The organism is Microcoleus sp. PH2017_35_SFW_U_B (genome assembly GCF_020737865.1).
GTDB lineage: Bacteria > Cyanobacteriota > Cyanobacteriia > Cyanobacteriales > Microcoleaceae > Microcoleus.
On sequence record NZ_JAEQDE010000046.1, the window covers coordinates 5664 to 61709 of the forward strand.

54 protein-coding genes are annotated in these 56046 nt (G+C 44.8%); 24 read left to right on the forward strand and 30 right to left on the reverse strand.

What is annotated here, in order from left to right; translation table 11 throughout:
• Positions 1–121 precede the first annotated feature (121 nt).
• The 3 genes from JGK36_RS13080 to JGK36_RS13090 form a co-directional block, all read right to left on the reverse strand.
• Positions 122–583 carry a helix-turn-helix domain-containing protein gene (locus tag JGK36_RS13080; RefSeq protein ID WP_293182419.1) on the reverse strand — a complete coding sequence of 154 codons (462 nt, stop codon included), beginning with the start codon at positions 581–583 and terminating at the stop codon, positions 122–124.
• Between the two features lie 142 nt (positions 584–725).
• A complete protein-coding gene (locus JGK36_RS13085) occupies positions 726–1301 on the reverse strand; it encodes a DUF4360 domain-containing protein (RefSeq protein WP_293182417.1) in 576 nt (191 codons plus the stop codon).
• Positions 1302–1506: 205 nt separating this feature from the next.
• Entirely contained in the window at positions 1507–1845 is a 339-nt protein-coding gene (locus tag JGK36_RS13090; protein ID WP_293182415.1) for a hypothetical protein, read from the reverse strand.
• Between the two features lie 166 nt (positions 1846–2011).
• On the opposite strand from JGK36_RS13090, the gene JGK36_RS33845 reads away from it, so the two are divergent.
• Together JGK36_RS33845 and JGK36_RS13100 are read left to right on the forward strand one after the other, a co-directional pair.
• Entirely contained in the window at positions 2012–2194 is a 183-nt protein-coding gene (locus JGK36_RS33845; protein WP_325315263.1) for a hypothetical protein, read from the forward strand.
• 308 nt (positions 2195–2502) lie between these two features.
• Positions 2503–2649: a hypothetical protein gene (locus tag JGK36_RS13100; protein ID WP_293156176.1), complete on the forward strand. Its 147-nt coding sequence runs from the start codon at positions 2503–2505 to the stop codon at positions 2647–2649.
• A gap of 439 nt (positions 2650–3088) precedes the next feature.
• Here the strand turns inward: JGK36_RS13100 and JGK36_RS13105 are convergent, their stop codons facing one another.
• Positions 3089–5008 (reverse strand): hypothetical protein, encoded by a 1920-nt coding sequence (locus JGK36_RS13105; protein WP_293197103.1) that lies wholly within the window; start codon positions 5006–5008, stop codon positions 3089–3091.
• A 38-nt stretch (positions 5009–5046) separates the two neighbouring features.
• Positions 5047–6426, reverse strand: coding sequence for a glycosyltransferase family 4 protein (locus tag JGK36_RS13110; protein ID WP_293190293.1), 1380 nt, complete (start codon positions 6424–6426; stop codon positions 5047–5049).
• A gap of 76 nt (positions 6427–6502) precedes the next feature.
• Between JGK36_RS13110 and JGK36_RS13115 the strand changes: the two genes are divergently transcribed.
• Positions 6503–6973, forward strand: coding sequence for a tetratricopeptide repeat protein (locus tag JGK36_RS13115; RefSeq protein WP_293182411.1), 471 nt, complete (start codon positions 6503–6505; stop codon positions 6971–6973).
• A gap of 128 nt (positions 6974–7101) precedes the next feature.
• Positions 7102–8079 carry a glycosyltransferase gene (locus tag JGK36_RS13120; RefSeq protein ID WP_293197104.1) on the forward strand — a complete coding sequence of 326 codons (978 nt, stop codon included), beginning with the start codon at positions 7102–7104 and terminating at the stop codon, positions 8077–8079.
• 240 nt (positions 8080–8319) lie between these two features.
• On the opposite strand, the gene JGK36_RS13125 is transcribed toward JGK36_RS13120, so the two are convergent.
• From JGK36_RS13125 to JGK36_RS13135, 3 genes are read right to left on the reverse strand one after another with little or no spacing between them, the layout of a single operon-like run.
• A complete protein-coding gene (locus JGK36_RS13125; protein WP_293197105.1) occupies positions 8320–8601 on the reverse strand; it encodes an antibiotic biosynthesis monooxygenase in 282 nt (93 codons plus the stop codon).
• Positions 8602–8645: 44 nt separating this feature from the next.
• Positions 8646–8990 (reverse strand): type II toxin-antitoxin system PemK/MazF family toxin, encoded by a 345-nt coding sequence (locus JGK36_RS13130; RefSeq protein WP_293197106.1) that lies wholly within the window; start codon positions 8988–8990, stop codon positions 8646–8648.
• Entirely contained in the window at positions 8983–9174 is a 192-nt protein-coding gene (locus JGK36_RS13135) for a hypothetical protein (protein ID WP_293156198.1), read from the reverse strand. The genes JGK36_RS13130 and JGK36_RS13135 overlap by 8 nt, the downstream gene beginning before the upstream one ends.
• A gap of 170 nt (positions 9175–9344) precedes the next feature.
• Here JGK36_RS13135 and JGK36_RS13140 point away from each other — a divergent pair, with 170 nt between their 5' ends.
• The gene (locus JGK36_RS13140; RefSeq protein ID WP_293190245.1) at positions 9345–10031 is read left to right on the forward strand and encodes a diacylglycerol/polyprenol kinase family protein; all 687 of its coding nucleotides are present in this window, start codon (positions 9345–9347) and stop codon (positions 10029–10031) included.
• A 349-nt stretch (positions 10032–10380) separates the two neighbouring features.
• Here JGK36_RS13140 and JGK36_RS13145 read toward each other — a convergent pair whose 3' ends face one another.
• Both JGK36_RS13145 and JGK36_RS13150 read right to left on the reverse strand, forming a co-directional pair.
• Positions 10381–10530 (reverse strand): isochorismate synthase, encoded by a 150-nt coding sequence (locus JGK36_RS13145; protein WP_293182399.1) that lies wholly within the window; start codon positions 10528–10530, stop codon positions 10381–10383.
• 95 nt (positions 10531–10625) lie between these two features.
• Entirely contained in the window at positions 10626–10760 is a 135-nt protein-coding gene (locus JGK36_RS13150; RefSeq protein ID WP_293182397.1) for a hypothetical protein, read from the reverse strand.
• Positions 10761–10914: 154 nt separating this feature from the next.
• On the opposite strand from JGK36_RS13150, the gene JGK36_RS13155 reads away from it, so the two are divergent.
• From JGK36_RS13155 to crn3, 7 genes are all read left to right on the forward strand, one after another.
• Positions 10915–12318, forward strand: coding sequence for a nicotinate phosphoribosyltransferase (locus tag JGK36_RS13155; protein WP_293190243.1), 1404 nt, complete (start codon positions 10915–10917; stop codon positions 12316–12318).
• Between the two features lie 156 nt (positions 12319–12474).
• Positions 12475–13074 carry a nicotinate-nucleotide adenylyltransferase gene (locus tag JGK36_RS13160; protein WP_293190241.1) on the forward strand — a complete coding sequence of 200 codons (600 nt, stop codon included), beginning with the start codon at positions 12475–12477 and terminating at the stop codon, positions 13072–13074.
• Positions 13035–13784 carry an NUDIX domain-containing protein gene (locus JGK36_RS13165; RefSeq protein WP_293190239.1) on the forward strand — a complete coding sequence of 250 codons (750 nt, stop codon included), beginning with the start codon at positions 13035–13037 and terminating at the stop codon, positions 13782–13784. The genes JGK36_RS13160 and JGK36_RS13165 overlap by 40 nt, the downstream gene beginning before the upstream one ends.
• Positions 13785–13985: 201 nt before the next feature.
• Positions 13986–14291 carry an isochorismate lyase gene (locus tag JGK36_RS13170; RefSeq protein ID WP_293182391.1) on the forward strand — a complete coding sequence of 102 codons (306 nt, stop codon included), beginning with the start codon at positions 13986–13988 and terminating at the stop codon, positions 14289–14291.
• A gap of 208 nt (positions 14292–14499) precedes the next feature.
• Positions 14500–16335: an NAD+ synthase gene (locus tag JGK36_RS13175; protein WP_293182389.1), complete on the forward strand. Its 1836-nt coding sequence runs from the start codon at positions 14500–14502 to the stop codon at positions 16333–16335.
• Entirely contained in the window at positions 16319–17272 is a 954-nt protein-coding gene (locus tag JGK36_RS33850; RefSeq protein ID WP_366516570.1) for a DUF192 domain-containing protein, read from the forward strand. The genes JGK36_RS13175 and JGK36_RS33850 overlap by 17 nt, the downstream gene beginning before the upstream one ends.
• A 276-nt stretch (positions 17273–17548) precedes the next feature.
• On the forward strand, positions 17549–17878 hold the full coding sequence (crn3, locus tag JGK36_RS13190; protein ID WP_293197107.1) for a CRISPR-associated ring nuclease Crn3/Csx3: 330 nt from the start codon (positions 17549–17551) through the stop codon (positions 17876–17878).
• 78 nt (positions 17879–17956) lie between these two features.
• Here crn3 and JGK36_RS13195 read toward each other — a convergent pair whose 3' ends face one another.
• The 3 genes from JGK36_RS13195 to JGK36_RS13205 form a co-directional block, all read right to left on the reverse strand.
• Positions 17957–18355 (reverse strand): hypothetical protein, encoded by a 399-nt coding sequence (locus JGK36_RS13195; protein WP_293182383.1) that lies wholly within the window; start codon positions 18353–18355, stop codon positions 17957–17959.
• Positions 18356–18465: 110 nt separating this feature from the next.
• The gene (locus JGK36_RS13200) at positions 18466–18657 is read right to left on the reverse strand and encodes a hypothetical protein (RefSeq protein ID WP_293197108.1); all 192 of its coding nucleotides are present in this window, start codon (positions 18655–18657) and stop codon (positions 18466–18468) included.
• A gap of 84 nt (positions 18658–18741) precedes the next feature.
• The gene (locus JGK36_RS13205; RefSeq protein ID WP_293190231.1) at positions 18742–21147 is read right to left on the reverse strand and encodes an ATP-binding protein; all 2406 of its coding nucleotides are present in this window, start codon (positions 21145–21147) and stop codon (positions 18742–18744) included.
• Between the two features lie 219 nt (positions 21148–21366).
• Between JGK36_RS13205 and JGK36_RS13210 the strand changes: the two genes are divergently transcribed.
• Positions 21367–21624 carry a hypothetical protein gene (locus JGK36_RS13210; RefSeq protein ID WP_293156235.1) on the forward strand — a complete coding sequence of 86 codons (258 nt, stop codon included), beginning with the start codon at positions 21367–21369 and terminating at the stop codon, positions 21622–21624.
• Positions 21625–22199: 575 nt separating this feature from the next.
• Here JGK36_RS13210 and JGK36_RS13215 read toward each other — a convergent pair.
• On the reverse strand, positions 22200–23333 hold the full coding sequence (locus JGK36_RS13215; protein WP_293182377.1) for an adenylate/guanylate cyclase domain-containing protein: 1134 nt from the start codon (positions 23331–23333) through the stop codon (positions 22200–22202).
• A 367-nt stretch (positions 23334–23700) separates the two neighbouring features.
• Here JGK36_RS13215 and JGK36_RS13220 point away from each other — a divergent pair, with 367 nt between their 5' ends.
• Both JGK36_RS13220 and JGK36_RS13225 read left to right on the forward strand, forming a co-directional pair.
• Positions 23701–23883: a hypothetical protein gene (locus JGK36_RS13220; RefSeq protein ID WP_293182375.1), complete on the forward strand. Its 183-nt coding sequence runs from the start codon at positions 23701–23703 to the stop codon at positions 23881–23883.
• Between the two features lie 165 nt (positions 23884–24048).
• Complete coding sequence (locus tag JGK36_RS13225) at positions 24049–24978, forward strand: phosphoribulokinase (RefSeq protein ID WP_293197109.1); 930 nt, start codon at positions 24049–24051, stop codon at positions 24976–24978.
• A gap of 152 nt (positions 24979–25130) precedes the next feature.
• On the opposite strand, the gene JGK36_RS13230 is transcribed toward JGK36_RS13225, so the two are convergent.
• The gene (locus JGK36_RS13230; RefSeq protein ID WP_293182371.1) at positions 25131–25319 is read right to left on the reverse strand and encodes a hypothetical protein; all 189 of its coding nucleotides are present in this window, start codon (positions 25317–25319) and stop codon (positions 25131–25133) included.
• A gap of 110 nt (positions 25320–25429) precedes the next feature.
• Between JGK36_RS13230 and JGK36_RS13235 the strand changes: the two genes are divergently transcribed.
• Complete coding sequence (locus tag JGK36_RS13235; RefSeq protein WP_293182463.1) at positions 25430–26410, forward strand: ABC transporter ATP-binding protein; 981 nt, start codon at positions 25430–25432, stop codon at positions 26408–26410.
• A gap of 170 nt (positions 26411–26580) precedes the next feature.
• On the opposite strand, the gene JGK36_RS13240 is transcribed toward JGK36_RS13235, so the two are convergent.
• The 4 genes from JGK36_RS13240 to JGK36_RS13255 all read right to left on the reverse strand — a co-directional run bounded on the left by JGK36_RS13240 (position 26581) and on the right by JGK36_RS13255 (position 30341).
• A complete protein-coding gene (locus JGK36_RS13240; RefSeq protein ID WP_293156254.1) occupies positions 26581–26817 on the reverse strand; it encodes a hypothetical protein in 237 nt (78 codons plus the stop codon).
• A 352-nt stretch (positions 26818–27169) separates the two neighbouring features.
• Positions 27170–27964 (reverse strand): YdcF family protein, encoded by a 795-nt coding sequence (locus JGK36_RS13245; protein ID WP_293190229.1) that lies wholly within the window; start codon positions 27962–27964, stop codon positions 27170–27172.
• A gap of 406 nt (positions 27965–28370) precedes the next feature.
• Positions 28371–28694: a hypothetical protein gene (locus tag JGK36_RS13250; protein WP_293156260.1), complete on the reverse strand. Its 324-nt coding sequence runs from the start codon at positions 28692–28694 to the stop codon at positions 28371–28373.
• An 87-nt stretch (positions 28695–28781) separates the two neighbouring features.
• On the reverse strand, positions 28782–30341 hold the full coding sequence (locus tag JGK36_RS13255) for a bifunctional aminoglycoside phosphotransferase/ATP-binding protein (RefSeq protein ID WP_293197110.1): 1560 nt from the start codon (positions 30339–30341) through the stop codon (positions 28782–28784).
• Between the two features lie 179 nt (positions 30342–30520).
• Between JGK36_RS13255 and JGK36_RS13260 the strand changes: the two genes are divergently transcribed.
• From JGK36_RS13260 to JGK36_RS13275, 3 genes are all read left to right on the forward strand, one after another.
• Entirely contained in the window at positions 30521–31537 is a 1017-nt protein-coding gene (locus JGK36_RS13260) for an adenosine kinase (RefSeq protein ID WP_293197111.1), read from the forward strand.
• Positions 31538–32078: 541 nt separating this feature from the next.
• Positions 32079–35114: a poly(A) polymerase gene (locus tag JGK36_RS13270; protein ID WP_293182361.1), complete on the forward strand. Its 3036-nt coding sequence runs from the start codon at positions 32079–32081 to the stop codon at positions 35112–35114.
• Positions 35115–35342: 228 nt separating this feature from the next.
• A complete protein-coding gene (locus JGK36_RS13275) occupies positions 35343–36452 on the forward strand; it encodes a hypothetical protein (protein WP_293182359.1) in 1110 nt (369 codons plus the stop codon).
• Between the two features lie 370 nt (positions 36453–36822).
• Here JGK36_RS13275 and JGK36_RS13280 read toward each other — a convergent pair whose 3' ends face one another.
• From JGK36_RS13280 to JGK36_RS13295, 4 genes are all read right to left on the reverse strand, one after another.
• The gene (locus JGK36_RS13280) at positions 36823–39507 is read right to left on the reverse strand and encodes a PAS domain S-box protein (RefSeq protein ID WP_293190224.1); all 2685 of its coding nucleotides are present in this window, start codon (positions 39505–39507) and stop codon (positions 36823–36825) included.
• 20 nt (positions 39508–39527) lie between these two features.
• Entirely contained in the window at positions 39528–39833 is a 306-nt protein-coding gene (locus tag JGK36_RS13285) for a CpeR family transcriptional regulator (protein ID WP_293182355.1), read from the reverse strand.
• A gap of 557 nt (positions 39834–40390) precedes the next feature.
• Complete coding sequence (locus JGK36_RS13290; RefSeq protein ID WP_293197112.1) at positions 40391–41143, reverse strand: phycobilisome rod-core linker polypeptide; 753 nt, start codon at positions 41141–41143, stop codon at positions 40391–40393.
• A gap of 335 nt (positions 41144–41478) precedes the next feature.
• The gene (locus JGK36_RS13295; RefSeq protein ID WP_293182351.1) at positions 41479–42339 is read right to left on the reverse strand and encodes a phycobilisome linker polypeptide; all 861 of its coding nucleotides are present in this window, start codon (positions 42337–42339) and stop codon (positions 41479–41481) included.
• Positions 42340–42882: 543 nt separating this feature from the next.
• Here JGK36_RS13295 and JGK36_RS13300 point away from each other — a divergent pair.
• The gene (locus JGK36_RS13300) at positions 42883–43596 is read left to right on the forward strand and encodes a response regulator transcription factor (RefSeq protein ID WP_363319152.1); all 714 of its coding nucleotides are present in this window, start codon (positions 42883–42885) and stop codon (positions 43594–43596) included.
• Between the two features lie 547 nt (positions 43597–44143).
• Here the strand turns inward: JGK36_RS13300 and JGK36_RS13305 are convergent.
• On the reverse strand, positions 44144–44377 hold the full coding sequence (locus JGK36_RS13305; RefSeq protein WP_293182347.1) for a ferredoxin-thioredoxin reductase variable chain: 234 nt from the start codon (positions 44375–44377) through the stop codon (positions 44144–44146).
• Positions 44378–44425: 48 nt separating this feature from the next.
• On the opposite strand from JGK36_RS13305, the gene JGK36_RS13310 reads away from it, so the two are divergent.
• Positions 44426–44557: a hypothetical protein gene (locus JGK36_RS13310; RefSeq protein ID WP_293182345.1), complete on the forward strand. Its 132-nt coding sequence runs from the start codon at positions 44426–44428 to the stop codon at positions 44555–44557.
• A gap of 70 nt (positions 44558–44627) precedes the next feature.
• Here JGK36_RS13310 and JGK36_RS13315 read toward each other — a convergent pair whose 3' ends face one another.
• The 5 genes from JGK36_RS13315 to JGK36_RS13335 all read right to left on the reverse strand — a co-directional run bounded on the left by JGK36_RS13315 (position 44628) and on the right by JGK36_RS13335 (position 49444).
• A complete protein-coding gene (locus JGK36_RS13315; RefSeq protein WP_293197113.1) occupies positions 44628–47411 on the reverse strand; it encodes a DUF3536 domain-containing protein in 2784 nt (927 codons plus the stop codon).
• A gap of 328 nt (positions 47412–47739) precedes the next feature.
• Positions 47740–47958, reverse strand: coding sequence for a hypothetical protein (locus JGK36_RS13320; protein WP_293186870.1), 219 nt, complete (start codon positions 47956–47958; stop codon positions 47740–47742).
• Positions 47959–48387: 429 nt separating this feature from the next.
• Complete coding sequence (locus JGK36_RS13325) at positions 48388–48804, reverse strand: VOC family protein (RefSeq protein WP_293186869.1); 417 nt, start codon at positions 48802–48804, stop codon at positions 48388–48390.
• Positions 48805–48951: 147 nt separating this feature from the next.
• Positions 48952–49245 (reverse strand): antibiotic biosynthesis monooxygenase, encoded by a 294-nt coding sequence (locus tag JGK36_RS13330; protein ID WP_293186868.1) that lies wholly within the window; start codon positions 49243–49245, stop codon positions 48952–48954.
• Positions 49246–49249: 4 nt separating this feature from the next.
• Complete coding sequence (locus JGK36_RS13335; RefSeq protein ID WP_293186867.1) at positions 49250–49444, reverse strand: GrpB family protein; 195 nt, start codon at positions 49442–49444, stop codon at positions 49250–49252.
• Between the two features lie 46 nt (positions 49445–49490).
• Between JGK36_RS13335 and JGK36_RS13340 the strand changes: the two genes are divergently transcribed.
• Complete coding sequence (locus JGK36_RS13340; protein WP_293186866.1) at positions 49491–49925, forward strand: hypothetical protein; 435 nt, start codon at positions 49491–49493, stop codon at positions 49923–49925.
• A 10-nt stretch (positions 49926–49935) separates the two neighbouring features.
• Positions 49936–52623 (forward strand): ParA family protein, encoded by a 2688-nt coding sequence (locus tag JGK36_RS13345; protein WP_293197114.1) that lies wholly within the window; start codon positions 49936–49938, stop codon positions 52621–52623.
• A 178-nt stretch (positions 52624–52801) separates the two neighbouring features.
• On the opposite strand, the gene nuoB is transcribed toward JGK36_RS13345, so the two are convergent.
• Positions 52802–53503 carry an NADH-quinone oxidoreductase subunit NuoB gene (gene nuoB, locus JGK36_RS13350; protein ID WP_293186872.1) on the reverse strand — a complete coding sequence of 234 codons (702 nt, stop codon included), beginning with the start codon at positions 53501–53503 and terminating at the stop codon, positions 52802–52804.
• A 363-nt stretch (positions 53504–53866) separates the two neighbouring features.
• Between nuoB and cax the strand changes: the two genes are divergently transcribed.
• Positions 53867–54988 carry a calcium/proton exchanger gene (gene cax, locus JGK36_RS13355; protein ID WP_293186864.1) on the forward strand — a complete coding sequence of 374 codons (1122 nt, stop codon included), beginning with the start codon at positions 53867–53869 and terminating at the stop codon, positions 54986–54988.
• The last annotated feature ends 1058 nt before the right edge of the window (positions 54989–56046 follow it).

Consider the following 56046-nt stretch of genomic DNA (forward strand, 5'->3'; position numbering starts at 1 on the left):
ATAGCAGTATATTAGTCAACTGTATTGCTTTATATCTAAGAAAGAGCGCTTAAGCGCAACTACGTACCTTTATTGCAGTATCTATTTTTCAGAGGAGTTGTTTTTAAATTCGATAGCTGCATCATTTTTTTTTGTTATTCAAACGCCTTGGTGCTTTTAATTTTGCTTTCATGCGATAGTGTAATTGCTTGTGTAATGTTTGATATTTGACTGATATTTGATAGTTATCTTCTACCCAGGCCGCAATTTCTTTGTAAGTTGTGAATTCACAGGATTCCTCACTTAACTTTTCTGCAATTCCTGCTATTACTGCTGAGGGAATTATTCTGGGTCTACCAGTTGCTTGCCGTATTTTTAACAGTTCTTGCAGACCGCCAGCACTATATTGTTTTAACCATCTATGTACAGTAATTCTATGTACACCTAAACGTTCAGCTACATCTGTAAGGCTTTGGCTATATCCAGCCTTTAACCAATAAAGTGCCTGGATTTTTGAGCGATTAGTCAAGGTTCGTTGCTGCGACAGAAGTTGTTTTAATTCCTCGGCTGTTACATCAATTCTTTCTTGGTAGTTTACTTTCATAGAACATTCCTCAAAGCCTAAGCGTCATTGTAGCATATCTTTGGGTAAATTCTCTAAGCTTTAGCAGTTTTGATGAGCGCACAAATGACCCGATTTCGTAAAGAAATCGGGTCATGCGTGTTATGTTTTTTAGCGGTTATGGTTAGCGGCAAGTGCGATATTTGACGTGATAAACTAAACCGCGATGAGCTAAATCGAAGGAGTCAACGGTGGCTGTGCCGGCACCGCGGGCTGTCATCGAAGCATTTACTCGCATATTTACACTGTCGCCACAGCGAGACCACACATCTGCTACAGTGGCTAAGCTATCTCGAACGTTGTAGTTGGTTTCGCCGTTGAAAGTGCGAGAAAAAACTGGGCCCTTGGCTCCAGCAAAAAAGTATTCTGCTCTGAGGTTTCCGCTGGTTTTAGGAGCAACGTAACCGCGATAATCGGCATCGTAAATCGAAATTTGGAAGCCTTGGGGTACTTTGATGGGAATGCTCAAATTGCAGCTTTTCCGGGTCTCTGCTGAGACGTTTCCTTGGGCTACAAACTTATCAAATAGGATGCTGAGTTCTTGACCGTCGGGGCTGACGCTGACGCTGGCGGATCTGTCTGGGCAACCGCTACCGCCGTAGCTTGCACCTAATATTTGAACTGATGGGTTAGCAGCCAAGGCTGGGCTGATAGCAGCAGTGGTTAATACTGTGGCTAGCAATAGTTTTACAAATTTCATGGATGTTCTCCTTAATGTTTTTTTGTTAGGACAAACCTGAATTATTCAAGGAAGATTGAGGCGATACCCTTCCAATTAGGAGATGGCAAGCCTTTACTGAAAAGGCAGTCAGACTCTGACTGGGAGCTAGATCGCTGTACCTGGCTCGGAGCTTGATCAAGTAGCATTAGTTGATGGACTAATACTTGTTTTGTCCTGATACTTTCTAAGATTCATGGCATTTAGAGATTGTTCCGGAAAATTCGATGATAAAAAATTGATTTTTTTTTACAGGTGTTTGCGGGAACAAAGCTCTGTTTTTTTTGTCTGCTGCTGCGCGGAAAAATGTTTTTTCAGCAGCAAATATTTTCCCGTGGCTATTTGTTGAGAAAAGATGCTTGCATTCTGGAATTATAGGCTTTGTAGCTGTAGTGAAATGATCTGTGTGGTAGCGGGTAACGGTAAAAAAGAGGAGAGATGTATTCTCAGGCAGATCTAGGTAGGGAGAGATGATAGTAAGGTAGATTAACTCTTCACAAAAAAATGAGTTAGTGTTATCGACCATCTTTTGATACAGCACAAGTTAACTCTCGTGCTGCAAGCTCAAGCGCACACGGGAAAATTTCGTTAACTGCTGAAAGAAATTGGGATGCTGCTAGCCTGTGAGGTGACGCGAGATTTGCTGCTGAAATACGAAGAAATGGAAATGCCGATCGCTAAAGTGAGATGTTTTGATTGTCGATCGCATTCTGGTTGCTGCTAACTCAGCAGTGGCGGCAGTCGATCGGCTTAAACAAGTGAATCCGAAGTCTATTAAGTTTTTGTCCTTGCTGGCGGCGCTGGAGGGAATCGATATTGTACTGGGACTTGCAGATGTGGCGATCGCCTTTATTGCCCTTTGTAAATTGAATTAAATATATTTTTGCTGTATATGCTAATACATTCATTTAACAAAACTTTGTTAACATGAATCTTGGTTTGATATTGCCATAATTTATAAATAGTTACATCTTTATGTCAGGAAAAACCTATATATAGCAAGGATTACAGGATTCTTAAGATTTTATTCACAAATTGCATTATCAAGATGTATTTACTGCATCTAATCGTTAAATTCTATGTATTTAGTATAACTAATGGCAGCAATTACTACATAAAATAGAGGTATGATGCTCACTGCTTACGATCGACTAATAACTTTTTTTGAACGAGGAAAAAAACAATGGAGACTACAGCACAGAAGCAAGCCCCACATCAGACTGCTGAGGAAGTGAAAATTAACGATATCAACAGCTTGGAGTTTGAGCTTTGGGCTAAAGCGGTCAAACGACAGATGATTGCAGCACTCTCTAAAAAGGCCGCGATCTAACATCTCTGGGTTTTTGTGTGCAAGTGGTGTAAATTAACTTAACAAAATTGTTGTCTGCATTGTTGTCCGATCTCTATAGGGGGAGATCGAGAGAAGAGAAGGAGAGGGGGAGAGGGGGAGAGGGGGAGAGGGGGAGAAGAAAACTTTTTGCTTCTTCCTTGTTTTGAACGCACGGGTGGCCGGAAACTGGGTTTTTTTGCGGAAATACTTCTGTTGCGACGGGCAGAAATGGTAAAAAAACTGGTTTCTTTGTACCAAGAGTGTGTCCGTGACTTTTATTTCTGCCGAAGGTTTTTTCCCGGATTACCAGAAAAACATGGTTTAAAGCCTCTGCCTTAAGCGGGAGAAATTAAAACAAGACTATTCATTACTCGAATCCTCAAACTTCCAGGTAGAGGTCGCCCTCAACTGTCAACTGTCAACTGTCAACTGTCAACTGTCAAGATCGCTTATCAACCGCCGCTAGCAATCGCAGATTTCCGTCTTGAATCTGCACCGCTTTTACGGTTCCCACAGCGACTCTTTGTTGACCGTTAGCCATCGCTACTTCTATCTTAATCTTGGGGTCAGCCTGCAAGCCCAGGCGCCCCCACAACCATTTGATTTGAGTAGCAGGAAAAGAGCGGACTTCTACATCGGCAAAGGGCGGATTAACCCAGCGGGTTCCGTCGTAAAAACTGGCTACTTGTACCTGATACCAAACTTGTTCTCCGGTCAATTTTAACTCGTTTTTCGCTTCTGGTTCCAGCCACTCAGCGGGATTAATACTGCTAATTAAAGTAGCAGAACCCATAATTTGACTTTTGTGGTATTCTAAACTTTCAGCTTGAGAAATTGCTTCCTCAAGTTTATTGACCAAATTGCGAATTCTAGTTCGAGTTTCGCTGTCAGTATCTGGTTGCTGGTCGAGCCAATTCATCGCCTCGCGAGTTCCGTCTTGAGAGGCTACAATCAGGGTGCCCCAAGCTTTGACATCGGCGTCAGCCGCGTTGACTCTCAAGGCGGCGTCTACGCGGTTCATGATCCGCCCGCCTTCATTTTTGAGGGTGGTGGCAATTTCGTGAGTGTTGCTGGGATCGGCTTCAAATACTTGCAAAGCTTGACTCCAGCGGCCGTCTATCAATTCTGCGAGAACTTGTTGGCTGGGACTGGCCCAAGATGCGATCGCCTGAGCACGAGTAATTTTAGCATGAAATTCGATCGTCTCTAGTTGAGCTTGGGCGACTGCGGGCCAATTCTGACCGGCTTTGGCTTTAGCTGAACGCATGACATTTAATCCGGGAGACCAAAGTCCGCTTTTTGCCAGTCGCAGCCCATTTTTATAAGTCTGGTCATTGAAGGCAAATTCTTCTAAGGAAATCGCGGTTAATTGAACTGGGTTCGGGATAAATTTGCGCGAACCAATTTGATAAATGGTAAATTGCGGTTCTAAACCAATTGTTTGGTCGATCGCCAACTGGGGGTTTTGCCCCTTAACAATTTGCTGCCAATTCGGCGCTTGTCCGGCCGCACTCGCCCAATCCAACAGCGAGATTAAATGATTTTGACTGGGGTTGTAGCGAACGACTTGTCCGTAGGGAATTTTCTTGTCGCCCCGCACGAGTTTACCGCTGACATTAAACCAAATGCCCAATTCGGGGGGCTTGCCGTCAAAGCGGCGCAGTTCTGTTAGCGGTAGCGACTGATTTGAGGCTTGATTGTTGGATCCAGAGTCATCCAAAGAAGCAATGACAAAAGATTCCGCCGGGCCTTCTATATTCACAGAACTTGCTAGCTGAAAATACTGTACGGTATCGGAATCGCGATCGGGAAGTTGCACCCGCTTGTACACGCGAAGTTCGACAATTTGACGGCAAGGATTTTTGCAAACTGTAGAAGCATTAACTGTTCTTTCCACCATCACCGGCAACAGCAAATCGGAAATAGAATTATCTGCGGATTTCTCAACAGGAAGCGGTAGGGGTTCGCCGGTGATGAATCCCAATTTGCGGATGCTGGCTTTGATTTGATCGAGAGTTTGGATGGTATCTCTGCTACCTGTAGGCAGGCGCGACCATCCGGGTACAAACTGAGATATCAATCTGTTCCCGTTGGGATCGACAATTAGCTGGTAACTCAGCCAAGCGCCACCTCCCATCAAAGCTGCACAGCCGCACAAGACGCTGAGGGCTGTCAAATTAGCTACCAGTCTTTTCCAAGGATATCTGGCGGGAGTTGGGGAACCAGGTATGGGAAGCTGGGACTCTTGAAGTTTTTTGGCGCGTCGGTTTTGGCGGCGGCGTCTTGTCGGAGAAGGAGTAACTTTGCGATTTTCTGGGGGTTTGGCTCGATTTTTTGAGGAGTTTATTTTGTGTTCCATCGTCGAAATTTTAGAATTTAGATTTTAGAATTTAGAGTTTAAATTTGGAATAGCCGATCGTACTGCCGACCTATGATATCCCAGGTATATTGGCTTTCAACGAGCGATCGGGCCCTCAGAGAGAGTTCCTGTCTTAGCTGATAATTTTCAAACAAACTGGTAATCGCCTCAACATACTCCTGAACTTCGTTTGCCCGCAAGGCCCTTGTCGGGGAAGGCCCGCCACCGACGGTTAAACCCTCCAAACCTCGATCGCTAGCAACTACAGGCGTTCCAGCCGCCATCGCCTCCAAAGTTTTATTTTTAATTCCAAAACCAATCCGCATCGGCACCACACAAACAGCAGCCTGATGCAAATATTCTGCCACCCTTTGCACCCTGCCTACTACTTGAATTCCCGGAAGTTTCCCCAAGGCGAGGACTTCGGGAACTGGCGAGGTGCCGACTAGGGTGAGGGTAGCATCGGGATACCGCTGCTGCAACTTTGGGAGTACCTGCAAACTGAGAAACCTGGCCGCGTCTATATTGGGCAAATTGTTCATGGCGCCTGCAAAGATTAAGGTGTGTCCTCCTGGATCGATCGACCGATAGGGAAATTCTGCCAAATCCACGCCGTTAGGAATCACATCAATGGGAGGGACAAAAAAATCTGCTTTCCCTCCGAGGCTGCCAGAGGACAGCAATTCTAGCAGTTGCTGCTTGTCTGTGGATGTGGTGGCGACAATACGGGAGAATTTGGTACAGTAACGTTTTTCGTAGCGGGCGAGTAGCGGTAAATTTAGTCGATCGCGCAGGGGTTTTTGGGAAGTCCCGGTGGCTAACATTTCCCTGCAAGTTCCCCAAACGGAACTGTGAATATTTGCAACTGTTAGCAGTTTTTGCCGCCATTCTGGACGCACATAAATCTCGTTAACGCTGTGCTCGCAGGTAACAGCATCACATTTGCCTGCTATGACTAAATTGTCTGCCCAATTTTGCATTGCTTGAGAGTAGCTGGAGATTACGTTCGGAGGCGTCCCGGATAACAAAAATTGACTAAATCTGTGGAATTTTCCTATTATTTCGTTCATTTTCTCATCAATCCCCTGATTGAGGGGAGGAAAGAATTCTTCCTCAATCCCCCCCTTGTTAAGGGGGGGAGGAAAGAACCCCCCCTCAGTAGTCTCCTGATTGAGTCTTAGCCCCCCCTTAGCAAGGGGGGGTTGGGGGGGTGTCTGCGGGTGGAGGAAAACTGCTAATTGTGTAACTTGTTGCCTCAATGCGTCGATTTGTGAGTCAGTGACATCTGGCGATCGCACAGTACCAAGAATTACATCATGCCGCCGGCTCAAGTATTGCAACAAATTAAATGTCCTTACCTGAGTTCCGCCGCGGCTTGGCGGATAGGGAAAAGTTGAAGAAAGCATCAAAATTCGCATGGGATGTTGAATAAATAAAGTTGCCACTGTCACGATAAAATTGATTGATAAAACCTGTTTAACAATCCTCCCACCTATGGATGAATTATCTGTTAAGGCGCTGCTCGAAGATTTGAAAAAGTCTGACGAAAGCGTGCGCGATCGGGCTACTACAGAACTCTGGCGCACTTGGTTTAACCAGAAGGGTGACTACGGGATGCAAGTTCTCAGGCGATCGCAAGTTTCCCTAGATGCAGGAGATGTTCGGCACGCTTTGGATTTGCTGACAAAACTGATTGCGGAAGCGCCGGATTTTGCTGAAGCTTGGAACCGGCGCGCCGTACTTCACTATACCCAAGGCAATTATCAAAGGTCGATCAAAGACTGCGAAACAGTCCTCCAACTAAATCCGGTGCATTTTGGGGCGTTGCACGGTCTGGGTTTGTGCTACGCTGCCCTGGGAGAATACAGAAGTGCTATTCGAGCTTTTCGTCGCGCTTTGGAAATTCAACCTTTTGCATTGGTGAATCAAAAGTTAATTCTGGAATGTACAGCTCGTTTAAATTAAAAGACATAGGGCATTGGGCATTGGGCATTGGGCATTGGGCATAGGGCATAGGGCATAGGTGGTTTCTTTCCCTGAACTCAATTGCGAATTTTTTTCGCAATCTCAATCCCAAATCTAAAATGGTTTTAATGCCGAAAATTAGTGTTTGCATTCCTACTTGCAATCGAGTGCATTTGCTGGCTAGTGCGATCGCCAGCGTGCTAGATCAAACTTATACAGATTTTGAGTTAATTGTCTGCGATGACGGTTCGACGGACACGACTGCGCTGTTGATGTCGGAATTTGTCGTAGCTTGCGGGGCTCCCAGCCATCGCCCGATTCGCTACATTCGGCACCCGCAGAATATCGGCAAAAGTAATAATATGCGATCGGGCTTTGCGGCGGCTAGGGGCGAATATTTTATCAAGTTTGACGATGACGATCGCCTGAGCGCGCAATTTCTAGAGCGGACATCTGCTATTTTAGATAAAGACCCCAGCATTGATTTTGTCAGTACCGACCACTGGGTCATTGATGTCAACAACAACATTGACGAAAACCAGACACAACTGAATTCGCAGCGGTGGGGCCGCACCGAGTTGTCGGCGGGAATTATTGAAGATTTACTTGCTACAGTTTTTCTGAGGCAAAGTTTGCAAATAGGCGCAACTTTGTTTCGGCGCCGCGCGCTGGAAACAGTCGGATTTCTGCGGCCCAATTGGCAAAATTGCGAAGATAACGATTTGTTTGTGAGACTTGCGCTTGCGGGCAAAAAGTGCTATTACTTGCCCGAGCTGTTGATGGAGTATCGATTTCACGCAGGACAGCAAGGATGCGATCGGGCAATTCCCTATTTGAGCGATAAATTGCGCTATTTGACCAGTTACGAATTTGATTCCGAGAAGTTGGAAACAGTCAGGCTCAAGAGGATTGCAGAAACTCAATTAGCGCTTGGTTTGCGGTTAATTGAGGTGGGTGAAACTGCAAAAGGGCGGCGGATGGTGCGAGCTGGGAAGTCGGTTTCTGAGACTAAAATGTGGGCGGGTTTGGGATTGTCGCTGCTGCCCGAAAAGTGTCGGGGGAGGGCTTTTGCGCTAGTGCGGGAGTTGTTGAAACGCGAGTTGTGAAAGATGATTTCGAGACAATACCGGGCGGTTGAGACGGCGGTTGAAACCGCGTCTACACAGACAAAACCTGCCTCCGCAGGTTGAAGAGTGGGTAGTTAAAATCACATTTATGGAGACAAAATCTACCGAAAAAGCGGTTTTAATTCTTGATTTTCTTGAGTCCGCGGAGGCGGACATTGTTTGTGTAGACGCGGTTTCAACCGCCGAGTCTTTTATACTGACATTATACGAATGCGTCTTTCACAATACTCCTGAATCTAATTGGTCTAGATAAATAAATTCAGGAGCTTTAACTCCGGCTTCTTCTCTAATTTTAACCAGTGCAGGCGACTCAAAAAATGCCCTGGCATCTGCTGTTGATGTCCACGCGGAGAAATGAACAATTTTGTTGGGTTCATTCTCATACTTCAAAACCTGATACGAGCGCTCGCCAGCTTCTTTTCGGATATTTGCAGCATTGTCAAATACCTTTTTCCAAGCTGCATAATTTTCGACTTCATGAATAATTAAGACATATTGCATAGCAGTCAGATTTTCTGATTATTTCAAAACGTCAAGGGTTCGGCTTACTCCTCTTCTTCCTCAGCACTGTCCTCTTTAAATCCCAACCACAAAAGTATTACCTCTTCTACTTCAAGCATTTTCTCGGATGTCAGACTTCCCAATTTGCGTAGAAGCTTTGCATGAGGGATTGTAATCATATTTTGTACGTCAAATACTCCTTCTCGGAGGAACTTATTTTTGACTTTTACCTCAAATCTTGAACCGCGTAGACTTGTTGTATGTGGCACTAGAGTCGCTAAGGCCCGGTCTTGATTTAAAGCAGGAATACTCACGACCAAACATGGTCTGACTTTCGCAATATAACCTAGATCGACTAACCATATTTCACCACGATCTGGACTATTCATATACGGATTCTTCCTCATCTAACTCTAGAAAAATTCCCTCAGCATTCAGAACTAAATCGTCATCAGACAGGGGCGGAAAGTCTAAATCGACAGTCCGTTTCAAAATTTCCAATACCAAATCTAACCGTTCTGAGTCTGTTAATCGCTCAAAGGTATTCAAGAGTTCTTCTACTAAAATAGTCATAGCTTTTTCCCTAGACTTGCTTATAGCATAGCACAGGTTTTAAGTAGACCAACCTAAAAAAACATAACAGCCAGCTCCCCGCAGCACTTTAAGGCTGCGGGGTTCTAACATCGATCGCGCTTTCCACTAAAGTAGTACATAGTGCCCGATCGCAGTTTTTCCTAAATATCGTGTTTATATTGTCTGAAATTCCGACTGTGTGGTTGCAAATTTCCCTCGTGGGAGCCTGGTTGGGCGTAATTTTGCTGGTGGCTGAAGGGTTAAATCGCTTTACTGCTGTCGGTGCCGAGGTATCGCGCAAGGTGGTTCACATCGGTACTGGAAACGTGATTTTGCTGGCTTGGTGGCTGCAAATACCCGACTGGGTGGGGATTTCGGCTGGTTTTTTGGCTGGTGCGATCGCCCTAATTTCCTACCAAGTTCCGATTTTGCCAAGTCTGAACACTATCCACCGCAAGAGTTTCGGGACTTTTTTCTATGCTGTCAGTATCAGCGTTCTCGTCGCTTGGTTTTGGCCGCTACAACATCAAGAATACGCTGCTTTGGGCATTTTAGTGATGGCTTGGGGGGACGGATTGGCCGCTGTTATTGGGCAGAAATACGGCAAACATCTTTATCGAGTTTGGGGAATGCAGAAGAGTTGGGAAGGTTCTGCAACTATGTATTTGGTGAGTTTTGCTGTTAGCAGTTTGATTTTGCTGGCTGTGCAAGGCAATGTTTGGCAAACTTGGGCGGTGTCGGCTGTTGTGGCTTTGGTTGCTGCTACTTTGGAGTCGGTGTCTAAGTTGGGAATTGACAATTTGACTGTGCCAATCGGCAGCGGGGCGATCGCCTTTTTGCTCAATCAATTTTGGTAATTGGTTCGTAGTGAGGACTTCAGTCCTCATAAAACTCAAAACATTAACGTCAATCGATTTTAGATTTTAGATTTTAGATTTTAGATTTTAGAGGCGACCCCACTGATAAATTCGGGGGAAGAGAGGATTTTCGATTTTTGATTTGGGATTGATTCCACGGATAAATCACGTGGCGGGTACCACCTTTGAAAATCTTGATCATTACTACCAATTTTTAACGGCAAAACCCCAGCTAAACAAAGTTTAGCTGGGGGAAATTGAAGATATTTCAAAGTAGTTGAAAAACTTACCGTTATTGGGTGAGGCGAATGTCTTTGCCTACCTCACTAGAAATACTCCGATCGCCTTTTCATCTGTCCCATTTAGAGCCTTTGGGTGGCGTACCTTCAAAAGGCTGAACGCCAGTAGCCGGATAATCGTCATCGCTCCGTCTAAAAATCCTCGATGCAGCTTCCGAAACGTAACGCATTGCGCCTACCACAGATTTAGAAAGATTCATAAGAACCGCCTCTCTTTTCTGGCTGTTGATACTTTATAGATTAGTCTGAGTTTCTGCCCTGCGATCGCTTTAGCAATATTTGTTTGAATTACTTATTAGTCTGCAACATCGAAGCAAACTGAAGCTTTTACCAATTCAGTGTTTTGGTCGATCGCCCCAATCTCCTCATATATATTTTGCGATCGATTTGCTGAGATTGCTAAATGCGAACTTTTTAGTGATTCTACCATAATTATTTTGTACCCATCTACACAAAAACCCCTATTAGAGGGCATAAATCATAAAATATTCCGACTCTCTCTGAAATCTTAATCAAACCTTTACAAAAAGATATGGTATTTGTCACTATAATTAAATAAACAAAGTTTGTCCGGGGTTTTTTTGATGAAAACTGCGACAGAAAGCCTGCACGTCACAGGTTTTGAGGAAATCTTAGAAGATCGGGAATTGACGGTTTCTCCAGCAGATTACAGCCTGTTGACCGATCTCTACCAGCTAACGATGGCGGCTTGTTACGTCGGGGAAGGCCTCGACGATCGCCCTGCGAGTTTTGAATTGTTCGCGCGCAGGCTACCAGATGGTTTTGGTTATGCGATCGCCATGGGTTTGGCTCAGGCGATCGACTATCTAGAAAAATTGCGGTTCTCAGAGGCGCAAATTCAGGCTTTACAGTCCACCGGAATTTTTGCCGGGGCCCCCGAGCGATTTTGGGATCTACTCGCTTGGGCCCGCTTTACTGGGGATGTGTGGGCGGTACCCGAGGGGACGGCGGTATTTGCCAATGAACCTCTCTTGCGGATCGAGGCTCCTCTGTGGCAGGCTCAGTTAGTCGAAACTTATTTGTTGAATGCAATCAATTATCAAACTTTAATTGCGACGCGGGCTGCGCGGCTGCGCGATGTGGCGGGCCCGGAGGCTAAGTTGCTGGAATTCGGGACGCGCAGGGCTTTTGGGCCTCAAGCTGCTGTCTGGGCTGCTAGGGCCGCTTTGGCTGCTGGGATCGATGGTACTTCTAATGTTTTGGCTGCTTTGAAATTGGGCCGCAAACCTGTCGGTACGATCGCCCATGCTTTGGTAATGGCTGTGTCGGCTCTCGAAGGCAGCGAAGATGAGGCGTTTGCAGCATTTCACCGCTATTTTCCGGGGGCGCCGCTGTTGATCGATACTTACGATACTGTGGCGGCGGCGCGGACTTTAGCATCGCGAGTCAACAGCGGTGAAATGCCCTTGGAAGGCGTGCGGCTGGATTCGGGGGATTTGGTAAAATTGTCTCGGGAAGTGCGATCGATCCTTCCGGGCGTGCCAATTATTGCTAGCGGTGATTTGGACGAACACGAAATTGCTAGATTAAAAAGTGCGGGTGCTTGCATTGACGGTTACGGTTTGGGAACAAAGTTGGTCACCGGTTCGCCTATCAACGGTGTTTATAAGTTAGTGGAAATAGACGGAATGCCCGTGATGAAAGAGGCCAGCGGCAAGGTAACATATCCAGGGAAAAAGCAAATTTTTAGAACCATGAAAGATGGAGAAATTATCGGAGATTGTTTGGGACTGGCAGCGGACAATATTTACAATTCGGAGCATCATTTACCATTAATGCAATTGGTTGTCAAGGATGGCAAACGATTGCACGAACCCGAAAGTTTGGAGGATATCGCCAAACGAACTGCTGCTTCTGTCGCCAGTCTCCCGGCAGAAACTCGCCAATTAAATAACCCGATTTCGCCACCGATGGAAATTTCTACAGATTTGCAGACTCTCACTCAAAAAACGAAAAAGAGTCATTAGTTATTTGTGTCAACGTCAGACTAAAACTTATGAAATATCTCGCTTATAGCATCGATCAGGTACGTTGTTGGGCTTTAGCCCTCTTTATAGATATAGATAAAGAGGGCTAAAGCCCAACAACGTACCTATTTCCCCATTACCCATTCCCAATTCCCTATGCAAAGAATTGCCTTGTTTGGAACCAGTGCCGATCCACCTACTGCGGGACACAAAACAATCTTGAATTGGCTTGCTCAGCATTTTGATTGGGTAGCAGTTTGGGCGTCGGACAATCCTTTCAAGTCGCACCAAACATCCCTAGAACATCGATCGGCAATGCTGCTGTTAATGATTCAAGAAATTAATTCGCCCAGACACAACCTTTGTTTGCATCCAGAACTCAGCAGTCCGAGGACGCTAGAAACCGTGGAACAAGCAAGATTGCAGTGGCAGGATGCAGAGTTGACGATGGTAATAGGCTCGGATTTGGTGGGACAACTGCCTCGCTGGTACAAATTTGAACAGTTGTTAAAAGAAGTAGAGTTACTGATAGTACCGCGGCCTGGTTATCCGTCAGAACAGTTAGATTTGTGGCAGTTGAAGCGCATGGGTGCAGAAGTGGCGATCGCATCTTTGAACGCTCCCGATGTTTCTTCAACTTCCTATCGGGAAACAGGAGACACGGAAGCCCTGACTCCGACTATCGAAGATTACATTAATCGGGAGCATTTGTACGCATGGCACGAGGCACAAAAAAGAGCGAAGGTTGCTCATTAGCTGACTTTAAAGTAGGAGTAGATAATGTAATTTTCTCCGTCGATACCGTGCAGAACCGCTTGTTGGTGCTGTTGGTAATGCGGCAAGACGAACCGTTTATCGATTCTTGGAGTCTTCCCGGTACTTTGGTACGGCACGGAGAGTCTCTGGAAAATGCAGCTTACCGGATTTTGTCGGAAAAAATTCGAGTAGAAAATTTGTATCTGGAGCAACTGTATACTTTTGGAGAACCGGGACGCGATCCGAGAGAATTCACCAGGGGCGATCGCTATCTTTCGGTGAGTTACTTTGCTTTGGTGCGGTTTGAAGAAGCTGAATTGATTGCTGGAAGTGTAGTTGCAGGTGTCGGGCACCGCGTCGGCGGCATTGCTTGGTATCCCGTCCAACAAGTTCCGAAGCTAGCCTTCGATCACAATCAAATTCTCGAATACGGATACCGGCGACTCCGCAACAAACTTGAATACAGTCCCGTAGCTTTTGAAGTTTTGCCAGAGCTTTTTACTTTGAGCGATCTGTATCAATTGTATACTACTATTTTGGGGGAAAATTTTTCTGATTATTCTAATTTTAGAGCTCGATTGTTGAAATTGGGCTTTTTGTGCGATACCCGTGTTAAGGTTTCGCGAGGTGCAGGGCGTCCTGCTAGTTTGTACCGCTTTGATGCTGCCGCTTTTGCTCCTTTCAAAAATAAGCCCCTAGTGTTTATATAGCTGTTCCTTGGATGACCTCGCCTAAAAATAGCCGCCACCGACGCTTGCTGAGAGTCGATCGCCAAATTTTAGACTAAGGTTAAATCTCTCAGATTAATCCGTGGAGTCAATCTAAGATCTAAAATCTAAAATCTAAAATCGACTGACATTACGAGTTCAATTGAGTAATATGAGAAAACAATCTATTAAGGAGTGCAGCAGATGAAAGACCCAGATCAATGTGCTAATATTCATGAAGTTCGCGAGGAAATTGATATCATCGATCGAGAAGTGATCGATGCTTTGAGCAAGAGATTTCAATACGTCATTGCAGCAGCCAGGTTCAAAACGAGTGAAGCGAGCGTTAGAGCGCCCGATCGCTTTCAGGCTATGTTACAACAGCGACGCGAGTGGGCTTTGGAATCGGGTTTGAATCCTGATGTGGTAGAAAAACTCTACCGGGATTTGGTCAATCATTTTATTGAGGAAGAATTGAAGCGTTACAAATCTGATTCAGTTGACAGTTGACAGTTGACAGTTGACAGTTGACAACGACCTCTACCTAGAAGGAAGTGGATTGAAGTAATGAATCGTCTGATTTAACTTTCTCCTTAAAAGGGAGAGGCTTTCAACCAATTCTTTCTGGTAATGTTTCCCTACATTCAAGTCTAAGACTATAGGAAATTGAGTCCGCGCGAGCGGACTGCTAGCAAGATTTATTAGGTGACTTGGTAATATGAAAATTGCGATCGCACAACTCAACCCTACTATTGGTGATATCTGTGGCAACTCCAACCTAATTCTGGAGGCGGCGAAACAAGCGCAGATTGAGGGCGCAAACTTATTACTAACGCCAGAACTTTCCCTGCTGGGTTATCCGCCGCGCGATTTGTTGATGAACCCGAGTTTCATTGCAATTGCCGCCGCACATTTGGAACAACTGGCGCAAGCTTTACCACCGGAGTTAGCAGTCATTGTCGGCACTGCCGTACCTAATGCTGATGCTGTGAAACTAGGCGAGAAGTTATTATTCAACAGTGCTGTTTTGTTGCAAAATGGCGCAGTGCAACAAGTTTTTCATAAACGCTTGTTGCCTACCTATGATGTATTTGATGAAGATAGATATTTTGAACCTGGACAAAACAGTAATTATTTCACTATTGGCGAAGTCAAAATTGGTGTGACAATTTGTGAGGATTTGTGGAATAATGAGGAGTTTTGGGGTAAACGCAGTTACGTGGGCGATCCTATTTCCGATTTGACAAAATTGGGTGTGGATTTAGTGGTGAATTTGTCGGCATCGCCTTATTCTGTTGGCAAGCGGGGAGTGCGATCGGCGATGTTGCAGCACAGTGTCATCCGTTCAGGAATACCGATTGTTTATGCTAATCAGGTAGGCGGAAATGATGATATTATTTTTGATGGCAGCAGTTTTGCGGTGAATCGTCAGGGGAATTTGATTCGGGTATTGGCTTCTTTTGAAACGGATTTTGCTGTGCTGGAATATGACGAAAACAAACAAGATTTGATGGGGGGTGGGAACGGGCAAGATGCCCGTTCCACAACTGATTTGGGATTAGGTGAAGGACAAAAACTAGGTTTAATTGGCAGTGGCGGGAACGGGCAAGATGCCCGTTCCACAACAGATTTAAGTTCTACAACAGATTTAAGTTTTGAACCGCCATTCGGGGATGCGGAAATTTGGGCTGCTTTGGTTTTGGGAGTGCGAGATTATGTTCGCAAATGCGGTTTTTCTAAGGTTGTACTTGGTTTGAGTGGCGGGATAGATTCGGCTTTGGTGGCGGCGATCGCCAGTTGCGCGATCGGGCCCGAAAATGTGTTAGGGGTGCTGATGCCTTCTCCTTACAGTTCGGATCATTCGGTTAATGATGCTTTGGAGTTAGCCCGAAATCTCGGAATTGCGATCGAAATGTTGCCGATCGGCGATTTGATGAAAACTTACGATCGCACTCTCGGCGATTTGTTTCTCAATACCACTTTCGGAATTGCCGAGGAAAATATCCAATCGCGCATTCGCGGCAATCTGTTGATGGCGATTTCTAATAAATTCGGACATTTGCTGCTTTCCACAGGCAATAAATCGGAAATGTCGGTGGGTTACTGCACTCTATACGGCGATATGAATGGCGGATTGGCAGTCATTTCCGATGTGCCAAAAACTCGCGTTTATTCGCTTTGTCGGTGGCTGAATGCAGGGGGATATGTAGGGGCTGTACTCTCGTCCCCTGATAGCGAAATTATTCCAGTTAATATTATCAATAAAGCGCCGAGTGCTGAACTGAAACCGGGGCAAGTTGACCAAGATTCTTTGCCTGCTTATGATATTTTGGATGACATCTTGCAGCGGTTGATAGAACATCACGAATCTGCCCAACAAATTATCGCGGCGGGACACGATGAAGCCGTGGTTAAGCGTGTAGTAAAATTAGTCAGGCAATCGGAGTTTAAACGGCGACAAGCAGCCCCGGGTTTGAAAATTAGCGATCGAGCTTTTGGTACCGGTTGGCGGATGCCGATCGCCAAATCTTCCTCTTATGAAACGCATCATTAAACGCAAAATGGTTAACATCGGCGGTACTTTCGGCTTCGATTTTCTTCTGGGAACTCCCGGAAGCGATACTATGAGAGGATTTGCAGGGAATGACACTATTCAAGGTTTGGCGGGGAATGACCTGATTTTTGGCGATCGCGACAATGACTCGATCGCCGGAAACGAAGGCGCCGATACGCTGTTTGGAGGTCAAGGAAGCGATACAATCTATGGAGGACAAGGTGAAGATGCGATTAATGGCGATCGGGGGAACGATTTACTAATCGGCGGCGATGGCAAAGATATCTTGACAGGAGGCGCGGGCGATGATTTATTTGTGATTGAAAGCACCTCTGCTGCATCTACTGTCACCCAAGCCGATGTTATTACAGATTTTGGCAGCGGCAATGATAAAATTGTCTTGACAGAAGGCATCAAGTTTAGCGATTTGAACATTTCTATTTCTGAGAACCAAACTGTGATGCAAAATAAAAATTCTGGTAACTATTTAGGAGTAGTTTCAGGAAGATTTAATTTGACTGAATCAAACTTTATCTCAATGTTTGGTGGGATGGATATGGGTCAACTTTTACCAGTTTCAGTGAATGCGATTTTGGGCGATCGGGCGATCGGGCTGGAAGTGGCAAAAACTCCCCAAGAACAAGCAATTGGCTTAATGTTTCGCACAGAATTGCCCGATGACAGGGGAATGCTTTTCGCGATCGCCCCCCCGCGCAATGTGCGTTTCTGGATGAGAAACGTGCAAATCGAGCTGGATATGATTTTTCTGCGCGAAGGGGTAGTGCAGGCGATAATTCCCAACGTACCGCCCTGTTTGAGCGACACCTGCCCCAACTACGGCCCCGATGTTCCCGTTGACGGAGTGATCGAGCTCAAAGGCGGTAGGGCGGCCCAGTTGGGACTCAAAGTGGGCGATCGAATTCCAAATTTGCCCTAAAAGGTATAGCCCTTCTCAGATAGGTTCGCGGACGTTGTTGGGCTTGGGCTCTCTTTGTTTAAGCGGTTATATAAGCTGTCAGTCATACCTCATCTTTCTGATAAATGCTATATATGATATCATGTCTGTTTGATTCGGAATTGTATGATGTTAAATTTTGTAGGGGCGGGTTCACCAACAATAATTGCCCATAATCTACAATCTCATAAACCCGCCCCCGCCCATGCTATCGGACATGATATGATTCTGTAAAAACATTCAACATTTTTGCATCCAATGAATCCTATTGAATTAACAATAATCCCGCATCAAACTCAAGACGGTTTAGCCTACCAACATTTACGCTTACGAATTACTACTCAAGACGGTATTATTATACCAGATGATTTACAAGGTTTGAAAATCCCTCAAAATGTTCAATTCAGCCAAGGAATTGTCATTGAAGGTAGAGGAGCAATTTGGCTGTACGGGTATTTAGTGCACGAATGCCATCCTGCTGCTTGGGTTGGATGTTATGATCCGCGACTAGAAGGCGCCGTGGTAGTAGCAACTCATAAGCACGAAGTATCAGTGGGACAAATAATCAAATTGAACTTACCAACTTAGTAATTTGGTTCGTAGTGAGGACTTCAGTCCGAATCAATAGAAGGACTAAAGTCCTCACTACAAACAAATTGTACAACGTTATTCGATAAAACTTTTCAAAATACCGATAATTTTGCCAGGATTGCCCACAAAATACTCATTGATATCGATCGATATAGTTTGTTCTTCTAGCTGCATAAATTTCCAGAGACTTCCCGTTGTCACAACTCCGTAAACCTTCTTAATTTCATTGCCTTTTTGTTGGTTAAACAATTGAGCTGCGATCGTTTCAGCCATACATTGAGCCAAACCAGATTCTATATTATCATTTTTGGCTTCGACTAAAGCAATAACCGGCGCTTCGATAATTAACTGTTCCGGCGATTGGCTAATCAGGAAATCGCAAAATCCGTTTAAACCTCTCAGGCTATCTACCGTAAAATCTTTACCGGAAAATAAAGCTATTCGATTGTCAAATTGTTTTCTGAGTTCAATCAAGATTGGTGCTACAGCGGTTCTCAGAAAGATGAGGTACGTTGTTGGGCTTCAGCCCTCTTAATTTAAGGGTTATATAAGCTGTCAGTCATACCTCATCTTTTTGAGAAAGGCTATACAATCATTTCCGATCGAGATTTGTCCGAGTTAATTGCCAAAGCTAGCGGAATATTGTACTCTAGGGTTTCCGACAAAAACTGGCTGTAGTTAGCCTCTGGAATCTCTGCAAAAAGTCCGAATTGCTCGCAGAGAGTTATTCCAAATTCTGATTTGATTTGTTCGAGCCTAAATTGGCTGTAGGGCATTTGAAAAACCCTCTAAGAGAATTGACTGGTAAAATTAGATTTTATCACGCGATCGCCCAAAAAACCTTTAATTTTAATTAATATTTATCCTTTCACTTTCACAGGCAAAACGATCGCAAACTCAGTGCCAACTCCAGACTGGGACTTCGCCTCGATAGTGCCGCCATGTTTTTCTACCACAATCTGATGGGCAATTGCCAACCCCAATCCCGTTCCTTTCCCGACAGCTTTTGTCGTGAACAAATGGTCGAATATCTGTTTTTTTACTTCTTCTGGCATCCCGGTTCCGTTATCAGCAATTTGAATTATAATATAATCTTCCCCAATTAAATTAGTGCAAATCGTGATGCGGTTGGGATTGACAGCAATTTCGTGAAAAGTGCGTCCAATATTTAACTCTTCTAAGGCATCGATCGCATTGGCAAGTAAGTTCATAAAAACTTGATTTAATTGACCGGGAAAACATTCAATTTTAGGGATATTACCGTATTTAGCTATCACTTCAATCTGCGGGCGATTTTCGTTAGCTTTTAGACGGTGTTTCAAAATCAAAATAGCGCTATCAATGCCGTCGTGAATATTAAAAGGAACTTTGTAGTCTTTATCGCCTCGGGAGAATGTACGCAAACTGGTGCTGATGCTGGAAATGCGATCGCACCCGACTTGCATGGAATTAATCATCTTCGGTAAATCTTCCAAGAGATAATCGATATCTATCTCTTCGGCATGGTTCGCAATTTCCGATTTGGGTGCATCAGAGCGATACAATTCTAAGTGTTCTATTACATCCCCGAAACTTCTTTTAGCTTCACTTAAATTGCCCGAAATAAACCCAATCGGATTGTTAATTTCGTGGGCGACTCCGGCAACTAAATTACCTAAAGCCGACATTTTCTCATTTTGTACGAGTTGCAGTTGCGTTTGTTGTAAGTCTTTTAAAGTTTGTTCGAGGCGCTGATTTTGCTCTTGCAAAAGTTCCTGTGCTCGCTTACGCTCGGTGGCATCAACACCCAAACCAATAATCCCGATCCTCTCGCCATCGGATTTTTTTAACTGCACTTTTGTGACTTCTAAATAGTGCAGTTTGCCGTCCACAAACATTAGAGTTTCGTTGGAGTAATGGGGCGAATCTTGGGCAAGACAGGCTGCATCTGAAACCAGGCAATTCGCTGCATTTTCTCCTAGTATATCTTTGTAATGTTCGACAGCTAGTAAAGCGGAGAGAGGCACACCGATATCTTGACAAAAAGTGTTGTTGAAAAAGTGTACTTTTCCATGAGGATTAACCATCCAAATCCAAATCGGAGCGACATCAAGAATCGCTTGCAGCATTTGTTTTTGCTCGGCAAGCTGAACTTCTGTTCGGCTGACTTTTGTTAGCATTCGCTCTAATTTTTGGCTGTAATCCTGAGAATTTTTATATAGCAGAGCATTTGACAAACTGATGGCTGCTTGAGAACACAGGAGATTGAGATATTGCAGCCGATCGCGCGTAAAAACTCTTGCAGTTAACAGATTCTCTAGATACAAAATGCCGACTAACTTGTCTCGATCGAGAATCGGCAAACACGACAGGCTCTGCGGTTGGTATTTGAGGATGTAGGAGTCGGACTCCCAATCACATTGTTGAGGAATGTCCCGCAAAATCACAGGTTTTAACAATTCTTTAACGCAATCAACAATGTTTAGGGGCAGGATATCGCTGTTTTTATCGAGTGTTGCGGATGATAAGTCGATCGCCCGATCGACACCCAAATTGTCGATCGCTCTTGCAGCAGCAATTTCCCATTGATTGCCGTTTTGCAAAATCAGCACTCCTTTGTCAACGCCTGTATTTCTCATCGCCAGTTGTATCAGTTTGGCAATTAGTTGATCGAGATCTCTTTCACTAGAAAGCGCTTGACAAGCTTTTAGCAGAGTTGAAAAATTCCCAAAATCTGAGACTGTCGCCGACACAGACGGATTCATCAATGAAGGTACAGATTGATTTTGTTTGACAGGTATCGCGAAGGTTGCTAATGAATCTGTAGCGAGTTTAGCAGGCTGCAAAATCGCTGACAACAATTGAGGATAGCATTTTTCTAATTCATCAATTTTGGCTCGATCTCCCCAGCGCAGATAGCAATCATAGGTGTCTATCATGTAGACTGTAGCAATTTTTTCTCTTCCCAATGACAGGTAAAACTTAGCAGCGAGTTCGCAAGCAAGAGCTTCTTCATTCAAAAAATCGTTAGCTTTAGCTCCGGCAATAGCTCGATCGTAAAGTTCCATTGCTTCTGTAGTCTTCCCAAAAATGCGAAGCCATTCTGCTTCAACCAGATCTAATTTGTGCTGGTGACTATTCGGGTTACGCTGCGCGAATTCTTTGAGGTTTTTTTGAATTACAAAAACACGTTTTAGGATTTGTTTTCGCTTTGTCGGTGCGGCATCTTCATAGATTGCTAAATCTGCCAGCGCATCGTAAAATTCGTGCATCATAGTTACTAGCATTACAACACAACTTTCCCATGAATCTTGTTGGTATCTCCCTGTCTAACTACTTCGGATTGCGGCTGGAATTTATTGCCGATCCGGCGTCTATTTGTGCTAAGATTTATCCCATTTTATCTGGCAGGTTACTATAAATAAAACTTCCCAGATAGGAATCTTTCATATATTTTAAAATAACTGACCTCCTTTCGATTTCGTCCTGGAATATCTGTTTGCTTGATGACTATTTCGAGCGATGCAATTAACTGTCACGCGATGCAACTCGACGATCGCATTCTGGCACAACCGCCTCGCAGAAGTCCACAACAAATCGGTAACTGCGGGCGTAGGTTTTTATACTGCGGGCAGGAATTGCGCCCGGAATATCTAGATTTTTGGTCGTTTCGCGCCGATCGGGAAACTACAAGAGTTTGCTACAGGCGGGTTAGCGGTTTCAATCGCCCACAGCCCCGAAAGCGGTTCGATAAATCGGTGTAAAATTCGCGATCGGGCGATCTCCAGGCATTACCGCAGTCAAATGTACTGCATCTATTGTTGCATCCATATTGGCTGACCCCAAGCCAGGAATTAAGTTGAAAATAGTTAGTGTATCTATCTTAGGGCATAAACAGCATAATTTTCGAGCTTTCGAGCTAAAATTCTACTGATCTACTACGGAATAGTATTTTATACTGGGACGATCGGGATTAGAGTTAATTACTTACGTATAAGTTTCTGCGGTTAATATTAAATGCCTTATATGAACGCAAAACACTGGTGTCTTGCGTATTAATGCGCCAATGCAGTGTGCCTAAAAATACTTGTTAATGTTCAGTAAATCTAATATATGAGAATTGGAAATTGGGCATTGGGCATCGGCCAAAGAGGGCATCGGGAATTGGTTGTTATTAATTATCACCAACAACTCACAACTGACAACCAACAAATAACAACTCACAAATAACAACCAACAAATAACAACTGACAACTGACAACTGACTACTAAGAGGGCGGGCACGGGGGCACCGCCCCTACTAACTACTGACTACTGACTACTGACTACTGACTACTGACTACTTTCGCCCGAGCAACAAATAAGTCATCATTTCTCCTTTACCTTTAATTTCAACAGCACCGCGCATTTTAAAGGAAAAATTATCTTTCAAACGCTCATAAACCGCAGCAGTCACCTGAATTTCTCCCGGAATACCGTTTGATTCCATCCGGTGAGCAACATTCACTGTATCCCCCCACAAATCGTAACTAAATTTAGTTAAACCAATGACTCCCGCCACCACCCCACCAATATTTATCCCAATGCGGAGACTAAAAGTTTGATTGTGTTTGAGATTGAAGCTAGCGAGAGCAGCTTGCATATCGAGTGCCATTTGGGCGATCGCCTCTGCGTGATTTTCTTGCGGTTGGGGCAAACCGCCGACTACCATGTAAGCATCACCAATAGTTTTGATTTTCTCTAAACCGTGCTCTAACGATAACCGATCGAATTGACTAAAAATTTGATTGAGAACTTTCACCGTTTCTGCCGCACTTTTTTGAGATGCAAAATTTGTAAATCCCACCAAATCAGCGAATAAAACGCTGACATCCGAAAAGCTGTCAGCAATTATGCTTTGTCCTTCCTGCAAGCGATCGGCAATCGGTTTAGGCAAAATATTTAAGAGCAATTCTTCAATTTCTTCTTTCTGAAATTTGGTTGTTTCCAAGAGCAACCGCGTTTCAATTTCTGCCTCTTCCCGAGAAGCAATTTCCCGCTGCAACATCTGATTTTTATGCGTAAGTTGCAGTTCTAATTCCCGCAGCCGCAATTGATTTTCAACCCTAGCTAGCACTTCTACTGCTTCAAAAGGTTTAATAATGTAATCCACCCCGCCAATATTAAAGGCTTTCACCTTATGAGAAACTTCTACCAAAGCACTCAGAAAAATAATGGGAATGCCGCGAGTGCGATCGCTAGCTTTCAAGCGACTGCAAACTTCATAGCCATCGATCCCAGGCATCATAATATCTAGCAAAATTAAGTCAGGTTGAGTCAACTCCACAGCTTCGAGTCCCCGTTGGCCGCTAGATGCAAGTCGTACTTCATAGCCTTTTTTCGACAAGATTCGCTCCAGTAAACTTAAATTGTTAAGAGTGTCGTCAATAATTAAAATACTGCCCCTGAATTTTTCAAAAGATAGTTGATTCATCAGCTTGCTAGGAAGTTAGTTAAACTTATAGCCTTTCTCAGAAAGATGAGGTACTCATGGGCATCGGGGATAGGGCATCGGGCATCGGGCATACCTCACTTTTTTGAGAACCGCTATAAGATTGGTTTAAATTCAAAACTTACGCACGGTGCATCGAAATCTTTTTTTTCATGAAACTACTTGTTGAAGCAGGGAGAAAGAGCGATTGGCCCTATTTTTGATGTACGAATGCCTCCTTGACTCAAATGTATACTAATTTGTCAGGCACAACAAAAGCTTTGCCAAAAACTTCATGTTGTGGGTAAATTCGATCGCCCTCCATGTAGATTGATTGACTGGTAAGTTGATTGACTGCTTGGTACCCGTTTTGAAAACAAACATATCGCACTATTCCCACCGCTGTTGCAATTTACACTACACTCATGGACTTACTGGCACAGTTGGCGGGGCTAATTTTCCCGAAATTCTTAGTATAGCTGGATTTAAAAGTACGATCGACATGGCGGGCGATCGAGAAATGGGCGTGATTTTTTCGTCATATCATCCCTGAGTCTCTGGTGCCACATTTTATTAAGAAATAATACAATAATTTTACACATGGGGAAACTCGGGAAGGGAGCAAGTCAAACCATGCGATTAGCGATCGGATCGAGTACAATTTTGATAAGATTTAAGATTCAGAAAAAATTTGCTATTGTCCGTCGGGGTAACAACAATGAGCGATCGACCAATCATTCTCGGTATTGTCGGAGACAGCGCAGCAGGCAAAACCACCCTGACGCGGGGAATTGCCCAAGTATTGGGGCCAGAAAATGTCACTGTGATTTGCACAGACGACTATCATAGGTATGACAGACAGCAGCGCGCCGAAATCGGGCTCACAGCACTGCATCCCGACTGCAATTACCTCGACATCATGCAGCAGCACCTCAGCCTGCTGCGTACAGGTCAAGCAATTCTCAAACCCATATACAACCACCACTCAGGTACATTCGATCCCCCGGAATACATCAAGCCAGAAAAATTTGTAATAGTTGAAGGTTTGCTGGGTTACTCAACCCGAACCATCCGCGATTCTTACGATGTCAAAGTGTATCTTGCTCCCCCAGAAGAGTTGCGAACTCAGTGGAAAGTTAAGCGCGATATTATGAAGCGCGGTTATACTGAAGAACAGGTACTTGCAGAAATGGAAAAGCGGGAACCGGATTCAGAAAATTATATTCGCCCCCAGCGCAAATTTGCCGATGTTGTAGTTAGTTTTTACCCGCCAGAAGCCGACAAAGAATCAAATTTGAGCGTGCGTTTAGTCCTGAGACCAACAATTCCTCACCCTGATTTTACTGAGATTTTAGCTCAAGGCAGCGATAGTTTTAAACCGGCCATTCGTTTGGGACTCGATCGCGATATGGGGAAACCAGTAGATGTTTTAGAAGTAGACTCCCACGCTACGAGCGAACAAGTAAACGAACTGGAAAAGATTTTGTGCAACGAAATGCCCCACCTGCGGGGATTTTGCAGTGCCCAAGGCAACCCGGAAATTGGCAAACTAATCGGCACAACTGGCGAAGTTTTGCAAAGTTACCCGCTAGCTTTGACGCAGTTGCTAGTTGCATATCACATGATGAAAGCAATTCATGTGTATTAGTTAGTTGTTAGTTGTTAGTTGGCAGTTGGCAGTTGGCAGTTGGCAGTTGGCAGTTGGCAGTTGGCAGTTGGCAGTTGGCAGTTGGCAGTTGTTAGTTATTATTGCCATAACCAATAACCAATAACCAATAACCAATAACCAATAACCAATAACTAATGTGAGGGCAAAGTCTGATTAACTGTCGCCAATTGCTGAACTTGCAGCGATACTGGCAACTGACTTTGAGGTGCGGGAACCATTTCGCCTCGGAAGTCGAGGAGAGTGACGAGCAGCAGGTAGGCAACTGCTAGGATTACAGAAATGACGCCGGTGATAATAGCAATAATTTTTGAACGTTCCATATTCAGAATATTTTAAGTGCAGCTAATCTTAGTTTAACATTAAATGGAGCAATTATTAAGGGACTTATGCAATACAATATAATCAGGTGCTACTTATTTTTATGACGAAAATGGAACCTGTTATAGATGCGCCAACTTCCACCCAGATGCCAGGGGCTACCCCAGTGGTGCAAACATTCGATCTGGGGAAGTTCTACCGTACTGGCTTCTGGATGAACGAAAAGATTGAATCGCTCAAAAATTGCACTCTGACTGTCTCTGAGGGGGAAACTTTCGGGCTGTTAGGGCAGAATGGAGCGGGGAAAACTACGCTGCTGAAGACTTTGCTGGGGATAGTGCGGCCGACTTCTGGCAGGGCGCTGTTGTTGGGGAAGCCTTTGGGCGATCGCACTGTGAAGCAACGAGTCGGCTATTTGCCAGAAAATCCCTATTTTTACGATTATCTCACGGGCTGGGAATTTTTGCAATTTGCGGCGGGCTTATTTCAAATCCCCCCCTCGATTCAGCGGCAGCGAATTCCGCATTTACTAGATTTAGTTGGGCTAGCTCAATCGGCGGCAATTAAAAAACAGTTGCGCCAGTATTCTAAGGGAATGCTGCAACGGATCGGCATGGCTCAAGCTTTGATTAACAATCCCGATGTAGTATTTTTGGACGAACCGATGTCTGGTTTAGATCCGATGGGGCGCTATCAGATGCGGGAGATAATTTTATCGCTGAAAAATCAAGGGAAAACGATTTTTTTTAATTCGCACGTACTCTCGGATGTGGAGAAGATTTGCGATCGGGTGGCAATTTTGGCTCGCGGTGAGTTAATCTGTGTTGGTGCGATCGATGAACTTTTGGGTAATACTAAAACTTACCGAGTTCAAGGTAAGGGTGGCCATTTGAATATTCTGCAAAAATGGATACCGGATATGGAAGTTGATAATGATTTATGGTACGGTCATTTGCAGGGACATCCGAAGGACTTTATTGCTAATTTGAGCGTGATGGGAGGGCAGCTAATTGGGATGAATTTGGCTAAGCCTTCTTTGGAAGAGTTTTTTATTCAGCAACTGCAAGAAAGAGGTATTTATTCGAGCAGTTGAAATAGGGATATTTGTTGAAAACGGCTACCGCCGAGGCCATATCCGATCGATGGACAGGATGAAAACCCTGCCAAGAATAACTTGCTTGTTTTTCTTGGCATCAACCGCCCGAGTTAGGTGATGTTAGACAGGCCATGCAATCGCAGTTTGACCTTAGAATCCCCGCGCTTTTACGTGCCCGGAGTATGTCCGCGACGGAACCAAGCGAATATATTAAAATCTCCCTGCATTTTCTGCAATTCTTGTTGGTGCTGCTTGGCTGTAGCATAATACCACTGGCAATAAAGCTCAAATTCTTGACGGTATTTAACTTCGTCATAAAACTCACGGACAACTTGATGTCTCTGAAAAATTTCAGCCGTTGGAGTCGGTTCTGGGACAATGTTTTGTAGCTCGTGGGGCAACATAATTGTTTGGGGGCGACTGTGGCAAATATTTGGTGTGATTACTTTAATTTAACACATTAAATCCTCGAATTTTAGATTTGGGATTTTAGAATTTATAAGATTTATAAAAAATCGTGCGTTGAGTTAGTTTATTCAGAGATTGTCGTGCTGGTGCGTCGCTGGGTAGATTTTTAGGATCGCAAATTAAATAATTTACAGAAGTTCGTGGGATGGGCGTCCCGCCCGTCCAGAGAGGACGGGCGGGACGCCCATCCCACAAGAATCATCATCAATATTGTTGCATTGATTGTTCTTGCTTGATATTAGTTAAAATTCTGCAATCCAAAATCCAAAATCCAGAATCTAAAATCCATTAAAGCCATCCCCGCAGGCGATATACGATTAAGCCGATGTATTCTTTTAGAGCTTTAGTAGATTGGTGTAGATAATAGGTATCCGGCAATAAGTCGAGGGCGAATGCTAGCCCGTTGCTTTGAGATGTGGCGATATCCTGCTGGGTTATCTGAAAATCTGTTGGTGCTGGGATTACTTTTATTCCCTGGCGCTGAAAAATCAAGAGGGATCGAGTCATGTGCATCGCCGATGTCACTAGCAAAACGGGCTTTTTGATGTTTTTTGCGTCTAAGATTTGCCGCACGTTGACGGCATTTTGATAGGTGTTGTGGGAATCGGGATCTTGCAGAATTGCTGATGCCGGTATGCCCATTGTTTGGGCAATTTCTGCCATATCTGCCGATTCGGGAGAGCCCTCACCTTTCCAATCTACTCTACCGCCGCTGAGCACTAACAGGGGAGCTTTGCCTTGACGGTAAAGTCGGGAAGCGTATATTATACGATCGCCCGCTTCCCCCAATTCTACCCAAGGGCGGGGCGCTAGTCCTGCTTTCACACCGCCACCCAACACGATAATCGCTTCAGCTTGAGGGAACTCGGCGGTTGGTAAATTTTGCCATTCGAGCGATCGCACTAACGATTTTGACACCCAACCGCTACTCCCAAGCAGTAAAATAATTAGAGCCCCAGCCATTGGTGCTGCCGCCCATTTGGGATGCTTCCAAAGCACGATTAAAGCCGCCATCATTAACAGGCAACTGAACCCCAAAGGATAAATAAACAGCGGTAAAAGTTTAGACAGAAATACAAACATTCAGGAAGTAATTAAAATTGCTCGTTAGCGGGAATTCGGAATTGGGAATTGGGAATTGGGCATTGGGCATTGGGCATTGGTAGAGTTATTGCCAAGATTTTATTAATACGAAAACCACAGATTAAAGGCAGATGTACCGAGATAAACGCAGATATGGCTTTTCTCAAAAAGATGAGGTATGACTGACAGCTTATATAACCACTAAACTCAGATAAACTCAGAGGGCTAAAGCCCAACAACGTACTTCATCTTTCTGAGAACCGCTATATTTTTAAAATAGGCAAGCTTGGGAGTGGCAGGGATCTGCTAACTATTTTGGTCTAAAAGTTTAATTTTTATGATTGAGTTTTGAAGTTTACACTGTTAAAATTAAAGCTCAAAACTCAATACTAAAAACAAATCGGTGCTAGCGACGATCCTCAGGCTCTGATAGCCAGTCAAAGAATGAAGTAGGCTCACGCCGGGAGGTTTTGTATTTATGCCCGTCTACTTCCACGACTTCTTTATTGAGGATAGCATCCGAGGTTTTCTCCTTGGAACGTGTATTCGGGTTGAGTAGTAGTTCATTGTGCCACCAAGCAACCATTAAGCCTGCTGCCACGCCGCCGAGGACACCAAGGCCAATACTCACGGGCAGACTACATCCTACTAAGCGAAACCCAACGGTAAACAACACGAACCAGATCAGCGCGGGGTTAAACCCCTTGGAGTCTCCGTTAAATTTTGCCATGAGCTGCAAGTTATTTTTGTAATAATACAGAAAGATATTGACAATATTAGCAGAGAATGAAATTCATCGCGGGCGATCGCACTCCAACTACTTCCCACAAATCAAATTTAATTGTACATCTAAGTCTTGTGCGGTATCTACAACGTTTAGAGAAATTTGCTCTAATTGTGTAAAAGGTTCTGCTTCTGCTTGCTGCGAGGTCAATAGTTCTGCTGTGGCGTCGGCAATATCGCCTCTGCGCTGTTGCAGTCGTTGTCGCAATACTGCCATTGGTGCGGTGCAGTAAACGATTTGCAGGGGCAAGCCGTGGGATTGAGCCAGATTCATCGCATCGGTTCTCCAGTTTTGGCGATCGAACTTAGCATCTAAAATCACATCCCAACCTCGGTCAGCCAGCATTATCCCCAACTCTAACAATCTACCATAAGTCCGTGCCGTCATCTCATCCGAGTACAAATCTTGACCACCGCGTTCATTTAAAGGAATTCCCCCTAAATGTTTGCGAACAGCATCGGATCTAATGTGAATCGCCCCAGTGTGGCGGGCCAAATATCGAGCCGCTGTACTTTTCCCAGAACCAGACAAACCAGACATCAAAGTTAACTTTCCCGAGCGCGGCTTTGTGTATTCCCAAGCCAGTTTGTAGTAATGAGCGGCACTCTGTGAAATCTGTGCTTTTTCATTAGTAGAAACCGCTTCATCGTCCAACATTAACGAAGTTACTTTTGCTCTCACATAAGCTTGACGGCTCAAATACAGCGGCAGCACTTGCAGTCCTTCCCAATCGCCTGTTTGTTCGACATAAGTATTGAGAAAAACATTGCCTAAATCTCGGCGCCCCCGCGATTCCAAATCCATGACTGTGAAAGCAATATCGTACATGACATCCACAAAGCGAAAATGCTCGTTAAATTCAATGCAGTCAAACAGCAATATTTTATCTTGCCACCAAGCGATGTTCCGCAAGTGCAAATCTCCGTGACACTCGCGAATTTTATTGTTAGCAATCCGTCGCTCGAACAAGTCTTGATTTTCATCAAAAAACGCATCAGTATAATCTTTAGTTTCCCGATATTGACTCGCAGTCTGCGGCCCGCCGATATATTTTTGGGAAATCCGGTAGTTGTTATCTATTGCTGTACGAATCTGAGTGACTTCGCCAAATTTGCGAATGTAGCTATTACTAACTGCCGTGCTGTGAAACCTAGCAACTTCGCGCCCTAAGTCTGCCATAATTTGCTCGGTCAATAGTCCGTGTTCCAACAAACTGAGCAACAGTGAATCTTGAGGAAACTGCCGCATTTTAAGCGCGTATTCTACAGCAACTTGGGTGGGATTTACATCTGGTGAATTACTGCCAAATTGAAACGCATCGCCACTTTGAATAATTGGCAAAACTTCGAGATAAATTTCCGGTGCTGTGCGTCGGTTCATTTCCAATTCTTGGATGCAGAAATGCTGCCGTTTCTCCACAGTCGAATAGTCCAAAAAGCCAAAATCGACTGGTTTCTTGATTTTGTAAGTATAATCTCCAGTCAGCAGGACAAAGGAAATGTGAGTCTGAATTAGTTGCACTGGTTCTGTCACCCCGTGCGGGTAAAACCCGGGCTGCAACATCTGCTGAATCAGAGGTGGGAGAGAAGTCATATCGATTTTGGATTTTAGATTTTAGATTTTGGATTGAGGATTTTTAGATTGGGGATTGGGGATTTTTAGATTGGGGATTGGGGATTGGGGATTGAGGATTTGGATTTGGGGATGCAAGGATATTGACTTTCATCCGATTTATTATAGAGTTGATAGTTAGTGTAAACCAAAAATTAGTGATGACAGAAAACAATCCAGAATCCGGTTCCGTAGATGTGTTTGGCGTGGGCAATGCCCTTGTAGACATCCTAGCATTAGTCGAAGATGATTTTGTGGTCAAGCACGGGCTGAATCGCGGCGCAATGACGCTGATGAATTCGGAAACACAGGGGGGAATTTTGCACGATTTGGAACACAATTCGCTGCAAATGCGATCGGGGGGTTCTGCGGCAAATACGATGATTGGTTTGGCTCAGAGTGGCGGTAAAGGCTATTATTCGGGGAAGGTTGCTAAGGATACTAACGGCGAATTTTACCGCCAAGATTTGCTGGAGGCTGGGATTGATTTTAATGTGCATCCTGCTACTGAGTCGAATGGGCCCACGGGTACTTGTGTCGTGCTGACTACGCCGGATGCGGAACGCACGCTGTGTACTAATTTGGGGGTTTCTACTACTCTGGCGGCGACTGATATTGATGTCGATCGCCTGTCTCATTGCAAGTACAGTTATGTTGAGGGCTATCTTTGGGATGCGACCGAGCCCAGAAAGGCTAGTATTGAGACGATGGAACAGTCTAAGCGTCTGGGTGTGAAGGTGGCTTTTACTTTTTCGGATGGCTTTTTGGTCGATCGATTTGCGGATGATTTTCACAAGGTGGTTTCGGAATATTGCGATGTCATTTTTTGCAACTCTGACGAAGTTCGGAGCTTTTTCAAGGAGGAATCTCTGGAAGAGTGCGCTCGCAAGATGAGCGAGATTTCGGATTTGGCTTTTATCACAAATGGGGACAAAGGCTGCATGGTAGTGGAAAACAAACAGATTGTAGATGTGGCTGGATATCCGGTAAAGGCGATCGATACTGTGGGTGCTGGCGATGCTTTTGCAGGCGGTGTTTTGTTTGGAATTACTAATGGTTTGAGCGCTGAAAAAGCGGCTCGTTGGGGCAATTATTTGGCTTCAATGGTGGTGCAGATTCACGGCCCTCGTCTTGAGGGTTCTCAGGCTCATTTGCTGAACCAGGTGATTTCTGGTTAGTAGTTGAAAATGGCGATCGCACTTTTTGTCGTAAGGGGCGATCGCCTGTGGAACTAATCGGATACAAATACATTAATCTACTACTTCAAAGGACAAGGAGAAGTTACCTAAAACGTTCTGTCAGAGTGAAAACAGTTTTATGGTGGAAAGTAGCGATAAATATCTTTCCGGTGAAGCACCCTGGCAAAAGTAACAGTTTCGCCATCAAAATAAAAACCTATTCGATAGTCACCAATCCGAAGCTGATAGGCATTATCATCCCCTTTCAATTTTTTCAAGTTAATAATTGCCTGTAATATCAAGTCCGGTCGATTAACATAACAAAAATTGTTCGTAGTGTGGACTTTAGTCCGCAGTATGTTGCGGACTAAAGTCCACACTACGAACCTTCAATGGGAAATGGGAATAAGCTACCTTATCGACACCCATCGCACCCGACACGATCGCCTTTTTCGTGTAGTACAATATAGTTATATTCGTGTTATACGCGTAACTATAACCGCATCATGCCATGTCACAGCCAAAGTCCCCAAAACCCAAAATGGCGACAATCCGCGAGATTTACGATCGCATTTTATGGGATAGTCGTTTAGACCATCGTGCCTTTAGCCTTGGTTTTAGCGATCGCATTTCTGGTAATATGCGGGAAAAGCCTTTGTCAGAATGGGCAGTCGATGGCGATATTCCCTGGCATCGGATTCGTTATGTTAAATGTGGGGAAACAATTGTTTGGGATCGCGATCGGCTGGTAGACTTGTTTACTACTGGAGAATTACCAGTCGCGGCATGGGTTGTCGCCACGGAAAATATAGAATCGGCAAACCAGCAACTGCAAATCGATCCTCAACAATCAAATCCCACCTTTGTGAAAGACTTCCCGACTAGATCTATTTACCAATACAATCAACAAAATTGGCAAGCCAGGAATTTGCCCTTAGAGTCGGTAACGATAACCAGATTAAAAATTGTCAGTTATAACGTATTATCAGATCTCTACGAGTCAGAACTTACCGAGACAGCCCAGCGAATTCCGATAATTATAGAGCATCTGCGTCAGTGTGATGCCGATATTATCGCCCTTCAAGAAGTAACACCGCGTTTATTAGAAAAATTATTAGCTGAGGATTGGGTTCAGGCTTATCATATCTCCGAATCTCCCCAAGGCGAAACGCTGGAATGGCACGGTTTATTAGTGCTATCGCGATTGCCATTTACTTTAGTAGAATATCGCTACTCGCCACGGAAGCGGGTATTAGTAGGAAAGTGGTTGCTGAATAGTAAAACTCTCAATGTCGCCGCCGTCCATTTCACCAGCGATTACAATAAAAATTCTGAAAAAGTCAGGTATAAGCAACTTAATATCTTGCTAGAATACCTAAACTCACAGCCGGGAGATTGTCTAATTGTTGGCGATTTCAATGCCAAAGACAACGAACCAGCAGAGATATTAACGACAAACAATTTTATCGATCTTTGGCAAACACTGCATCCCGAAGATCCGGGATACACTTTCCATCCCCAGGCTAATCCTTTGGCAGCATTAATGAGTCTAACTGGACTTGCGGGACGGTTAGATAGGATGATGTTACGGAGTCAGAACCGAGATTGGATATCTCGTCAAATAGAATTATTTGCCTGCAATCCCATACCAGATACAGAAGGAAAAATCTATCCCTCAGATCATTTTGGTCTCCTCACCCAACTAGAATCCATCACCTGTTTGCAAACCATCTCACCTGTCTATAAAAGTGCAGTTGTCATCATTCCACCGGATGACATTTTACCTGCAATTCAAAGTATTCGCCGCCGTTGCGATCGGCAATTTCATCGTTGGATGCCTCATATCAATATAATATATGGTTTTCTGCCAGAATCATATTTTTCAGAAGCAGCAGCAGCCATTACCCAAGCACTGACAAAACTAGAACCATTTACTATAACTTTATCAAACTTTGAAACTTTCACGCACTCTTCTAGCTGTACGGCATGGTTAAATCCGATTCCTCAACCTGCCGATCCACTGCATCAATTACAAGCAATACTTCAACAAATATTTCCGCAATGTGATGAACAAAGTAGCAAATCAGCTAACGGATTCACACCCCATTTAACTGTAGGTCAATTTGACACAACCGAAGTCGCCAAAACCGAACTTTCCCAATGGCATCCAGTCAAATTTCAAGTAGACTCGATCGCCCTAATTAGCCGTCGCGATAACGAACCATTCGAGATTAGATATCGGATACCTTTAAAATCGGCAACTCCCCCAGAAAATCCCGGCGCAAAAACACGAGAAAATGAGTCTAACTTATCACTAATACAAATAATCAACCAACTCGATCCAAAACTAAGCCAAACACAGACACTGCATCAAGAACTAATTCAGTCGATCGTCACCCAAGCCTGTCAAGAATGTTTAGGCTACCAACCATTATTACAGCAAATTGGATCGGCGCGGATCGGCATACAAAGCAGCCACAGCGATTTAGATTTACTTTGTATAATTCCTGCCCCTTTAACAGGAGAAACATTCCTCAAACAGGTACAAACTAGATTAGCAGGATTGTGCTATTGCTCCCAACTGGTAAAATCGGGGAGAGTACCAGTATTGAGAATGGAAATAGAAGGAGTGGCAGTCGATTTACTCTCTGCCACAACCCTCGGACAATTCCAGATAATTGAACCATTATCTCAAGAGGCTAGACCATTTTTTGATGCCGTCAGTTGGAGTGCCGTAGTAGGTGCTTTGGAAGCGGATTTAATGGTAGATACAGTCAGCCAACATTTGTCCTGGGATTTATTTATAAACTTGTTAAGGGCGGTGCGAACCTGGGCGAAAGCACGTCAGATTCACGGTAATGCTTGGGGATTTCTCGGTAATTTTTCTTGGGCATTACTGACAGCTTGGAGTTCTATTCATAGCGAACACTTAAACCTAGATATATTACTTGCTCATTTTTTCCAAATCCTCAGCCAACACGATTGGACTCAACCAATAGCATTAACTGAAGCCGGAACACAGTATCAAGTACAAAAATCGCGGGAATGGTTGCCTGTAATTACATCGATCGCACCTTGTCAAAACAGTACCAGAAATGTCACGCGATCGACCGCAGAAATATTGCGCCGCGAATTGGGTCGCGGTGCAGAAATTGCGTCGGAAGTATTGGCGGGAAATACCACTTGGACAACTCTATTTGAGTCCGTTGATTTACTGGAACAATCAAATGCGTTTTTAGTATTGACGGTAAGTAGTGCAGAAGTTGGTAATTTAGAAAAATGCGGCGGCTGGATTGAAGGTCACATAATTGGATTAGCGATCGATTTAGAGCAAAAACTAAATATTTCTGTCAGACCTTGGCCTGGAATTCGGAGAAGGCAAAATCTAGTTAGTGTCGTGCTAGGTATCATCTGTAATATAGATGAAGATTCTGGTGCGATCGCCCAAATTAGCAATGAGTTTATCGATCGGTTCAATGCTGCTAACGATTGTAGCAGTATCTTGCAGATCGAGTTGTGCGATCGCGACTCATATCATGTCCAGTCGGGTTGGTCACATTGTACCTCATCTACCTGAGAAAGGCTACAGAACCCATTTGACATCTTTTCTTGAACAAGAAAGGCAGATCGATCGGTCGTCTGGTGTAACTCAATGGTAAAATTGTAATTCAACTGTAGCGCTCCGATGAATTTGCATCCTACATTCCCAAATAAAAACTCAAATTAGCGCCTCCACCGAGTCACTAACCTACCAGCGTTATCTGCGCCTAGCAGTTTTTAAAGAAATGGATTTACCAAAATTTTTATGAATATAAAATGGTCGATAAAAAACTTATTTCGATCGCAGAACTTCTGGATAATTGTGCTAGTTGTGGCCATCTCTAGGATTGTCTTAAATTCGCAGCTTGACGAGTGGATTGGTGTAGCGCCACCTTCAGCAGCAATCGAACGTCTCGCCACCGCCACCACCATGACGCGGGAAGCGCAACAAATTTTCTACCGGCAAACTCCAACCATCGAACCCAAGCAAACCTTCTTTAAAATCTGTCAAACAAAAGAAAAGGTGAAGGATACCTTAATTATCTTTGGGTGCTATTTCACCAACGGTAAATCGGGCAAAATCGCGATTCAGTCGGTTACAGACGATCGATTTCAAGGCGTGATGGAAGTGACAGCAGCCCATGAAATGCTCCATGCCGCTTACACTCGCCTCAGTCCATCGGATCGCGACAAGCTAACACCCCAACTCAAACAAGCTGCTTTGCAAATCAAAAACGATCGCTTGTCTAGCATATTGAAGCAATACCAGCAAAAGGATATAGCTTTGTATGTTAACGAATTGCACTCGTATCTGGGGACAGAGCTCGGCTATCTCGGCGATGTCGAACTCGAACAATACTATCAGCGTTACTTTCGCGATCGCCAACAAGTGGTAAAGTTAGCCGATCTGTCTCAAGAGATTGTGCGAAAATTAGATGAGAAATCCCAGCAACTCAAACCTGAAATTGAGACCTTAGAAGCAAGTCTCGCACAAACCAAGCAAACAATCAAAGAGCACAATCTCGAACTCGGATCGAAGAAACGCAATCTAGATGCGTTGCAATTGGATTTAATGCGTTTTAAGGAACAAGCTGAAGAATCTTACCGACAGGGTAACGGCTCTCCAGAAAAGGTGTTTCAGTTTGAACAAAAAAAATCTGATTACAATCAAAAAGTGCAAGAATTTAACGATGGAGTGCGCGAACAGCAGGAGCGCGTTGCTGCTTTTCAAGAGCAATTCGATATTTACAAGCAGAAAGTGAACGATTACAATGCAATTGCTCGTGAAGAAAAAGCCCTCTTCGACGATCTCAAAGCTACCCCACCAGTCAAGCTCGAAGCCCCAGCCGGCCATGATTCCCATCTTGCCAAATGAGATCGTGCTCCCTATTAGGTACGTTGTTGCGCTTCAGCGCTCTTTGCTAATCTTAGGAAAGAGCGCTAAAGCGCAACTACATACCTTGACCTATTGGTAGTTTTATATATCCTATCCTGACAGGAGGGTTTTATTGCAGTCACACAAATTAGGTACGTTGTTGCGATTGGGCGCTCTTTGCAAATATTAGGAAAGAGCGCTGAAGCGCAACTACATACCTTAGCCTATTAGTAGTTGTATATATCCTATCCAGAAAGGACGGTTTTATTGTAGTCAGACAAATTAGGTACGTAGTTGCGCTTGGGCGCTCTTTACAAATATTAGGAAAGAGCGCTGAAGCGCAACAACATACCTTGACCTATTGATAGTTTTATAATACCAGCGGAAGTGTCACCACACAAGTTGTACCAATACCAACTTCACTGGTAATCTCAATACTACCTTGATGCAAGTCAACGCACTTTTTAACCACGATCAATCCCAATCCCGTACCAGGGATAGTTCGGACATTCTTACCTCGGTGAAATGGCTCAAACAACTGCTTTATATCTTCTGGAAAAATGCCAATTCCTCGATCGCAAACCTGGAGTAGCACCTGATGCAACTGAAACTCTAAACCAAGATGCACATTACCTCCCTTAGGCGAATACTTAATCGCATTGGATAATACGTTGGACAGAATCGATCGCAACAATTTTTCATCCAAGCAAACGGGAATTGGATTTCCTTCACAGGTAAAGGTGATGGTATACTGACTGCCAGCGCTGAGCCGCATTTCTTCCACAAATTGTTCGCAAAATTTGTCCAAAACCAAAAATTTTGGATTAAATTCTAGTTTCCCAGTTTCGGCGCGATTGATGGTTAAAATATCGTCGAGCAATTGCACCATATTCCTTACAGAATCCTGAATTCGGTGCAGGTTTCTCAGTCGCTTTTGGGAGTCATTCCATTCGTCTGGGCTGTTTTCTAGAATTTGAGCTGCTGCTAAAGCCGTACTGAGTGGAGTGCGAAATTCATGGGATGCCATTGAAAAAAAACGGGTTTTCAGAATACTCAGTTCTTTTTCGCGCTCCAGGGCTAACCGAATTTCGTCCAGTCGTTTTCGTTCGGTGATGTCACGAGTATTGACGATAATTTGTGTGGTGGCTGCATTGTTTATAAAAGGCTGGCTAATCGCTTCCAAGGTTCGCCAAGAATTATCTTTGTGCCGATAGCGGAATTCAATGGGACGGTTGAGTTCTGCACTTTGCCAAGTATTGGTGAGACTTTGATAAGTAGTGGTAAAATCATCTGGGTGAATTGGCTCAAATATTTTTTTCCCCACGAGTTCAGATACTAAATACCCTAAGACTTTTTCCACAGAAGGACTGACATAGCCGATCGTACCATCTGTATCTAGAATCATAATGATGTCTAGAGCATTTTCAATGAGCGATCGAAACCGTTCTTCGCTATGTCGCAGGGCTTGTTCTGCTTGTTTTCGTTCGGTGGTGTCTCGCTGGATGGCGATCCAGTGAGTATACCAACCCGTGCGATCGCCAACAGGAACAATACTAAATTCATTCCAATATTCGGAGCCATTTTTCCGATAATTAATCACTTCAACGGTGACAGATTCCCAACGCGAAAGTGCTATCCGAATTTTGTCTAATTCTGTGCTATCGGTTTTTTTACCCTGCAAAATCCGGGGTGTTTTACCCAAAACTTCTTCTAGGCTATATCCTGTAATCTGGGTAAATGCTTCATTGACATAGATGATGCGAAGACCAACTTCATCGATCGCTTCCGCTTCGGTAATTACGACGCCATCATTTGTGTTAACAACAACTGATTGGAGGAGTCGCACCTGTTCTTCCTGTTGCTTTTGTTCGGTAATGTCGGCAATCACTGCGACAATGCCCTCAATCTGATTCTCACTATTCTTTAAAGGAGCAGCGGAGAAGATAATGTCGATCGCACTTCCGTCTTTTTTGTGGCGGCGCAGTTCGACACTATATGTGATTCCTTGCAGGAGATTGCTGCGGAGAGTGGAATAATTTTCTAATGGATCGTCGATAAAAATTGGGTTGGGATGGTTGATGACTTCTGCTTCAGTCCAACCAAACATCTGTTCGGCGGCAGGATTCCAAATTTTGACGTACCCTTCTATATCCAGCGTGAAGATAGCGCGAGGAGAGGCGCTAATCAGGGTTTTTAGGGTGTGGTTGGTGTGGCGCAGTTCTACTTCGGTGCGCTGTCGTTCGCCAATTTCGTCTCGTAGAGCGACGTTGGCTTCAGCTAATTCTTCGGTACGTTGTTGGACGCGCTGTTCTAGTTCGGCGTTGAGTTGTTGAAGCTGTTGGTATAATTCTGACTGTTGAATGGCGATCGCCACCTGCGTCGCTAGTTGCTGCATTAACTCCAATTCCCAGGTTTCCCAGATGCGCGGGCGATCGCACTGGTGAGCAATCAATAACCCCCAAAGATAGGGTACAGAAGGATTCCCCTCAACCTGCCGATTTTCTTGGATGATGGGGACAACCAATTTTGCTATGACTCCAAATTGTTGAAGAAAATCAGTCAGACAATTTTCGAGATCGGCTTCTTCAAGATTGGCAATGAGGCGGGTTTTCCCCAGAGAATAAGCCTCATGGTACTCGCTGGGAAAGACTTCTGCTGGGAAGGATTTTCCTAAAATGACGGGGTAAGGGGGTAAAACGGCTTCGTTAATGGCGCTACCCGTTCCGTCTGGCCACAGGCGGTAAATGAGAACGCGATCGGCTTCCAGAAAGCGTTGCACATCTGCTACCGTGGTTTCTAGCACGTGGTCTAAATCCAGGGATTGTCGGATGTGTTGAGCAATTTGATTGACTAACCGTTCGCGATCGGTTTGTTGGCGCAGCACCCCTTCGGCTGTTTGTCGTCGGGCTACTTCCTGTTTGAAGCAGGGGCAAATTACTACCACAACTAAAACGCCGATCGCAACTAGAAAAATGTTACTTAGCATAGAAAATGGTTGGATAATTCCTATGAAAATCAGGATGCCACCAACAGACAACAACAATGCTACAACCATGCTAACCAGTATCAGCCAGATCAAGAGCTTGGATCGAACCTAGTCTGGAAACTACCATATTTAAACCAGTATTGCTTGAGGTTGTGACAAGGCGTATGCAAACTGGCTTTGGCACGATATAGAATGACTTGACGGTGATCGCCCATCCAAATTTTGTCGATCGGCTGAACCGAGATTAATGTTCCTCCTAAAGCCGTAATCGACTCGGTAAATCGCTCAATAGCGCTATAGTCTATAGTTTCAAAGATGTAAAAATTGCCAGAACAAATTAAATGACGGCTGCGAATCCAGCATTGCAACTTTTTTTGGGCTTGTGGTGGCAACATTCTAATATGATTGAGTATCAATACTTCGGACAGTTTTAGGTGCTAATCGAGTACATGAAACCTAGGCTGGATCTATTGTGAACTATTTTTTCCAAGTTTGTTTTTAATGGCAACGCAGAAAAAAAATTAAAAATTGCAGGGCTGGTACTGTCCAACTTACAGAGGCTTTAAACAAACTGTCTTAAGTATTGGAGTATAGAGAATCATGGCCGATCGAAAAAACGTGATGAGGATTTCAAATTAAATTTCTCCAGCTAGTTTATCAATAGAGTTGGCATTCTCCAGAATTGGGCATCCTCCAATTCTGGAGATGTTTACGGCTCTCAAGATGAGGAAATACCAGTTATCCCAAATTATACAGTAACAACAGTAGGTTGATTGTAGAATATCGACCCAAAGATGTAGATTGTACAATTATTTTGACAAACTGATATAATCTCAATTTCTATCCAATTGTTGCTAGAAATTTAGAGATAGCTGAATCTAATTAGAGAAGCCAGAAAAACCCTCTAAATATGACTTAAATCCATCTATTAAACTTCTTGTTTTTGTTGGATTTAGAGAATCTCAGTGATGCTGACAATTTTGCCAGAGGTGCGATTGATCCGCTGAATTTGCGGACTCATATTGTCTCCTGCCACAATGTATGTCGTGTTACTGAGGCGCCGAGGTCTGTCGAATTTCGACCCTGTTACCACAATTTTGAACATTTTTTCGGTTGCGACATAAGCGCCTCCTCGACTGGTTGAGGGCTTGATGGCGTTAGCGCTGTTGGTAGCAACGGCGTAGACTAACTGAGATGCTTTGACGGCACTGTCGATTTGGGCGAAACCCCGATCGAGCAGCGACATCCGATTGTAACCTACTTGCTTGGTATTTGCTTCGCTGCTTCTGCCTCGGTAGTAGGGAACAACGTTTTCACCAAAAGCGGTTTGATACTCGTCGCTGTCGATATAGGAGTCAATTTCGGCATCGTAGCCTTGCTCAACACAGCGGATAATGTGTTCAGAAATTTCTGTTTGATCTTGTGGTGCACGACCTAGCAGGTGCAGGAAATTGAGTTCTACAAATCGATAGGGAGCGCACTTTTGAAAATAGCGAGTGCTATAAAAATCAGATTTAGCAACCAATCGGACAAATTCACGCACGGAGATGCTGCGATCGCACAATTGAGATTCCGCAGTTACCAAGCGCTCGCTTTCCATCACGTGGGGATTGCCCAAAACCTGCTTGTAGACGGCGCGAATCACAGCTTGCACCTCATCCGCGCCGCTGGTTGGCCACAGTTCACATTTTGTCGAATCTGCCATTGCAATTAATCTCCTTTACAGATAATAGTTGGTAGTAGCTGAAATCTTGCACCATTTTCAGCAACAGGCTCTCCGGCCTGTTCCACAAAGAGTGGATTTCTTGTGGAACAGGCATCTTGCCTGTTCGTAAAAGGTTAATTGAGAATGGTTCAATATGTCAGTAATACACGGCTTATATCAATTCCAGTTGTACCGGAATGATTGTTGATTTTTGATGATTGATTGTTGATTGTTGATTGAAGCAAAGCTCCGAATTCTCATTACAAGCCCCGAATAATTCTTCAATCTAAAATCTAAAATCTAAAATCTAAAATCTAAAATTGATCGACTTTCAACTAGACAGGGGTGATACTAGCGATCGTCCCACCTTGTTTGTGAATCCGTTGATAGGTTTCGGATAGCTCGTTAAACGACACCAGGTAAACTTGGTTGCTGCGGCGAAACTTGGAAATCCGATTCACCACATTGGCGCGATAGCCGGTAACTTCAATGCGATAGACTTTTCCGTTTTCATCCGATCCAGCGCCATGACGAGTCCGAGCGCTACCGGATGGATTGCGGAATGTCGATCCGCTGCTGGCTGGAGAAATTACGGCGGTTGGCGTGCCCTGAATTACTAGGGAATTCAAACGCGGACTCTTACCAGCCAGATTTCCCTTCAAGCTGCTGCTACAAGCACCTCGCACCAACTCGAAGGTATGGGTAAACTGCACCATGCTTTGACAAGCTTCGGTTTTGTATCCCCGGATGTAGGGAACAATGTCATCTCCAAAAGTATTCTGGTATTCATCGCTATCGAGATAAGAATCGATCTCAGCCTCAAAGCCCTTGGTATCCAGAATGGTACTTTTGCTCCGCATTTCTTCGAGATCCAGCGGAGGGCGACCAAGTAGATGTCTGAAGTTGAGTTCGATCGCCCGATAGCGAGCACAACTATCGAAAAATCGCGATCGATACAAGTCAGACTTTGCAACCCGACGCACAAACTCCCGTACCGTCAGTTCATCGCGTTTAAACTGCGACTCACAAACGGTGAGGCGTTCGCTCTCCATGACGTAGGCATTTCCCAAAACTTGTCGGTATACTGCCTGAATGATGGTTTCAAGGTCTTCATTGGAGTTACCTGTAACCCGCTCTATTGGTGGGGTTTCATCAAACAGGCTCACTCCCAATCTTGAAGCTGGTCCAAAAGCCATTTAACACTAATCTCCCAAATTAACTATCAAGTGGGTGGGAGAATTGACCCCATCCAAGTGCCGATCCCACCTACAATTACATATAACAAGTAAAGAAATGAGTCAGAAAATGGTAAAGAAATCGGAAAGATTCTCAATAAGTAATAAATCGTGATTTTTGGCAATATTTGTTAAGAAAGCTTTGGCCAATGGTTTCTGAGCTTCCCTTGGGTCAATCGATTTTAGATTTTAGATTTTAGATTTTAGATTTTAGAGGCGACCCCACGGATAAATTCGGGGGAAGAGAGGATTTTCGATTTTCGATTTGGGATAAATCACGTGGCGGGTACCACATGCAGAAATTCTTGGTCAAAACTTGTTGACATCTCGATCGCAAATCGGTAAAATTTGGGGCCCAAATGCGAATAAGATGTTGAGGAGCCAGCATGGCGATCGCCCTAGCCCTATTGGTATTAGAGCGCTCTGGTTCGCTAACTCAATCTTGTCTAAAAGTCAATAAGTGGCTTTGTACTTTCCCCCAGCCTCTTGATTATGAGGATTCTCTTGGTTGAAGACGATCTGCGCCTTGCAGAAACGTTGGCAGAAGCCTTGACAGACCAGCGCTATGTTGTTGATATAGTTACCGATGGGGAATCTGGATGGCATCAAGCAAAGATGCTCAACTATGATTTGCTGCTGCTAGATTTGATGTTACCAGAACTTGATGGAATTAGTCTCTGCCATCGATTGCGATCGCACGGCTATACTATGCCTGTCCTGATGATCACAGCCCGTGACACCCTCAGTGATGAAATTAATGGGCTTGATGCTGGGGCTGATGATTATGTAGTCAAACCCGTGGACTTGCAAAAACTATTTGCTCGGATTCGAGCCTTATTGCGTCGAGGTAGTAGCACTTCTGGGCCGATTTTAGAATGGGAAGAAATTCGCCTCAACCCCAGTACCTATGAAGTTAGCTATAGATACACCCCACTCCATCTCACGCCCAAAGAATACGCGCTTCTGGAACTTCTGTTGCGAAATGGTCGCCGTGTTCTCAGTCGAAGTGTCATGATCGAACACGTCTGGTCGTTGGAATCTCCACCAGAAGAAAATACTGTCAAGGTTCACATCAGAGGTTTGCGTCAAAAACTCAAAGCTGCGGGAGCTGCTGAAGATTTAATTGAGACGGTTCACAGTATGGGGTATCGTCTCAAGCAATCAGATTCCAGTACAAATATGATAAAAACCCCTCTGGAATTGAAAACTACACGGTAAAAACATTCACTTAATTGAGGGGGAGACGGGGAGACGGGGGAGAGGGGGAGACAAGGGAGACGGGGAGACGGGGGAGAGGGGGAGACGGGGAGACGGGGAGACGGGGGAGACGGGGGAGACGGGGAGAGGGGAAGAGAATTCTCGATTGTCATCGAAATATAGAATTTAACTGCGGCACGCAACAGCTTAGGATCTCGAATTAAATAATTTACACATATTTGTGGGATGGGCCAGAAGAACAATAAAAATTGTAAGTTATTTAATTCTCATTCCTTGGCAGAGATAAAGGACACGGCAGTGCCGTTTCCCTACGGGGCTCTTACGGTTTACTTCATCAACGTGGACTCTGCTGTAATATCATGTCCGGCCTATTATTAATATGGTAAGGGCCCTTTCAACAACAATACCCGCCAATAATTGACAAGCTCAAAAACCCGCTCTTGCCGGCATATTATTATGGTAAATCGCTCGTCCAGGATATAATAAGCAGAACCCCGACTTCTTTAATAAAAAGTCGGGGATATAATAGCACAAAACAATACTAAAGCTAGGCTTCAGCAGAAACCAATTCGACTTCATCTTCTTTGAAGTGAGCTCGAAATTTTTTGTCAAACTGAACTAGCACCGGCCAATTGGCACTGACAGGTCTGCCGTGCCATTCGTGAACGATCGCCACGATTTCTCCTTCCATACCCTTAATCTCAACTGGTTGACTGCGATTTTCCGGGTGGTGGTAGACAACAACAGAGTTTTTAACGCAAACGCGATCGCCAATTTTCATAGCTAAAAAATTTAGTGTTCTTTCTTCAAAACTCTACAAAGCCTGCAAGTGCAGAACACTTGTTGGCTTTGGGGACAGTCTTTTCATCTTCCCACAGAAGTAGAGCGAATACTCAAAGAAAATTGGCGGTTGTTTGTCGGTACTTCGATTCCGGGAAGCCTGAATGCCGATCGACTCTAGCTCGATCCCCACCGCCCGATCGGCATTTAAACCGATCGGGCGGATTCTGCTGTGCCGGAATTGATCCAGGCTAATCGACCAGCGATCGGCTTAACTGATCCAACCAACACTCAACATCAACGGCGAGAGTTTGACCCAACTCCAGCAACTGCCGGATCGAAGACAACTCCCAGCCACCGTCTGAGCCGACGATATCTAAAGCAACCGGGTCAACCTTATTTTCGCCGTCCGAAGTAGCTTGCCGTTGCAGCCAGCCCAAACACAGAGGCACAATTTGACTGTACAGAGAATCGAAATACAGTTCCTGCGATTTGTCCAAACACAAACCCAGACTCAGCCGATCGCCCACAGCAATCAAACGCTCGATGTACCGGATATCGGCTTCTAACTCCAGAGGCGATCGTTCATCTACGCCCGATCCTGCTTGCAGCAGCGTGTCTAGCGATCGCCAAACCAGCCGTTCCAAAATTTGCTTAACTTCAGGAACCTTCAACCGACTGCGGAGGAGACCGGCTTCAGTGGCGATCGCTTCAATGTCAGCCAGCAGAGGTTCCGCGTCTCCGGTTTCCAGTTCCAGCGCCTTCGCCGCCGTCAAACAGCGGTGTCCCAAAGCCACCTCAGCAGCCACTTGCAACTCAACCGGCACCGGCAACTCATCGCGATGGAAAGCCATCATCACCCCGTAATTTTCCCGATAAACCTGAGTGTAAAGTTGATCCAAGCGAGTCAAATTTTCTTGACTCAGCAACTGGACGATGCGGTGGCGTTCCTCTGCGAACAAATCCCGCAAGCTAAACGACTGATCCCCAAACAACCGCACCATTTCCAGAATCGCGTGGGCCGCCGAAGCTTCTTGCAGAACTCCAAACAACCGCTCTTTGAGCATATTGTAAGACCGGCGGCTGCCAAAAGGCTGAATGCAGCAGTGGAAATCCCAGCCCCCAAGGTGGAATGCAGCAAACACAAACACGTCTGTTTCCCGGGTAATTTCCGAGGTTAACTGCAATTGACCCACAGCCAGAGTCATCGAACCCATGCGCTGAATTTGGAAATCTTGCTGTTCGGCCTGATAGCAGTAAACTCGCTGTTCGCGGGGATATTTGGCAAACAGAGCACTAATCGCGTAGTGGGCGGCGACTTGTTTGAGACTGACTTGGGCTGTTGTCACCAGTTGGCGGTAAACTTCTGCGCCTGTTTTGAAAGAGTCAACGTTGCTGGGTATTAGGGCTAGTCGATCGATAAAATCCTGTTCTAGCTGAACACCAGCAACTTCCCCCGCCAATTCCAGCGCCCTGGCGGCGTAGCGCAAAATTTGCACGCCTTCGGGGCGAGAGACTTCTTCAAAAAACCAGCCGCAGCTAGTGAACATTAACAAAGTGTGGCGCTGCATTTCCAGCAGGCGCAGGGCGTCTACCTGTTCGGCGGCATCCAGTTCGCGAATTTGATGGCGTTGGAGGAAACTGTCAACATTCGCGGGCGATCGATCGCGGATGACATCAATATATTCATCTCTGGCTTTCCAGGGATCGCAAAACAGCTTGCGCCCCGCTTCCTCATAAATCGGAATCAGTCGATCGCGCAGCCAATTCAAAGTATCGCGCAAAGGCTTGCGCCACAGGAGATGCCACCCGCCGCCGCCACCGCACCCACAATCATCTTGCCAGCGATCGACCCCGTGAGAACAACTCCAAGCCGTCACCGGTTTGAGTTCCACTTCCCAAGTGCTGGGATTTTGACCTAAATAATGAGCATAATTCGTCACAGTCCAGCCGCGGCGGGGAAACTCCTCTGTGAAAGCGTAGGCGAGACATTTTTCCGTACTGTTTTTGTGGTGGCCGAAAGTTTCGCCATCTGTGGCCACGGAGATTAATTGAGCCGGTCTGTGGTCTCCCCGCACTGCTTGACCCAAGCGCCCAGCCAAGTGGTGGCTGCTGCTGAGAACGTCATTGAAGCCCATATCCCGCGAGATCGGGCCGTCGTAGAAAAAGATATCGATGTAGGGAGTGTGAGGATTTGGGGCTGAGGACTGCTGGCCGTGTCCGCGAGTAAAGTGGTAAGTGCTCAGGGGCGAAAGTTGGTGGTCAGCCATCAACCGCATTTCCGGCTTCAAATAGCAGCGGTAGGGGCGAGTCGGATCGATTTGGCCGCCGCCGACTTCGTGCCATTCGCCATCTGTTTGTTGCTCTCCTTCTTGGTTTTGCGCGATTAGCGGGCGGCAGCGTTCGGCTTGGGAGGGGGCTAAGACAATAAAACGAATGCCTTCAGCCACCAAAACTTCCAGGGTGGCGTAGTCTACGGCGGTTTCGGCGAGCCACATTCCTTCGGGATGGCGATCGAATCTAGAGCGAAAATCTGCGATCCCCCAGCGAATTTGGGTGTATTTGTCTCGCTCGTTCGCCAGCGGCATGATGATGTGATTGTACACTTGGGCGATCGCGTTGCCGTGACCGTTGAGGCGCTGACAGCTTTTGCGATCGGCTTCCAGAATCCGTTGGTAAACTTCGGGATCGTAGCGTTCCAGCCAGCTCATCAGAGTCGGGCCGATGTTGAAGCTGAGATATTCGTAGTTGTTGACGATCCCGGCGACTTCACCGCGATCGTTGAGTATGCGCGCAAAGGCGTTCGGGCGGTAGCACTCGTTGTCAATGCGTTCGTTCCAGTCGTGGAAGGGAGAGGCGCTCCCTTGGCGCTCGATCGCGTCTAGGTAAGGGTTTTCTCGGGGGGGTTGGTAAAAGTGACCGTGAATCGTCACGCACACTCCAGTTGCAGTTGCGGCGGTGCTTTGGGTTGCAGTCGTTACGGTTGGTGCAGACACAGAGAGCACGTTGGACTGAGTTTTAGAAATCGAAACCATGCGATCGAATCCTCAAGTAGTTAAAGACATGAAAACCAGCCTAATCAGTAAGTTAAACCTTACGCAGCAGGCGTTTGGGCTAGGCATCTGTAGGTGCTAAATTTTGGCAGATAATTTTTGATTCATTTGTAGTATTTCGAGCAAAGCATTCGTTGCAATATACCAACCGTCGATCCCTGAGTTTTTCTGCCAATGCTTTGCTGTTGAAAGAGTTATAAAAGTTAGCTGTTGCTGCTTTGTGGCACTTTCGACCCATTTCAGGTTAGTGCGTGCAGGGCTGCTCGTTGAGAGTTTATATTTACATTGCTGCATCTTAAAGTCTTATTCATTAAATGGCAAGTTTTCCCCGGAAAAATTTAATCTTTGGCGATCGATGGTGGTTGTGCTGTTGAAAGTTAACAATAGGGTGAAACCCCTCAGCAGGCAAAACTTTGGCTGAGGGGGGCTGCTGCACGAAATTGCTGCGTTGTGTCGGCGCAAAATCTTTTGTTGAGTTTTCTTGGTGAAAAGTTACTTTTACCCGACACCAGTAACTTATGGAAGCCAACAGATAGCCTCATTAATGCGATCGCGTGCGTGGGGATTTTCATGTCTTACCTCGACTTGATGCCGACTGCTGAAACAGCCTCGATACAATAATAGACTTGAATTGCATAAGTCTTCGATCGCTCCCTCAAGCGCAGATGTCAGACAGATGCAACCGACGATGCAACGCAGATAATTTCAGGGTGTTTTCCGATTTTTGCAATTCAAGTCTATTTTTTATCGATTGTTGGGGTATTCGAGCATCATTTTTGGTGGGCGGGGAAACAGACTCACATACTCGCGGGGCGATCGAGCAATTGACGGTTGATGCTGCTGCATGGCACATTTACCGTTCAGGACTATTCCAATTATATGCGACTGCTGTCCCGGCTCCTTTCGTCCGCCCTCACCGTGCCGTGCAAGTGCCGTTCAGCCCCTGCACAGCCTATTTTCAGCCAACTTTCTCCACCGTAAATCCAATTTCTTGCCCGTAGGATAGTTCCAGAGTATGACCGTCCGGGTCTCGCAAAAAGGCCCAATAGCCGATCGGATATCCAGAATCTTTTGGTTCATCAACCAGCACACCTTCTTGACGTGCACTATCGCAGAGAGAATCCATATATTCCCTACTCTTGCAACCAACCCCAAGGTGTGCCAGCGGAGACAAAACTGGATGTACAGAGTTTGTCTGAATCAGCACAATTACAAAAGGACGAGTGCCATCAGAAAGCCATACAACAGCAACACCTGCTGCTGCATCAATCCGGCGGTGAACGACCTGCATCCCAGCATACTTCGAGTAGAATTCAATACTTTTCTCAACATCGGAAACTGGGAGTGCGATGTGAGTAAAACCGATATCAATCATTTGAAATTTCCTCCATGCTTTAGACTTAAAACTTTGCAAATACTCCTGGACGCAGCGGATGTTAGAAACCGTTTTTTCAGAAATATATTTCACGGGAACATCATATATTATGTTAAAAACCCGGTTTCTTTGGTCTTAATGCGTAAGTCATGACCAAATGACTTCATAATGTTCGACTGTTGGAAATGGGTCGTAAAAATGATGCAATAAGGAACGCCACATTTGATAATCTGGCGATTCTCGAAATCCAACGGTATGGTCTTCCAAACTTTGCCACCGCACCAGCAAAATATAACGATTTGTGTTTTCTATGCAGCGTTGCAGCTCGTGCGAGATATACCCCGGCATAGAAGAGATAATCGCTGAAGCTGTTTTGAAAGCAATTTCAAACTCAGCAGTCCTATTAGGTTTAATGTCAAGAATTGCAACTTCTAATATCATAGATTTAATCAGATGCTCTCCACTTGGCAGCCTTCATATCCATTGCTTTAATAAATCCAGCTTTTCCGTCCATGTACCCCTGAATATTATCATAGTATTTATTGGCGAGTTCTTGTTTTAGTTCGCTGTATTGCTGCGCTTCTTCAGATCTACTAAAGCGAGATAAACCCTTAGGGGACACAGATTTGATACTTGACACAGTTTCCCGATGCTAGTATCATTTGTTAGTAAACCGTCGAACAAAAATGGAAGATTACAAATCTGCTTTTTTACAGCGCTATCAGGATACCGAAATACTTTGTTACTCTGCCAGAAAAGTGGCGGCCATGCACTTTGCTGGTGTGACAATAGAATGTCTGCTAAAATCAATGATATTCGCTTCCCTACCCAAAAATGCCAAGCGAGAATGGAAAACGGATTCTAACACTCCTGGTCATACACTTACTAATCCAGGACATAGTTTTCAAGATGCTTTGAGACGGCATAATAAGCTGCATGATAGGATTCAGAAATTTCCACAGGTAATGAAATGGCTGGTCACAGTTGAAAATCCCAAAAATCAACATTTTATAGATATGCGCTACTCTGGTAGTGAACCTAACGATCCAGACTATAAGCAGTGGCTGTCTGCATATAAGGGTCTCATAGGTTGGCTACAGAAGCAAGCTACTACACTTTGAGGATACAGAGATGCAGGAAACCTGGCAAATATCACTTAAACGGGAGCTGACAGACTGTTATGTGCAGAGTCCGCAGGAATGGACTGACATCAATATTTCTACTTCTGGACTTTTGAATTTGACGATTGTGAGCAATACCTTTAATGGCTTATGTTTCGAGCGTCGAAAGGAACGAGTACATAGCATCCTTAGGAAATTTAAAATATCCCCAGGTTTTATTTCTTTATATACGGTAGACGAAGCAATTTCCCTGAATTTGTCACGCCCACAGCTTACAAATGGAAGTTCAGTGCAAACTTGGCAAGATTTAGCTTTGTGGGCTGCAAATCCACAAAATCAATCCCAACTTTCTCAACCTGAACCCCGCATTCCTCGAACCATTACATTCTATTCCTTTAAAGGAGGAGTGGGGCGAACAACTGCCTTAACCCATGTGGCTTGGATTTTAGCTATGCGCGGTCGAAAAGTTGTGGCTGTTGACTTAGATTTAGAAGCGCCTGGTTTAAGTACAGCTTTTAGTTTAAACCCACTACCTGAATTTGGTATTGTCGATTATTTTTATGAGCGCTCCTATTTGCCTGAAGAGTTAGAACCCAATATTTTAATCACTAAGATATTTGGTGAAGTTACAATACCTGATGCAACAGGAAGACTCTTTATTGTTCCTGCTGGTTATTTAAGTCTTGACTACATTGCTAAAGTTGATGATCTGCGAGCAACTACTATTCTGGATAATGGTGAAACCCTCTGGTCTATTTTTAGTCGTGAAATTAAAGAACAGCTAAAACCAGATGTGATCTTGGTGGATTCACGTACTGGAATCAATGAATGGGGTGCTTTATCTCTACTCCAGGCTGCTGATGAGGCAATTATATTTTTGTTTCCCAACGAACAAAATCGGCAAGGAATTGATCTTCTTTTAAAATCACTCAATTCTTTTGGCAAGCTGTCAATTAATTTTGTATTTTCACCTGTTCCTGATATCAGTGATACTGGAACGACTAAAGTTACAGAAATTTGGCAGCTTTTACGCAAAGTCATTGAGCGCGAAATAGATCGAGATGAACCAAATGAAAATGGTGATGACTTAGATGAGTATCAATCTGAAATAGCAGAACCATTAATAGTACCTTACCTTCCCTCAATTGCTCTAGCAGATCGTCATCCTGTAACAGGATTGTTGGATTACTACAATCGAATTGCTAACTTAATTGATGAAGAAACTAATCAAATTCGCTCACAGGAAATTCTAGCTGCAACAGATACCGAACAACGCTGGAAAATTATTGAAAGCCTTCAATTTCCAGCCTTAAATGCTGCCGATCCTACGTCAAACCTTCTCGCTTTATTTCAGAAGACTGCTAATTTTGAAAAATTCTTAGATGAGACAACTTGCCTAATCAGAGGCAGAAAAGGAACTGGCAAGACAGCACTTTACTTGCTTTTATTAAAGCATGAATCTAAGGCTAGACAGCTAGCTCGCGATCGATTAGATTCTGTATTTTTCCTCTCGGGTCATGGTGGATTCCAGAACAGTCGCCCAACACGCAATGAATTTCAAATTATCAATCAAAGTCTAAAAGATAATGAGGGAACTTGGGAGGCATTTTGGCGAGCCTACCTGATATTTCGAGTTTATCAAGCAAGTTATTTAAAACTGCCAGATAAAGGGAGTCAAAAACCTAAATTTGAAAGTATACGCAACATTTTGAAGGGACTGCCGGGAGAAAACTGGCAGTCTGAACATACGCTCGCCTTAATTCAATTATCAACTGATTCGCAGTTGAGACTTGTTTTGTCGGATGTCTTAGACATTCTGAACGAACAGCAACGGGATAAAAATCAAACACTTTGGCTTTTATATGATGATTTAGATGAAGACTTCCCCGAAAAAGATGGAGTGAGACAGCAAGCTTTAAGTGGTTTGTTTCAACTTATTCAGGCTTGCGATGCCCGTCGATTAACATCAATTCGCTTTAAAATATTTATCCGAGAAGACATTTGGAATCGTTTAAATTTTGACAATAAAAGTCACTTCAATGGACGCGATCTTTTTTTGAAGTGGACAAGGGTAGATTTCTTGCGATTAGCTCTTCGCCAAGCCATGCAATCAGCAGAATTTAAAAATTTAGTCGATCGTTCTTCGCCTGTTGAAAACATTGATAGTGCTAATGAAGAAACCTTAAACCGCGCCCTAGACTTATTGTGGGGAATTCGTCGAAGAACCGGAGACAAAGCTAAATATGTTTATAGATGGGTTTACGAACGTTTATCAGACTCAAATAACACGGCTTTTCCCCGCAGCTTAAGTGCCTTGCTTGATGGAGCAAAAGAGCAGGAGTTAACTTACAAAGGACAAACATCAGTTAAGGCTCCAACCGATCGTTTACTGCGACCAACATCTCTGGAGATTGGTTTAGAAAAAGCATCAGAGGAACGTTGTGATGCCATTAAACAAGAATATCCTGAGTTATGCCAATTTTTTGAAGCTCTAGAAGGTGTTCCAGCTTTACCTACCAGACAAGACCTTGAGAACGCATGGCAGAAAAGTGTACGGGAAATATATCCTGACTTTGATGAATTTGCCAGTTTTTTAACTGAAATTGGTCTGGCTAAATGGCGGCAGAAAGAAACCCGTTATGGGTTTCCTGATATTTATGTGTATGGTTTCAAGATGATTCGTACAGGGACGAAGTAGCAAATTATGAATTTCATTGCCACTTCATCTACCATACCTAAACGAGCATGGTTAAATGACACCATCTTTCTATCCTCCCCAACAACCTGGCTCTTGGTGAAATCGCGTTCATTTCAGTTGAGGGAGGACAAAAAAGCGGAATGGTGCAGTCTCCTGTGCTAGTTGATTTCAATCATCGTCAAGCTTCGATCGCCCGAATCGATTCCAACTCCCGTACAACAGGCAATCCCGATGCGACAAGTTCAGGCGGCACCTGATGGGTTTCCAGGTATTTTCCGTCGTGAATTAGCTGCACAACGTTCATCCGGTGAGGGCGGGTGTAATAGCGGTGGGTTGGTTCCGTCTTTTGCCTTTCTTGCAAGCTGTCGTTGGCAATTTTCTTGCGGAGTTTGACGATCGCATCCATAATCGCTTCCGGCCGCGGCGGACATCCAGGTAAATAAACATCCACCGGAATTAGCTTGTCCACACCGCGCACAACAGTCGGAGAATCTGCACTAAACATTCCGCCCGTAATCGTGCAAGCGCCCATTGCAATCACGTATTTGGGTTCGGGCATTTGTTCGTACAGCCGCACCAACACAGGAGCGTACTTCATGGTAATCGTGCCGGCGGTAATCATCAAATCTGCCTGTCGGGGAGACATCCGGGGAAATACACCTAATCGATCCAAATCGAAGCGGGAAGCGAGCATGGCGCTAAACTCAATGAAGCAGCAAGCAGTGCCAAACATCAGCGGATACAGGCTGGACATTTTTGCCCAGTTGTAAAGGTCATCGACGGTTGTGAAAATTACGTTTTCCGATAGCTGTTGCGTAACTTCGGGATAAGCAGCCGGATTGGCGATCGACAAATCTTCTGAAGCAATATCTCGTGTCATGTCAGGTGAATTCATGTTGACAAAACTCCTGGAACGATATAGCTGTTGGTTGTTCGTTGACACTCTAATTCTGGCATCGAATTTTAGCTCCCGCCACGAACTGTCAGATATCTTGATACTCGCGCACTCTCTCATCTTCAGAACAGGCAATTTATCTGTGTAGCAGCTTAGTTCTCGGCTGAGTCATTTTCAAATTATCGATCGACCTTTTCAATTTTATTAAGTATCTTCGCCAACTTCTGACCAAAAAACGTGAGTGCGATCGCCCCAACCCTTAAACCAGCATCCAATTCCTTTCCCCCTCCCCTTGGCTAAACTTGCTGGCAGGCTATGATTGACGGTTGGGAGCTTTTCAGAATTTAAATGCTAAACACAACCAACATAATTTCCAGCCTGCTGCTATTTATCCCAGTTTCGATCGCCGGACACTTTCTCGGCTGGGAATCCTCCACAATCTTCATCACCTCCGCCCTAGCCATCATCCCTTTAGCAGCCTGGATGGGTACGGCCACCGAAGAAATCGCCGTTGTCCTCGGCGCCAACTTGGGGGGTTTGCTGAATGCTACCTTCGGAAATGCCACGGAATTGATTATCGGCATCGTCGCCCTCAACGCCGGACTAATAGATGTTGTTAAGGCCAGCATCACCGGTTCAATTATCAGCAACTTACTGCTGGTGATGGGATTTGCAATGCTGCTAGGCGGCTTGCGCTACAAAGAACAAGAATTTCAGCCCACAGTCGCGCGGTTGAATGCTTCCGCGATGAACTTAGCTGTGATTGCCATTTTGGTGCCGACGGCTGTTAATGTCACTTCTATCGGCATCGCCCCGGAAACTATGCAAAATCTCTCTAGCGCTGTTGCGATAGTCCTGATTATTGTCTACGTGCTGACTCTGCTGTTTTCGATGAAAACCCACAGTTATCTTTACGATGTAGGGGTGGCAGAAGTCGAAGGTCTCGAAGAATTAGCCGAAAGTAACTTAGCACCAGACAGTCCCGACCACAAGGTGAATCTACCGTTGTGGATTTCGGTACTGTTGGCCTGTACCGTCATGGTGGCGATCGAGTCAGAACTCCTGGTTAGTAGTCTAGAAGAAGCGACGGCGCGTTTGGGGCTGACATCACTGTTTACCGGGGTGATTTTAGTGCCGATTATTGGCAATGCTGCCGAACACACGACGGCGGTGACGGTGGCGATGAAAAATAAAATGGATTTGTCGGTTTCTGTGGCTATGGGCTCGAGTTTGCAAATTGCTTTGTTTGTTGCCCCGCTGTTGGTTTTGGTGGGTTTTATCGTGGGCCAACCGATGGACTTGAACTTCAATCCGTTTGAACTTGTAGCAGTTACGGTGTCGGTGCTGATTGCGAATTCTATCAGTTCTGATGGCAAGTCTAACTGGCTTGAAGGTACTTTGCTGTTGGCTGCTTATGCGGTTTTGGCGCTGGCGTTTTTCTTCCATCCCGTAATCGAAGGACTCGTTTAAAAGGGTAAAGAAGTCAAGCGTGAAGTCGGAAGTTCGGCAACGAGAAATGTGCGGGATTTAACTCATGTAACGGATAGAATTCCCGATTACCCATCAGTTATGCCGTCATCGGGAAGAGGGAAGTCCTAGGGAAGAAAGCAGAAGGAAGTTCGGCCTTACTCGCAATGTGCGGGATTTAACGGATGTAACGGATAGAATTCCCGATTACCCATCAGTTATTAACGGATGTAACGGATAGAATTCCCGATTACCCATCAGTTATGCCGTCATCGGGAAGAGGGAAGAAAGCAGAAGGAAGGAAGATGGAAAAGGCATTAGGCAGATGTTTGTCCCCCACTCTCCCCATCTCCCCCTCTCCCCCTCTCCCCCTCTCCCCCTTTCTCCCTCTCTTTTATTTCTTCCTTCCAGAGTGCTCCGGAGCGATCGTACAATGGAAAGCGGAAAACGAGCTAGAGTTCACTCCGCTTGACATTAGCGACGCGAAGGATTTAAATCAAGAGTGCTCATCAGTCTTGTACTGGGTGTGATACGATCGTCGCAGGTTGAAAATTGAGTATAACTAGACAACGTAAAAACTTAACTGGATTGTTGAGTACGCAGTCACACCGATCGGTGTTGCCGTCTAGGAAAACTCGTATTTGAACGAAAACCTGACTAGATCGAGACGATCGAGTACGGTAGGGCATACCGGAATTTACGCTTCAGGAGAAGACACTTTTACTTGACCTGGAGTAATCCAGTCGCAAGCAAGTGACTTCGTTGAACCAAGAATCTCAGTCACCAAGAGTGCTGAGAGTGCCAAAGTAAAACTTGATAGAGGTTAACTTACAGGGCGAAATAGTTATCTAAACTTAGTTAAAGCTCGCTGGACAAGATAAGTCTAGAAAGGCTATGATATCTGCAATGCCGAAAACCAAGGCTCAATTATCCGGTTTGTAAACCGCAGTTATGTCTGTACTAGCCAGCCTGTTAAGGTCGAGAAGGAAGTCCACAACTCGTTAAATTGGCTGAAAATAGTGGGTGACTCATGGCTAATAGCGACCGCTAGAATTGTTTTT

What these genes read in the sequence shown, in the direction of transcription:
- JGK36_RS13330 (WP_293186868.1), bottom strand. Translation starts at nt 49,245, where the DNA reads ATGATATTAGAAGTTGCAATTCTTGACATTAAACCTAATAGGACTGCT.
- JGK36_RS13145 (WP_293182399.1), bottom strand. Translation starts at nt 10,530, where the DNA reads ATGAATCTTTCTAAATCTGTGGTAGGCGCAATGCGTTACGTTTCGGAA.
- JGK36_RS13315 (WP_293197113.1), bottom strand. Translation starts at nt 47,411, where the DNA reads ATGGTTTCGATTTCTAAAACTCAGTCCAACGTGCTCTCTGTGTCTGCA.
- JGK36_RS13235 (WP_293182463.1), top strand. Translation starts at nt 25,430, where the DNA reads ATGGAACCTGTTATAGATGCGCCAACTTCCACCCAGATGCCAGGGGCT.
- JGK36_RS13215 (WP_293182377.1), bottom strand. Translation starts at nt 23,333, where the DNA reads ATGAATCAACTATCTTTTGAAAAATTCAGGGGCAGTATTTTAATTATT.
- JGK36_RS13200 (WP_293197108.1), bottom strand. Translation starts at nt 18,657, where the DNA reads ATGCCCTACAGCCAATTTAGGCTCGAACAAATCAAATCAGAATTTGGA.
- JGK36_RS13285 (WP_293182355.1), bottom strand. Translation starts at nt 39,833, where the DNA reads ATGTTGCCACCACAAGCCCAAAAAAAGTTGCAATGCTGGATTCGCAGC.
- JGK36_RS13135 (WP_293156198.1), bottom strand. Translation starts at nt 9,174, where the DNA reads ATGACTATTTTAGTAGAAGAACTCTTGAATACCTTTGAGCGATTAACA.
- JGK36_RS13130 (WP_293197106.1), bottom strand. Translation starts at nt 8,990, where the DNA reads ATGAATAGTCCAGATCGTGGTGAAATATGGTTAGTCGATCTAGGTTAT.
- JGK36_RS13090 (WP_293182415.1), bottom strand. Translation starts at nt 1,845, where the DNA reads ATGGTCGATAACACTAACTCATTTTTTTGTGAAGAGTTAATCTACCTT.
- JGK36_RS13250 (WP_293156260.1), bottom strand. Translation starts at nt 28,694, where the DNA reads ATGGCAAAATTTAACGGAGACTCCAAGGGGTTTAACCCCGCGCTGATC.
- JGK36_RS13175 (WP_293182389.1), top strand. Translation starts at nt 14,500, where the DNA reads ATGAAAATTGCGATCGCACAACTCAACCCTACTATTGGTGATATCTGT.
- JGK36_RS13340 (WP_293186866.1), top strand. Translation starts at nt 49,491, where the DNA reads ATGGAAGATTACAAATCTGCTTTTTTACAGCGCTATCAGGATACCGAA.
- JGK36_RS13255 (WP_293197110.1), bottom strand. Translation starts at nt 30,341, where the DNA reads ATGACTTCTCTCCCACCTCTGATTCAGCAGATGTTGCAGCCCGGGTTT.
- JGK36_RS13345 (WP_293197114.1), top strand. Translation starts at nt 49,936, where the DNA reads ATGCAGGAAACCTGGCAAATATCACTTAAACGGGAGCTGACAGACTGT.
- JGK36_RS13305 (WP_293182347.1), bottom strand. Translation starts at nt 44,377, where the DNA reads ATGAAAATTGGCGATCGCGTTTGCGTTAAAAACTCTGTTGTTGTCTAC.
- nuoB (WP_293186872.1), bottom strand. Translation starts at nt 53,503, where the DNA reads ATGACACGAGATATTGCTTCAGAAGATTTGTCGATCGCCAATCCGGCT.
- JGK36_RS13170 (WP_293182391.1), top strand. Translation starts at nt 13,986, where the DNA reads ATGAAAGACCCAGATCAATGTGCTAATATTCATGAAGTTCGCGAGGAA.
- JGK36_RS13260 (WP_293197111.1), top strand. Translation starts at nt 30,521, where the DNA reads ATGACAGAAAACAATCCAGAATCCGGTTCCGTAGATGTGTTTGGCGTG.
- JGK36_RS13160 (WP_293190241.1), top strand. Translation starts at nt 12,475, where the DNA reads ATGCAAAGAATTGCCTTGTTTGGAACCAGTGCCGATCCACCTACTGCG.
- JGK36_RS13080 (WP_293182419.1), bottom strand. Translation starts at nt 583, where the DNA reads ATGAAAGTAAACTACCAAGAAAGAATTGATGTAACAGCCGAGGAATTA.
- JGK36_RS13205 (WP_293190231.1), bottom strand. Translation starts at nt 21,147, where the DNA reads ATGCTAGTAACTATGATGCACGAATTTTACGATGCGCTGGCAGATTTA.
- JGK36_RS13165 (WP_293190239.1), top strand. Translation starts at nt 13,035, where the DNA reads ATGGCACGAGGCACAAAAAAGAGCGAAGGTTGCTCATTAGCTGACTTT.
- JGK36_RS13155 (WP_293190243.1), top strand. Translation starts at nt 10,915, where the DNA reads ATGAAAACTGCGACAGAAAGCCTGCACGTCACAGGTTTTGAGGAAATC.
- JGK36_RS13105 (WP_293197103.1), bottom strand. Translation starts at nt 5,008, where the DNA reads ATGGAACACAAAATAAACTCCTCAAAAAATCGAGCCAAACCCCCAGAA.
- JGK36_RS13230 (WP_293182371.1), bottom strand. Translation starts at nt 25,319, where the DNA reads ATGGAACGTTCAAAAATTATTGCTATTATCACCGGCGTCATTTCTGTA.
- JGK36_RS13225 (WP_293197109.1), top strand. Translation starts at nt 24,049, where the DNA reads ATGAGCGATCGACCAATCATTCTCGGTATTGTCGGAGACAGCGCAGCA.
- JGK36_RS13275 (WP_293182359.1), top strand. Translation starts at nt 35,343, where the DNA reads ATGAATATAAAATGGTCGATAAAAAACTTATTTCGATCGCAGAACTTC.
- JGK36_RS13125 (WP_293197105.1), bottom strand. Translation starts at nt 8,601, where the DNA reads ATGCAATATGTCTTAATTATTCATGAAGTCGAAAATTATGCAGCTTGG.
- JGK36_RS13150 (WP_293182397.1), bottom strand. Translation starts at nt 10,760, where the DNA reads ATGGTAGAATCACTAAAAAGTTCGCATTTAGCAATCTCAGCAAATCGA.
- JGK36_RS33850 (WP_366516570.1), top strand. Translation starts at nt 16,319, where the DNA reads ATGAAACGCATCATTAAACGCAAAATGGTTAACATCGGCGGTACTTTC.
- crn3 (WP_293197107.1), top strand. Translation starts at nt 17,549, where the DNA reads ATGAATCCTATTGAATTAACAATAATCCCGCATCAAACTCAAGACGGT.
- JGK36_RS13085 (WP_293182417.1), bottom strand. Translation starts at nt 1,301, where the DNA reads ATGAAATTTGTAAAACTATTGCTAGCCACAGTATTAACCACTGCTGCT.
- JGK36_RS13295 (WP_293182351.1), bottom strand. Translation starts at nt 42,339, where the DNA reads ATGGCTTTTGGACCAGCTTCAAGATTGGGAGTGAGCCTGTTTGATGAA.
- JGK36_RS13290 (WP_293197112.1), bottom strand. Translation starts at nt 41,143, where the DNA reads ATGGCAGATTCGACAAAATGTGAACTGTGGCCAACCAGCGGCGCGGAT.
- JGK36_RS13245 (WP_293190229.1), bottom strand. Translation starts at nt 27,964, where the DNA reads ATGTTTGTATTTCTGTCTAAACTTTTACCGCTGTTTATTTATCCTTTG.
- cax (WP_293186864.1), top strand. Translation starts at nt 53,867, where the DNA reads ATGCTAAACACAACCAACATAATTTCCAGCCTGCTGCTATTTATCCCA.
- JGK36_RS13240 (WP_293156254.1), bottom strand. Translation starts at nt 26,817, where the DNA reads ATGTTGCCCCACGAGCTACAAAACATTGTCCCAGAACCGACTCCAACG.
- JGK36_RS13115 (WP_293182411.1), top strand. Translation starts at nt 6,503, where the DNA reads ATGGATGAATTATCTGTTAAGGCGCTGCTCGAAGATTTGAAAAAGTCT.
- JGK36_RS13280 (WP_293190224.1), bottom strand. Translation starts at nt 39,507, where the DNA reads ATGGTTGTAGCATTGTTGTTGTCTGTTGGTGGCATCCTGATTTTCATA.
- JGK36_RS13270 (WP_293182361.1), top strand. Translation starts at nt 32,079, where the DNA reads ATGGCGACAATCCGCGAGATTTACGATCGCATTTTATGGGATAGTCGT.
- JGK36_RS13210 (WP_293156235.1), top strand. Translation starts at nt 21,367, where the DNA reads ATGACTATTTCGAGCGATGCAATTAACTGTCACGCGATGCAACTCGAC.
- JGK36_RS13120 (WP_293197104.1), top strand. Translation starts at nt 7,102, where the DNA reads ATGCCGAAAATTAGTGTTTGCATTCCTACTTGCAATCGAGTGCATTTG.
- JGK36_RS13100 (WP_293156176.1), top strand. Translation starts at nt 2,503, where the DNA reads ATGGAGACTACAGCACAGAAGCAAGCCCCACATCAGACTGCTGAGGAA.
- JGK36_RS13325 (WP_293186869.1), bottom strand. Translation starts at nt 48,804, where the DNA reads ATGATTGATATCGGTTTTACTCACATCGCACTCCCAGTTTCCGATGTT.
- JGK36_RS13110 (WP_293190293.1), bottom strand. Translation starts at nt 6,426, where the DNA reads ATGCGAATTTTGATGCTTTCTTCAACTTTTCCCTATCCGCCAAGCCGC.